The sequence below is a fragment of the Cohnella caldifontis genome, from assembly GCF_029360585.1.
GTDB lineage: Bacteria > Bacillota > Bacilli > Paenibacillales > Paenibacillaceae > Cohnella > Cohnella caldifontis.
In genome coordinates this window covers 114,433-172,103 of the sequence record NZ_JAQZSJ010000006.1, presented here as the reverse complement: position 1 = coordinate 172,103, position 57,671 = coordinate 114,433, and the positions used below count along the sequence as shown (strand labels likewise).

Genomic DNA, 57,671 nt, shown 5'->3' with positions numbered 1-57,671 from the left:
CGGGCCGGGTCGGCGGTGGTGCGCAGGTACAGGCCGTGTTCGCCGAGTTTGATGGCGACGGCGGCCGCGCCCATGTTCAAAAGCTCGTCCGCCAGTTCGGAGAGCAGGGAGCCGTCCGCAAGCGGCAGCAAATCCTCGGAGCCTAGCGTTCGGGCCCATTGTCGGTAGGTTTCCGGACGAAGCATGTAGAGGATTTCTTCGAAGCTCGGAAAGAAAAGGTCGACGCTGGGCAGCGCCGCGGCCAGAATCCGGCGCCAGTCGGCCCGGCCGGCCGGGGTTTCGGGATCGGGACGGGCCATGTCCAGCGTCACCGTCAGACCCTGCCGCTTGACTCCGGAGAGGAGGCGGGCCAGCTCGGCCCCCTCCTCTTCGTACATCCGCTTCATGAGCGGGGGATAGCCGAAATGGAACAGGCGGGCGCCGCTGAGCGCCTCCGGGCGGATATCGTCTGCTGTAAATGTATCATTGGCGCCCGTGCAATGCAAAAAGATCCGGTCTACGTTCGGCGGATTGATCACCAGGGTGTAGGAGGTGTGCTCCTCCGGCGAAACGACCATGTCCGCGATCGTTTCGCTGCCGTATCCGCGCAGCGCGTGCAGGATCTCGTCGCCGAACAGATCCCGCCCGATTTTGCCGACCAGCCTCGTCCGCAGTCCCAGGCGGCGAAGCGCCAGGCCGGTGTTGGGGACCGCTCCGCCGGTCGACGTCCGCGCGGGGCCGACCGAAATGAGCTTGCCCGGGGTGAGAAAGGCGCCCAAACCTTGCTTTTTCTCTTCGATGGCCGGAATCACGTCGAGACATATATGCCCGGCGACGACGGCTTCCGCCGCGAGGTGAACCATCGTCATTCCTCCCATTCCACCGCGGCCGTTCCGCCCGTCCGCTGCGACTCCAGCGCGGCGGTGAACAGCCGGTGGCTGCCTTCGGCTTCGTCCGGCGTCGCGCAGCGGAACGCGGGCTCGTTGCCCGCGATCTCGTCGCAGAAGGCGGCCCACATTTGCAGGATGGAATCGGAGAATCCGAATTCGAAAATGCCGCCCGTGATCGTCTCGTAAGCGGAACGGCAGGGGACGTCCACGGCGCGCCAGGCTTGTTCCCCGCCGGGCTCGTAAGGCATGTAAAGCACCTGCTTCGGGTTTTTCGTCGAGAATTCCGCGGAGAACTTCGTGCCTTCGATGCGGATGAACCACGTGTTGGCGTGCCCGGGGGCAATCCGTTTCATCGACAGGTGCATCGGAAACCGCTGCGATCCCGCGGCCGCCTCGCAAGCCAGGCTGGCGTTGTCCCAAGTTTCGCAGGCGGCCATGCCGCCCTTGCCGTCCGGCCTTTCGGGCACGATCTTGGACAGCAGCGCCCGCACGTTGAGCGGCTTCCAGCCGAAGCGCAGCGGCAGATGGAGCACGTGCAGGCCCAGGTCGCCCATGCACCCGTATTCCCCATTGGAAGCGAGACGGCGTTTCCAGTTGATCGGCTTGTTCGGGTCCAGGTCGCTGGAATGCCAGAACCCGGCGTTCACTTCGATGATGCGCCCGAAACGTTCCTCGTTCACCCACCGCACGATCTGCTGGGCTCCCGGAAAGAAGGGGAATTCCGACGAGCTGCGGACCAGCACGCCGGGATTCGCCCGGATGGCGTCCTGGATGGCAACGTTCGCCTTGCGGTCGATGCCGAACGGCTTTTCGCCGAGCAGATGCTTGCCGGCGCGGATGATATCGACGTACAGGCCTTCGTGGAGATGATGGGGAACCGCGCAGTACACGGCGTCCACGTTATCGTCGGCCAGCAGCTCCTTATAGTCGGTATAGGCGTGCTCCACGGTCGGCAAGCGGTCGACGAACCAGCGGGCAGCCTCCGGATTGGCGTCGCATACCGCCGTGATCCGCGGCTCGAAATCGACGCCGGTCAGGTGGCACCAACGCGCGGCCGCGCTCGCGAATTCCCTGCCCATCAGGCCGCAGCCGATGACGCCGAAACGGATGATTCGTCCGCTCATCTCGCCGACGCTCCCTTCAGGATGGAGAGGGCGGTTTCCGCGGGCGCCCCGTCGTGGACGATGGCCATCAAGGCGCGGGTCATGGCGGAAGGATTCGGGTGCTGCACGACGTTGCGGCCGTAGACGATGCCGGCGGCGCCCTGGTTCATGAGCAAGACGGTGCGGTTCACCAGCTCTTCGTCGCTGGCTCTGCCGCCGCCGCGTACGAGCACGGGCACGCCCGACGCGACTTCGATGACGCGATGGTATTCGGAGACGTCGTCGGTGGGATCCGCTTTGATGACGTCGGCGCCCAGCTCGACGGCTTGGCGGACGAGCGGCATGATTTTCCGGATGTCCCCGTCCACCATGTAGCCGCCTTTCACTTCGTTCGGCAGCATGACCAGGGGCTCGACCATCAGCGTCATCCCGTATTTCTCCGATTCCCGCTTCAGCTCCGCGATGTTGCGGACGCATTGGTGGTGAAGCTCCGGCTGGTTCGGCAGCAGCAGCAGGTTGATGCAGACGGCGACGGCGTCCAGGCGGACCGCCTGCTCGATCGTCCGGCTGATCGTCTCGCTGAACAGGTAACGAGGCAGTTCGGTTCCATAGACGTTGGCCGCGTCGGCGCGCAGCACGAGCCCCGGCTTCTGCTTGCCCGGGATCGACTGCAGGAAACGCGCCTGCCCGACGCTCAATTGGATGCAGTCGGGACCCGCTTCGACGATCGTTTCGACCGCTTGCTGCATGTTTTCGATTCCTTGAAGGAACGAAAACTCGTTGAAGAACCCGTGATCGATGGCGACATCGAAGCATTTGCCCTTGCTGCTGAACATCCGGTTCATGCGATAAGGTCGGTTGGCCATGTGGGGACAGCTCCTTTTTCGTTTATAACATTTTTTATTTCGAACACAACATTTATTATACAAAAATATCGTAGTAAATCAATTTTAATTTTATATTCTAACAAAATTTGCGATAATATTTGTTATAATCGAACATAACCGCGCAGCGTACCGAAAGGACGGCCCGCATGGAGGACGATCCGGTTTGTCGTACGGCACGCTGCGCATTCATCCCTTAAGGAGGTTTTATTCATGAAAGCCGTTTGCCTGAACCGACCGCAGGACATCTCCGTAACGGAGGTTCCGGATCCGCAGATCAAGGACAACCAGGTGCTTTTGAAAGTACGGTCCTGCGGCGTATGCCGCACGGATATTCATTTGTACCACGGAGAGTTTTTGGCGAAGTTCCCGCTCATTCCCGGCCACGAGTTCGTCGGCGAGGTGGCGGCCGTCGGCAAAGACGTGACCGGCTTGAAGGCAGGCGATCGGGTCTGCGCGGACAATACCGAGCTGTGCGGACATTGTTACTACTGCCGGCGCAATCAGCCGCTTTATTGCGAGAACTTCAATTCCCTCGGCGTGAACCGCCCGGGCGGATTCGCGGAGTATGTCGCGGTTAATCACGATAAGGTGTTCCCGCTCGGCGACCTCACGTACGATCAAGGCGTCATGGTCGAGCCGACCGCCTGCGCGGTGCATGGCTTGGACATGATCGACGTGAAGCCCGGCGATGAAGTGCTCATGTTCGGGACGGGACCGACCGGCCTCATCCTTGCGCAACTGCTTAAGCATGCGGGAGCGTCCAAGCTCGTCGTCGTCGCGTCGGACGAGCGCAAGCTCTCGTTGGTTCAAGAACTGGCGGCGGACGAAGTTCACCGGATGGATCGCCATGACTATTCCAAGCATGAGCGGGCGATCCGGGAGAATCACCCGAGAGGCTTCGACGTCGTCATCGACGCCACGGGCGCGGAAGCCGTGATCCAGCACATGCCCCAATTCGCCAAAATGGGCGCCAAACTGGTCATCTACGGCGTCGCCGCGGCGAAGGACCGGGTTTCGATCAGTCCTTACGAAGTGTTCCAGAAAGAATTGAAAATCATCGGCTCGTTCGCGCAAACGCACTGCTTCGACCGCGCGATCGCCTATATCCGCGGCGGCGTCGTCCGGACGGACCGGCTCGTCACGCACCGGTTCAAGCTGGACGAATTCCCGAAAGCGATCGAACAGGTCGAATCGGGTAAAGGCCACATCAAAGTCGTCATCGACGTCGCGGAGTTCTGACGAGTGCCGCGCGGAAGCTCCCGTCCCCCTATTGGGAGGGCGGGAGCTTCCCGTATTTTAAGGCGGAGGTTTTGCGGCAATAATGGTGGCATCAACTGCCGGGTGGTCGATTTCCATGGTGATGACATATAGCCTTGCCGCAACATGGGCCGCGATCGGGATCGCGCTTGCCGCCGGTCAGCGGATCTCCCGGAAGGATTTCGCCTTTTCGCTGTTGTTTTTCATGATCGTAAACACGCACGTTTACAACTTCATGATCGACTTGTTCCGATGGATGTCCGTTTCCGGAAGAACGGATCGGTTTGCGGCTTTTTTGCTCTATCGGTCGATCATCGTGCCCGCCGTACTGTCGGCGTCCATGGCCTTAAGCGGCGGCCGGCTCCGCAAGTGGGGTTACTTGGCTGCAGGCGTTCTGGTTTTGGCGGCGACGGACGGAGTCCACTCGGCCTTGCGCATTATCGTACCGGAACAATGGAATCCATTCTACGCGGCCGTGTACTACGCTTTATTGGCAGGTACGGGCGTCGCGGCCCTCTCCGGCTTCAGAAGGTTGGGAAAGGAGCGTGCCGAAAGCGATGAAATGGGTGGTCGAACGCGCGTTTGACCGCAACGATTGGTTCGTTCTCGTTGCCGGTCTGGTCTTGATCGGCCTCGCATGGCTCCTGCCGAGGCGGCATTCCCGGCAGGACGTTTGCCTGTCCATGATTTTCAGCGTGGCCGCCGCGAGCGTGCTGGATAATTCCTTCGGTTATCGGACTTTCGATTATTACGACATCATGGACGGTCCCGTGGCCAGCTTGATGGATTACGCGGCCTATGTCCTGTATGCTCCGTTCGGATACTTTTTTCTCTATTTCCATTCGCTGCTCAAGGTCAAGGGAGCGGCCAACTTGATCTACGTATTGTTATGGTCGGCGGCGGCCGTAGGTTTCGAATGGATATGCCACCGATTCGACGTTTTTCATTACAAGCATGGCTATCGTACCCTGATTTCTTTTGCCGTTTACCTTTATATTCAGACCATTACGCTGGTTTTTTTCAAATACGTCGGCGCTTCGGAAAAAATCCGTTGATCCGGTTTGCAACCTTGCCGCAGGGTCCTCCGTCTATATAGGCAACGAAGAAAGAAGCGACCCCGGAAGCCTGGTGAAGGCTGCCTAGGATCGCTTCTTGGAAAGAACCGCGGCCGGCGATTTACAGGACGCGGCGCGCCGTGGCGTAATGCGATTTCCAGTAGGAGGAGTTCAGGCTGGAAATTTTCACGGCCGTGCCCGAGGCGTGAAGCAGCTTGCCGCTGCCGGCGTAAACGGCGACATGGCTGATGCTGGACTTGCCCGACGTTTTGAAGAAGACGAGGTCGCCTTTCTTCAGATTGCTTTTGCTGACCTTCACGCCTTTGGTGGCTTGGGAAGCGGAAGTTCGGGGAAGGCTGACGCCGATCTTTTTGAAAATGTACTGGGTGAACGAGGAGCAGTCGAATGCGTATGTAACGCCTGCCGGAGCGCCGAATCGGTACTTGACGCCCAGATACTTCTTGCCGGTGGCGATCACTTTGTCCGCTTTCGAGGCCTGGGACGCTGCGCTCGCGCCGGTGACGTTGCCGAAGCCGAGAGCGGCCAGACCGACGATCGCGCAAATGCCGACGCTGATTGCTTTACGGATGAGATGTTTTTTCCACACTGTCGATACCCTCCATCTTTCATCTGGTCAGCGGTTTGTTCACGTTTCCCACTTTACCACAGCCGCGGTTCACTATATTTTTCCATGGAGAAGCCGAAGCCCGTCGCGACGGGCTTTTTTTGTCTGTATGAAAAAAGGATGAGAAACTTCTCACATTTGGAACAACCTTCCTCATGAACATGCCGACTTCCGATTCGCGGCGGACCGATTTCGTGTTATAATCGATTTTAGTAAAACATTAACTCCTTTTTACTCGCGTTAGAGGGGGAAACATGACCACCATCAAAGACATCGCCCGCGAAACCGGGTTATCCATCGCGACCGTGTCCCGGGTGCTGAATCACGATCCGACATTGTCGGTCGGCGAGGAGACGAGGGAGCGCGTGTTCCGGACGGCCCGCCGGCTGCGTTATCAGCCCAAGCGCCTGCACCGGTTGAAATCGCGGGCGGACGCCTCCCGGAAGGAGATCGCGGTGTTGCTGGCCGTGTCGCTGGACGACGAGCAGGCGGATCCGTATTTCACTGCGTTCCGCCGGGGAATCGACAAGCGGGCGCTGGAGCTCGGCTTCGGGCTGCCGGACGTGTACCGCTTGAATCCGTACGAGCCTTTGCGGCTGCCGTCCTTGGACGGCTTGATCGCCGCCGGCACGTTCGAGGAGCAAGAACTGGAAGGCGCGCTTTCACCCCGGACGCAGTTGGTGCTGGTGAACAACCTGCTGGACATCCGGAAGCACGATGCGGTTCAGATCGATTTCCGCCAGGCCGCGGAGGACGTGCTGGACCATCTGGTCGCGATGGGCCACCGCCGAATCGGCATGATCGCGGGCATCGACCATGTGTGCCGGCTCGACGGCACCAGACAGGCGGGGGCGGTTCCGGACGCCCGGCTCTCGTCTTTCGAACGGGGACTGAAGGAAAGAGGCCTGTACCGGCCGGAACACATCCAAACCGCCGATTGGACGTCGGCGAGCGGTTACGAGGCCATGCGGCGAATGCTGGATTTGCCGGATCGGCCGACCGCCTGCTTCGTCAGCAGCGATCCCATGGCGATCGGGGCGCTGCGGGCATTGCGCGAGAGAGGGGTTCGGGTGCCGGACGAGATGGCCGTCGTCGGCTTCGACGATATCGAGGTATCGGCATTCGTCACCCCGCCCTTGTCCACCGTCAAAGCGTACCCGGAGGAAATCGGCCGGGCGGCGGTCGGCTTGCTGGCGGATCGGTTCGAAGGCCGCGAGACGCCGCAGAAGGTCGTCGTGGGCACGAAGCTCATCGTCCGGGAAAGCAGCAACGCGGTTATTGAAAACCGCGAAAACGAAACGGAATAGGAGAGTCGAAACATGTCCATTACGCATCATCCGTCCGAGAACGTATTTCACTTGTTCTCCAAAGAAATGAGCTACGTCATCCAGATCGTCCGGGGCTACCCGGTTCACCTCCATTGGGGCAAACGGCTGCGGGACGACGGGAATTGGAGCGGGATGCTCCAGCTGGCGGAACGCGCTTCGTTCAGCCCGAATCCGGTCGCGGACGACTACCGCGTTTCCCTCGATACGCTGCCGCAGGAGTATCCGCAGTACGGAACGAGCGATTTCCGGGAGCCGGCCTACCAGGTTCAACTGTCCGACGGAACCCGGATCACGGAGCTGTCGTACCGGAGCCACCGCATCTATGCCGGCAAGCCGAAGCTGGAAGGCCTGCCGGCTGTCTACGCGGAAGCGGACGGGGAAGCGCAGACGCTGGAGCTCGAGCTGGCGGACGATTACAGCGGTCTTACGGTCACTTTGCTTTATACCGTTTTCGAAGAACGGAACTTCGTCACGCGGTCCGCGCGGCTTTCGCTGCGCGAGGGAGCGCCGGGGCTGCGGATTCGGCGCGCGCTGAGCGCCAGCGTGGATTTCCATGACGGCGACTACGAATGCTTGTACTTAACCGGGGCTTGGGCCCGTGAACGCCACATCGAGAGAAGAAGAGTCGCTCCCGGGGCAACGCGTATCGAAAGCCGCCGCGGCGCCAGCAGCCATACGATGAATCCTTTCATGGCGCTGGTCCGCCCGAACGCGGACGAGGACCAAGGGGAAGCCTTCGGCTTCAGCCTCGTATACAGCGGCAACTTCCTGGCGCAAGCCGAGGTCGAGCAGTTCGGCATGACGCGGGTGTCGATCGGCCTGAATCCGTTCGATTTCTCTTGGAAGCTGGAAGCCGGAGAGACGTTCCAGACGCCCGAAGCGGTGCTCGTCTACTCCGCGGAAGGACTGGGCGGCATGTCCCGGACTTACCACCGGCTGTACCGGACGAGATTGTGCCGGGGCGTCCATCGCGACCGGCCCCGCCCGATTCTCGCGAACAACTGGGAAGCCACCTATTTCGATTTCAACGCGGACAAAATCGAATCGATCGCCAAAGCCGGCGCCGAGCTCGGCATCGAGCTGTTCGTGCTCGACGACGGCTGGTTCGGGAAGCGCGACAACGATCACAGCTCGCTCGGGGATTGGGTCGTGGACCGCAAGAAGCTGCCGAATGGGCTACGCGACCTCGCGGAGCGGGTGAACAAGGCGGGCCTGCAATTCGGCTTGTGGTTCGAGCCGGAAATGGTCTCGCCGGACAGCGACCTGTACCGGGCGCACCCCGACTGGTGCCTGCACGTGCCCGGACGCCGGCGCACGGAAGCCCGGCACCAGCTCATTCTGGACATGTCGCGGCAGGACGTGCGGGATTATCTCTATGGCGCGCTGAGCGAGATTTTCTCCGCCTGCCCGATCTCCTACGTCAAGTGGGACATGAACCGCAACATGTCCGAGATCGGTTCCGCGGCGCTGCCGGAAGACCGCCAGCTCGAGACGGCGCACCGGTACATGCTGGGCTTGTACGAATTGCTGGAGCGGATCACGTCGTCTTTTCCCCATATTTTGTTCGAGAGCTGCTCCGGCGGCGGAGGCCGCTTCGATCCCGGCATGCTGTACTACATGCCCCAGACCTGGACGAGCGACGACACCGACGCGGTCGAGCGCCTGAAAATCCAGTACGGCACCAGCATCGTGTACCCGGTCAGCGCCATGGGCGCGCACGTCTCGGACGTGCCGAACCATCAGGTGCACCGCGTCACTTCGCTGACGATGCGGGGGGATGTCGCGATGTCGGGAAACTTCGGCTACGAGCTGGATCTCACGAAGTTCTCCGGGGAGGAGAAAGAGATCGTCAAGCAACAGGTCGCGGCCTATAAAGAATTGCGGGGACTCATCCAGACAGGGGACATGTACCGGCTGAAAAGCCCCTTCGAGGGGAACGAAACCGCGTGGACGTTCGTGTCGGAGGATCGGCGGGAAGCCGCGGTATTTTACTTCCGGACGCTGGCCGAGCCGAACCCGCCGCTGCGCCGGTTGAAGCTGCGGGGGCTGGATCCCGAGCTGGCGTACCGGGTGAACGGCTCGGACGACCGGATCGCCGGAGACCGGCTGATGGTTTACGGGTGGAACATCCCCCCGCTGCAAGGGGACTTCGCCAGCGTCGTGCTTAGGCTGCAGGCGGAGTAATACGGCAATAGCTCCACCGTCAGGGAACGATTGTTTCCCTGACGGTTTTTCTTTTTTTACAAAGAAAGACGGTTTTTTTTGAACAGGCGTGACAAACATCGTCCAAAATGAAACCACAAACCCTACGAAAACCACGAAAAAACACACGAAAACGGGTCCTTAATCTTTGTTGTTTGCCAGGTTCTCGTTTTCCCCCTCACGAATCAACAGAACGTCGGACCGCGAAGAACGATTCCAGACCCGGCAAGCCGGCGGGATGGATATAGAAAGGTTCAAGCTTAGAGGAGGATGAACAGGTTGAAAACCAGCAGTGGGAAAAGGTGGCTTTATTTCGGATTGACGGCGGTACTGGCTGTCGCGTTATCCGCATGCGGCAAGTCGAAGGACGGCGGTGACGATGCCGCCGAGGCGAGCGCGGCGCTTACGATCGAAGAGCTCGTTCCGCTGGCGCAGCAAGAAGGGGAAGTCGTCAGCGTAGGGATGCCGGATACGTGGGCCAACTGGAAAGATACTTGGGATCAACTGAACGATAAGTACCAGGTGAAACACACGGACACGGACATGAGCAGCGCCGAGGAAATCGCCAAGTTCGACGCCGAGAAAAACAAGCCGACCGCGGACATCGGCGACGTCGGAATCGCGTTCGGACCGCAGGCCGTCGAGAAAGGCGTGACCCAGCCGTTTAAAACGCAGTATTGGGACGAAGTGCCGGACTGGGCCAAGGACAAGGACGGCCACTGGATGGTTGCTTACACGGGCAGCATCAGCTTCTTCTGCAATAAAGATTTGGTGAAGTCGTGCCCGAAGAGCTGGTCCGACCTGGAGAACGCGGACGGATCGTACAAAATTTCCGTCGGCGACGTCCTGAAAGCTTCGCAGGCGCAGCACGCCATTCTGGCCGCTGCCCTCGCGCACGGCGGCGACGAAACCAATATCCAGCCGGGCGTCGACTACTTCAAGAAGCTGGCCGAAAAAGGCTTGCTCAGCAAAGTCGACGTGACGCCGGCCAACATCGAGAAGGGCGAAGTCGCGGTCGCCATGCTGTGGGACTTCAACGCGCTGGGCTACCGGGACCAATTCGGCAAGGACAAGTACGAAGTCAACATTCCGTCCGAGGGCACCGTGATCAGCGGTTACGCCAGCATCATCAACAAATGGGCGCCGCACCCGAATGCCGCCAAGCTCGCCAGAGCCTATATTTTCAGCGACGAAGGCCAGATCAACCTGGCCAAAGGCTACGCCCGCCCGATCCGTACCAGCGTGAAGCTGCCGGATGACGTGCAAGCGAAGCTGATTCCGCAGGACCAATACGCGAACGCAAAGCCGATCCATGATTTCAAAGCATGGGAGAACACCGTAAAGGGGATTGGCGCCAAATGGCAGGAAGAGGTTCAAGTCAGCGTACAGTAACGCTCCTGCTGCTCGTTCCGTTCTTTCTCTGGCTGTTCGCGTTCCTTCTGCTTCCGGCCATCATGATGCTGATCTCCAGCTTCCGGAACGAAGGCGGCCAAGGGTTTACCCTTGGCCAGTACGCGAAAGGGCTCACGCATCCTCTCTATACGACGGCCATCCGGAACAGCGTCCTTCTGTCGCTGTTCTCGGCTTTCGTCGGGATCGTGCTTTCCGTATTCGCCGCCTATTCGTTCACGACGTTCTCCGCGAAGGCGCGGGACCGGATGCTCAGCATCTCCAACATGATGTCCAATTTCTCGGGAGTGCCGCTGGCCTTCGGCTTTATGGTCCTGTTCGGAACGAACGGCTTGCTGACGGTGTTGTTCAAGCGCCTCGGCCTGCCTTTTCTCGCTTTCGACCTGTATACCTGGAAGGGTCTTGCCTTGGTGTACGCGTACTTTCAAATCCCGGTCGGCATTCTGATGATTTACCCGTCCCTGTACGCGATTCGGCAAGAGTGGAAGGAAGCCGCCTCGCTTCTGGGGGCGAGCGCCGCGCAATTCTGGCAACGGATCGGCGTGCCGGTGCTGCTGCCGGGCATCGTCGGGACGTTCAGCGTGCTGTTCGCCAACGCCATGGGGGCTTATGCGACGGCCTATGCGCTGGTCACGTCGAATTACAACCTGCTTCCGATCCAGATCGGCAGCATGGTGTCCGGGGAAGTGTTCCCGAGAATGGAAATGGCCAGCTCGCTAGCCGTGATCCTATTCGTCATCCTCACGATCGCGCTTTGGATCAATGAACGAATGCTTCGATTGGCAAGGAAGGGGTTGTGAGCGCCGTGCCTGTCCAAACGGAAAGAAGAAGGTCAGGGGGCCGGGTCTGGCACTCGCTGGTCGTGTTCGTCGTGTTGGGATTCCTGCTCTTGCCCCTGCTGGCCACGTTCCTGTTCTCCATCAGCACGGAGTGGGATCGCACGATCCTTCCCGAAGGCTATACGCTGGATGCCTATGCGAATTTGTTCGCGGACGACCGTTTTCTGTCGGCTCTCGGCCGCTCCTTCGCGGTGGCCCTCCTTACGGTGGCAATCTCTCTCTTGATCATGGTGCCGACCGTCTTCATCGTGGCCCTGTATGTCCCTCGCTTGGAGAAATGGCTGCAGACCGTCGTCCTGCTGCCCTTCGCCATGCCGGGCGTCGTATTGGCGGTCGGACTGATCAAGATTTATTCGGCTCCTCCGCTCGCGATTTCGGGCACGATCTGGATCTTGATCGGCGTGTATTTCATCATCATCCTGCCGTATGTTTACCAGAGTACGAGAAACTCGCTCCGGTCCGTGAACGCGGCCGAGCTGATGGAGGCCGCCGAGGTGCTCGGGGCGGGCAAAGCCGCCGCTTTCCTCCGCGTCATCCTGCCCAATATGCTGCCCGGCGTTCTGGTCGCCGGCCTGCTCTCCTTCTCGATCGTTTTCGGAGAGTTCGTGCTCGCCAACATGCTCGTGGGCGGAAGCTATGAAGTCGTTCAAGTGTACTTGTACCGCATGATGGCGGGAGACGGCCATCTCTCCAGCGCGGTGATCGTGACCTTCTTCGCGCTCGTTCTGATCTTGTATGCGCTCGTGCTGAGCATCGGTGCCCGAATGTCCGGGAAAAAGCAGCCGTCCACAAGCGGGAAGGAGGAGCCGGCTTGAGCTTCGTCAACATTCGCGACGTCACGAAAAGCTTTCATCGGAACACGGTGTTGAACCGGGTTTCCCTGTCGATCGAGGAGGGGGAATTCATCACCCTGCTCGGGCCCAGCGGCTGCGGCAAAAGCACGCTGCTGCGGGCGATCGCCGGCCTGAATCCGATCGACGAAGGGTCCATCGAGGTCGGGGGCCGGGACATTACGCACTTGCCGCCCAGGAAACGCAACGTGGGCATGGTCTTTCAATCCTACGCCCTGTTTCCGAATATGAACGTGTTTGATAATATTGCCTTTGGACTGAAAATGGATGGCCTCGGCAAAGACCGGATTCGCGCCAAAGTCGAAGAGATGCTGGCCATCATCGATTTGAAAGGGAAGGAAGGCCGCTATCCGCACCAGATGTCCGGCGGACAGCAGCAGCGGGTGGCGCTGGCCCGGTCGCTGGTCAAAAATCCGACGGTGCTGCTGCTGGATGAACCGCTGAGCGCGCTGGACGCGAAAATCCGCCGTTCCTTGCGGGGGGAAATCCGCCAAATCCAACGGAGGCTGAACATGACCACGGTGTTCGTCACGCACGACCAAGAAGAAGCGCTGACGGTTTCGGACCGCATTTTCGTGATGAACCACGGCGTGATCGAGCAAGCCGGGAGCCCGAGCGAGATTTATACGTCGCCCGTCAGCGAGTATGTGGCCCGCTTCATCGGCAACTACAACGTTTGGAGCCGTGAACAGCTGCAGGGGCGGGCTTTCCGGGGCGTTCCCGGGGAGGGCGCCATGTTCGCCGTGCGGCCGGAAGCGATTCGGATTACGGACGCCCAAGCCCAAGCCCAAGCCGCGGCGGATACCGCGCCAGAGGGAGAGGGCATCGTCGCGGATGGCAAGGTGTCGCTCGTCTCCATCTTGGGCAATATCCAGCGTTACGAGGTAGAAGTGTCCGGGCTTCGGGTCACCGTGGATACGCTCAGCGGGCACGCGCCGGATCGCATTGGCCCCGGCGCGGAAGTCAAGCTGTACATCCCCGCGGAGGAGTGGAAGCCGATTCGCCCCTCCGCCTAGGCCGGCGAGAGGAAGCGGGAGCGGTCCCGCTGATAAGGAGAGTGTACGGATGTCCTTGTCTTACGAGAGAAGAAAGAAGAAAATCCTGGAGCAGCTGGGCAAGGAAGGCCGGGTGGAGGTTCCCGCGCTCGCGGAGGAGCTCCGGGTATCGACGGAGACGATCCGGCGGGATCTGGAGCGCTTGGACCGCGAAGGCCGCTTGAAGAAGGTGTACGGGGGAGCGGTCAAGGTCGAGGCGGACTCGATCGAGCTTCCGTTCGACGTCAAGACCGCCCTGCAGTCGCGGGAGAAGGCGGCGATCGGAAAACTCGCGGCTTCCCTCGTGAAGAACGGAGATACCGTCATGCTGGGAAACGGCACGACGACGATCGAGATCATCCGCAACCTCGGCGAAAGCCGGGACGTGACGATCGTGACGCATTCCACGCCGGCGCTTCTGCTGGCGCTGGACGCGTTTCCCGGCAAAGTGATCTTCATCGGCGGCGAAGTGAACAAACGCCAGAAATCGGCGGAAGGCCCGCTCGCGGAAATGCTCCTGAACCAGCTCCGCGTCAACAAGGCGTTCCTGTCGGCCGGAGGCGTCTCCCTGGCGGACGGCGTAACCGACTACGAGCTGGCGGAGGCGTCCATCTCCCGGAAAATGATGGAGCGCGCCGATGAAACCGTTTTTTTGATCGACTCCTCGAAATTCGGAAACACCACGTTCGCCAACGTTTGCTCGTTGGACGACGTGTATACCGTGATCACGGATCGGCATTGCAGCGCGGAGTGGAAGCAATATTTGGCGGATAAAGACATTCAAGTCCGGATCGCGGAGGAGGAGTAACCGATGGGAGATGAGTTGAAGTTTCGGCCGGACGGCACCTTCAAAATCGTTCAATTCACCGATTTGCATTTCGGTGAAATCCATCCGGGATCCCAAGAAGCCGAAGAACGGACGACCGAGCTGATGGAGCGTATCATCGCCGCCGAGAAACCGGATCTCGTCGCGTTGACCGGCGACCTGCATTGGAGCATCGACGTTCCCGACCCGAAAGCCGCCCTTCGCCGGGCGATCGCGCCGGTCGTCCGTTCCGGGGTTGCGTGGGCGGCCGTATTCGGCAATCATGACGCCGAGGAAGGCGTCACGAAAGAAGAACTGCTGGCGATCCAGCAAGAGGATGAACGCTGTCTGACGGCGGCCGGGCCGGACGATATTCACGGAATCGGCAATTATGCGCTCACCGTCAAGAAGCAGGATGGAACCGACGGAGCCGCGCTCTATTTCTTCGATTCCGGCGACTATGCGCCGACGCCGATCGGCGGTTACGCTTGGATCCATCCGGATCAGGTGCGCTGGTACGTAGAGCAGTCGAGGGGGCATGCCCTTCGCGATGAAGGCCCGCTGCCCGCGATCGCGTTCTTCCATATCCCGTTCCCGGAATACAAAGAGGCATGGAACGGGGAACAAGTGACCGGCGTGAACGGGGAATCGGTCTGCTGCCCGGGGATCAACTCGGGCTTGTTCGGCGCGATGGTCCAAATGGGGGACGTCATGGGCACTTTCGTCGGACACGACCACGATAACGATTATTGCGGCACGCTGCATGGCATTCGTCTGTGCTACGGCCGGGTGACCGGATACAATACGTACGGAAAATTGCCGCGGGGCGCCCGCGTCATCGAATTGCGGGAAGGCCGTCGGGCGTTCGAAACCTGGATCGTGCAGGAGGACGGGAGCATCGTTCGCTAAGAGGGGGGAAAGCGTTGAAGGTAGACTTTCATTTCCATCTGGAGGAAGGACCGTATTCTTTCGGATGGCTGCAAAGAACGGCAAAAGCGCTTGAACTTACGTCAGAGGAAATCCCCGCCGAGACGAGCGACCATTCGCTTCCTTGGATGGCCGAACAGGTCCGCCGAATGCAAGCCCGAATGGAGGAAGGCTGCTTCTCCGAGCGATGGATGGAACGGTTCTTCGCGCAAGGCCGCAAGCGCGGCATCGAACGGTTCGGCATCGTGGATCACCTGTACCGCTTCGAGGAGTTCAAGGAATATTACGAACGGCATATCACGGTTGACGACAGCGAATTGGGACGGCTGCAACGACGCTGGCTGGACCGGGTCCGCGTCGGCTCGATCGAGGAATACGCGGCGGCCGTCCGCAAGATGCGGAAGAAAGGACACCCGGTCTCGCTCGGCGTGGAAGCCGATTATTTCCCTGGCGGCGAGGAGGAGCTGAAATCGCTGCTGGGCCGCTATGAGCTGGATTACGTAATCGGCAGCGTGCATTTCGTGGACGGGTGGGGCTTCGACAATCCGGAGGTTCGGCAGCTTTTCGAGTCGCGCGATTTGCGGGAGTTATACCGGGACGGCTTCGAGCTTGTCAAGCAAGCGGCCCGTTCCGGCCTATTCGATATCATCGCCCACTTGGACAACTTGAAGGTGTTCGGCTACCGGCCGGACGAGGCGATGCTGCGGCCGATGTATGGGGAAGTCGCGGCGGAGCTCAAACGAATGGACGTTGCGACCGAAATCAATACGGGGCTCGCTTACCGTTATCCGGTGAAGGAGGCGTGCCCGAGCCCCGTTTTCTTGCGTATCCTCCATGAATATGGAGTACCGATCACGCTGAGCTCGGACGCCCATTTTCCCGACGATATCGGCACGATGCTGGACGAAGCCGCCCGGATGGCCTGGGAGGCGGGTTATCGGGAAATCGTCTACTTTCAGGAACGCCGGAGGATGGCGATACGGCTGGGGATATAGGAAATGAAGAAGACCGCCGGAGTGCCGGGCACACAGGCGGTCTTCGAGCTGTCGAACGCGTTTAGTCGTACTTGCGCTGGGTCGTCCGGAGCAGGTCGGAGAAGAACACGAGCGCGAGCCCTTGTCCCCAGCCTTGCACGCGTTTTTTCGAGGTTTCCTTGTAACCTTCGACCGTATGCATGACGGCCGTCCCCGCCGAGACGTTCAGCACGGAGCCGTCTTCGGACACCTGCGAGAGCATCCCGGAGATCGCTTTCTGCACGTACTTGTTGTACAGGTTCCCGCGCGACAAGAGCGCCGCGGCGATGCCGGCGGAGCCCGACGTTTCGAGGTAGGAGGAGGGATCGGTCAGCACGGTGTGCCAGAGCCCTTCTTCGGATTGCAGCCGGACCAGCGCGGCGAGCTGGTCGCGGAGCGACCCTTCGATGATCATGAAGGCCGGCAGCTGCACGTCGACGACGTTCAGCGCCTTGGCCATCGTCAGGGCGGCCCATGCGTTTCCTCGGCACCAGTATACGGAGGACATGTGGTTTTTCGCGATGTTGTCCCAGCCGTGATAGTACAGGTTCGTCACCGGGTCCTGGAGGCAATCCTCGTGGCCGTGGTATTGCTTGATGCCGTCCATCATGTAATCGTCGCGTTTCAGCACGTCTCCCATGCGGACCAGGAACAGGCCGGCCATCATCATCGTGTCCACCCAGGCCTGTTCGGGGAAGACCGCGGAGTCCGAATTGACGGTGTGCTGCAGAATGCCGCCGCCGAAACGCTCCGCCTCATGGGTCAGAAATTCGGCCATGCGCGTCGCGACGTCGATGTATTTCTCGTCTCCCGTCGCCTGATAGAGGGAGATCAAGGCGTGCCCGAGGGAAACGCCGTTCACCGACAGCTTCGGCAGCCCGTCCTCCAGCTTCTCGTCCACCCACTCCCGGAGCAGGCGCAAATACTTCTCGCTGCCGGTCGCTTCGTATGCGGAAGCCACGCCGTAGAAGGCGACGCCGGCCGGCCAATCCCAATTGAAATCCATGCGGAACGTCCGGTCGACGATTTTGTCGATCACGCCGCGAATTTGCGATTCGTCGAATACCAGTTGCGGCATCTCTTCCCGCACCTCCATTGTTCTATTCTCAGCCCCTTTACCCTTTCAACCCGCTCGTGCTGATTCCTTCGACGATATATCTCTGGAACATGAAGAACACGGCCAGCACCGGAACGAGGCTCACGACGGACATCGCGAACATCGCGCCCCAGTTGGAGACCGTCTCGCTGTCCAGGTACATTTTCAAAGCCATGGAGACCGTGTACATGCTCGGTTTGTTCAAATACAGCACCGGACCCAGCAAATCCTCCCATCTCCAATAGAAGGAGAAGATCGACGCCGTCGCCAGCGCGGGCGCGACCATCGGCAGGATGATCCGGAAGAACAACCGGAACTTTCCGCAGCCGTCGATCGTGGCCGCCTCATCCATGTCGTACGGAATGGTCCGGATGAACTGGATGATCAGGAAAACGAAGAACGGCACGCCGAAATATTGCGGGATGACGATCGGCTTGATCGAGCTCAGCCAGTGCAGCTTGGAGAAGATGATATACTGCGGAATCAGCGTCACGTCCGACGGCAGCATGAGCACCATCATCATCATCGCGAACCAGAACGTGCTGCCGAAAAATTTCAGCCGGGCAAAGCCGAACGCGACGAACGCGGAGGACAGGACCGCTCCGAACGTAGACAGGACGACGATGACGAGCGTGTTTTTGATGAAGACGCCGAACGAGTTCTCCCCGATGCCTTCCCAGCCGATTTTATAGTTGTCCCAAATCCAGGGAGACGGAATGAGCCGATCGGACGTGACGAAAATGGTGTCGCTCGGCTTGAACGAACTCATGAACAGCCAGAGCACCGGATAGATCATGATGAGCGCGAGTACCGTAACGATCGCGTAGTAGAGGAACGATTTCAGCGATTTCGACCTCATGTCATTCCCCTCCTTTGGATTCGTAGTGCACCCAGAATTTCGAAGACGCGAACAGGACGCTGGAGACGACGGCGACGATGAGGAGCATGATCCAAGCCATCGCGGCCGCATACCCCATATCGGTGAACACGAAGGCCCTGCGGAACAAATAGAGCGAGTACAGCATCGTGCCGTCCAGCGGTCCGCCTTCCCCTTTGGAAATGATGTAGGCGGGAATGAACGTCAGGAAAGCCGAAATGATCTGCATGATCAAGTTGAACAGGATGATCGGCGTCAGCATCGGGATCGTGATCCGGAAGAAGCGCTGGACGGCGTTCGCTCCGTCGACTTCCGCCGCTTCGTGCAGGCTCGCCGGGATGTTCTTGAGACCCGCCAGGAAAATGAGCATCGAAGACCCGAATTGCCACACCGACAGGAAAATCAGCATCCACAAGGCGGCGAGCGGCTCGCCGAACCACCGGACGGAGCCGATTCCCAAGGCATTCAGCGCCATGTTGACCAGACCTTCGTCATTGAACAGGTTCCGCCACATGATCGACACGGCGACGCTTCCGCCGATGATGGACGGCAAATAGTAGATGGTCCGGTACAATCCGATCCCCCGGGCTTTCGCGTTCAGCAGCATGGCGATCATCAGCGCGAAGGCCAAGCGGAGCGGGACGCCGCCGAAAACGTAGATGAGCGTCACCCGGAGGGAATTCCAGTATTTCGGATCTTTATTGAACATTCGGTCATAGTTGTCCAGGCCGATCCATTTCGGCGCGGAGAACAGGTCGTAGCTCGTGAACGACAAATACAGGGAAACGACGATCGGGATGGCCGTGAAGACCAGGAAGCCGATGACGAAGGGGCTGATGAAGGCGTAACCGGTCAGGTGACGCTTCCAGGAAATCGATCTCATCATTCTCCACTCCTATGCGTGCAGGCTTTGTATATGGCGCTTCGGTCCGGATGAAGAGAAGCTAGCCGATCGCCTGCGATCGGCTAGCCCCCGTGTTTCGGCAACGCCGGCTTACTGTTTGTTCTTCGCCAGTACCGCGTTCGCTTCTTCCCTGAATTTTTTGGCCGCATCTTCCGGCGTGATTTTGTTGTACTTCATCATTTCGTCGTACGTCTTGAAGATGGAGGCGACTTCACCCGCGCCGATCGGGTCCACCGGGTCCATCGGCGAGCTGTGCGATTCGACCCATGCGATATAGTCGAATACTTTCTGCTGCTCGGGCGTGAGCAGGGGTTTGAGGGCTTCCTTCACTTTGGACGACAGCGGTACGCCGCGGTCGCCGAGAATCAGCTTGTTCGCTTCGACGTCGTTGACGAAGAAGTCGATGAACTTGGCGGCTTCTTCCTGGTTCTTCGAGTTTTGGGCGATCGACAGGTACATGCTGGGCTTTAAGAACATGCCCTTCTCCACGTTCGGACCCGGCAGCGGCGCGATTTCGAGCGGCCGTTTGGCGGTCGACTGGAGACCGATGTACTGGTTGGACCATTGCCAGTTCGAGATCGCCTTGCTCTTCACGACGAGGTCGTCCTCGACGCCTTTGATCTGGGCCGTGACGTCCGGCGCCGGTTCGCCCTTCGCTTTCGTGATCCCGGTGGTCATGCCGAAGAAGTTGACGAACAGGCTGTCGTCGTCGTAACCGAGCTGCGTGCCGTCCGGGCTGTAGAGCGTTTTGCCGTTCTGCCTGAGGTAGTAGCCGAAGAAGACTTCCGGCCGCAGGCCCACGTCGAAGTACAAGCCTTGGCTTCCCGCTTTGAGCGCGTAGGATTTGTAATCGTCCCAGGTCCACGTTTCCGGGATTTTGTCGATGCCGACTTTTTTCAGAAGCTCCGGATCGTAGTCCACGTTCAAGGCGTTGACGCCCGTCGTGAAGCCGTACAGCTTGTCGCCGACCTTGCCGCCGCTCAGGGCGTTCTCGGCGATGTCCGCCGTGTTGATCAACCCTTTGTCGATGAGCGGCTTCAAGTCGACCAGCTGGTTCTTCGTGCCGTATTGCGCGATGTAGGAGAGGTCCATCTGGATGATGTCCGGCAGCTGCTGGGCGGTCGCTTCCGGCGCGAGCTTCTTCCAATAATCGTCGAAGTTGGCGTACTCCGGTTCGATCTTGACGTTCGGATGAAGCTTCTCATACATGTCGATGAGTTTCAGCGTGTAGTCGTGGCGAGGCTGGCTGCCCCACCAGGCGAAACGGAGCGTGACTTGCTTCCCGCTGTCCGCCGGGGCCGAGGCCGACGGGGAGCCGGATCCGGAAGCTCCCGCGTCCGAGGATTCGCTTTTGCCGCCGCCGCCGCTGCCGCAGGCCGCCAGCGACACCGCAAGCGCGGTCGTCGTCAACGCTTTGAACCATGATTTCATGTACGCATCCCCCTAATGGTTTGTGGCGAAAGTGCTTACATGACTCATTGTAGCGGGAGCGAAAAAGAGGCGGAATCCAATATTCCGGCCTCTTTGTTCAAAAATCAGAGTACCGCTCGGCGGGGGGGTATCGGGGGGAGTTTATGAAATCGAAAAAAAGGATAGGAAATTGCAAATGACTCCGGCGGCAAAGGCGGCTATGATGAAAGGGCATACGCCAACCTTCCGGGGGGACGATACGATGAAACGGTCCACGTACGGCATCATATACGGGCTTTTCGCGGCTTTATTCTTGTTGTTCGTCTGGTATTACAACTTCCGCGGGGACCGTCAAGACGCTTGGGACCAAAGCCCGTCCGGGCTCGCCGGGGATATCGAGGATAAGTACGTGATGGTTACGTTCCAGTCGGGGCTCGACTATTGGCGGACGATCATGAAGGGCTTCGAAGACGCCGCCCAAGGGCTGAACGTCTCGGTGGAGTTCCGCGGCGCGACGCAATACGACCCGCACGAGGAGATCACCGTGCTCGAGCAGGCGATCGCGAGGAAGCCGGCGGGCATCGCCGTGACCGCGATCGACCCGGAATCGCTCAATCCGGCGATCGACAAAGCGGTGAAAGCGGGCATCCCCGTCGTGCTGTTCGACTCGGGAGCCCCCAAAAGCGCGGCCTATTCCTTCCTTGGGACGGACAACTATAACGCCGGAGCTCAAGCGGCGAGGGAAATGGGACGGCTGCTGGGCGGAAGGGGAGAGGTGGCCGTCATCACGCAGCCGAACCAATTGAATCACGAAGAGCGGACGAACGGTTTCCGGGATACGCTGCGGGCCGAGTTTCCCGAAATCGGAATCGCGGAAGTGGCGGACGGCAAAGGGGATATCGGGATCTCGGAAAAAACGGCTAAGGAGATTCTGGCGCGACACCCCGAAGTTGGCGGCTTTTTCGCCACGCAAGCGAACGGAGGCGTAGGAATCGGACAAGCGCTCAAGGACCTGGGCGTCGCCGGACGCAAAACCCTGATCGGTTTCGATACGGACAAGGGCACGCTCGATCTGGTGAAAGACGGAACGATCGACGCCACGCTCGCCCAGGGGACCTGGAACATGGGCTACTGGTCGCTCATGGAGCTGTTCCACCACCACCACCGGCTCGTGCAGCCGGGCAACGAGGATCCGCAGGGCACGCACTCGCTTCCTCCCTATATCGACACCGGGATCACGGTCGTGACCCAAGCCAACGTCGACCAATACTACGCGAAATAACGGGAGAACGGGAGGAGCGCGCATGGACAAACCGCCTATCGTCATCGGACGCTCCTTTTACGCCCGATGGCTTCCCCGCCATCTGCCGATCCGCTACAAGCTGCTGATGCATTTCCTGCTGATTACGATCCTGCCTTCCTTCGCGCTGGGGATTTTGGCGGATCTGGTGACGAACCGGGTCATCGAGCGCCATATGAACGCCAATACGCTGCAGCTCATTTCCAAAGTGAACCGGACGCTGGAGTTTTACGCGGACAGCGTCCAGAATACGACCTATTACATTTCGGATAATCCGCAGGTCAGACGGTTCCTGCGCGGAGAGCCGCTGAGCCGGGAATCCCGCGGAGAGGCGCTCGATTTCCTGAGGGGCTTCTCCACCCTGCAGACCGAAATCGCCGGCATCATGGTCGTGAACGCCGAAGGCGATTATCTAAGCAACGACATGTATGGCCGTTCGTCGATGGACCTCACGAGGGAGAAATGGTACCAGGAAGCGGTCGCCGGCAAAGGCATCTTCGAAATGATCGGCCATCCCTACGGGCGCAACGTAACGACGCACGCCAACTACAAGGAGGCGGAAGTGGTGTCGGCCGTGCGCGCCGTTCTGGATCCGGACACCCAGCGGGTACTCGGCGTCGTGCTGATCGACCTGAAGCTGAGGGTCATCGTGGAAGCGGCCAAAGACGTCAGGCTCGGGAAAACCGGCCTCCTCTTCGTCTTGGACGAGCATGGAGACCCGATCTACGTGCCCAAGCAGCTGGGCTTCGAAACGATACCGCTCCGCTGGCTGGGCGGGCAGTCCTCGGGGAATTTCGTCGAGACCGTTAACGGGCGCAAGCTGCAGTTCATGTTCCTGAAGTCCTCTTTCACGAAATGGGCGACGATCGGGGCGTTTTCCACGTCCGAGGCGGCGCCGGAAGTCCGGCAAATCCGGCTGTTCGTCGGGGCGTTCATGTTCGGGGTCTGCTTGCTCGGCATCACCGCTTCGTTCGTGCTCTCGCAAGGCATTTCCCGGCCGATCGGGCGGCTCATGACCTTCATGCAGCGGGCCGAATCCGGCGATTTGACGACCCGTTATTGGGGAGACGGCATGGACGAGGTGGGCATGCTGGGCCGAAGCTTCAACAGCATGCTGACCAAGATCAACGATCTGATGTCCTTGGCGGAACGGCAGGAGAAGCAGAAGCGGGAGGCGGAACTGAGGACTCTCCAGGCCCAAATCAAGCCGCACTTCCTCTACAACACGCTGGACACGATCCATTGGATGTCGCGCAAGCGGGGCGCGGAGGACGTGGCCGAAATGGTGGAAGCGCTGTCCCGGCTGTTCCGGATCGGCCTCAGCAAAGGCGGGGAGTTCATTCCGCTGGCGGAAGAGTTCGAACACGTGCGCAGCTACTTGAAAATCCAGCAGCTGAGGTATCGGGACAAGCTGCGGTTCGAGCTGGAACTCGAGCCCGGCATCGCGCACGTCCCGGTTCTGAAGGTGATCCTGCAGCCGATCGTGGAAAACGCGATCTACCACGGCATCAAGGAGCGCAGGGGTCCGGGCCGCATTACCGTCCGAGGATTCCGCGAGGACGATCGGATCGTGCTATCGGTCTCGGACGACGGCGCCGGCATGGACGAGCGGAAGCTGGCCCTGATGCGCGAGCGGCTGGAGCACCCGGCGGGGGAGACGCCCGACGCTTCCGCGGCGGGGTACGGGTTATCGAACGTTCAATCCCGCCTGCTGTTAACCTACGGAGATCCGGCGTTCGGCTTGCGGATCGACAGCCGGCCGGGAGCCGGAACGACCGTCACGATCGCGTATCCGATTCAACGGGAGGAGATTTGACGATGCATGACGCACCCTGGAAAGTGATTATCGCCGACGACGAGCCGATCATCCGGGAAGGGATCCGGGATGCGGTCGATTGGGCTTCCCTCGGCCTTGCGGTCGCGGCGGAAGCCGAGGACGGGGAAGAAGCGTTGGAGCTCGCCGTCCGCCATTCCGCGGATTTGATGCTGGTCGATTTGAACATGCCCATCCTAAACGGCATCGATCTGATCCGGGAGCTGAAAGAACGGCTGCCCCAGTGCCGGATCGTCATCGTTACGGGACACGACGAATTCGGATACGCGCAGCAGGCGATCCGATACGGCGTGGACGAGTATATCCTGAAGCCGGCGAATCCCGGGCTCTTGACCGACACGCTGCGCAAAATCGCGTTCGACCTGAAGCTGTCGAAGGAGCAGGAGAAACATCTGGCGCTCGCCTCCCGGCAAATCCGCAAAAACATTCCGCTCCTTCGCGAGCGGTTCTGCAACGAATGGATCGAAGGCGCGGTCGGCCTGGAGGAGGCGCTGGAGCAGCTCGCGTTTCTGGAGCTGCCCCGGCGGGCGCCGGGCTTGATCGGCGTTTTGAGATGGCCGGAAGCCGATTCGGGAACGTCCGCCCGCTCCGAACGGGGCCGCCAATTGATGCTGTTCGCCATGGAGAATATCGCGGACGAAATGCTGGAGAAGTTTCCCCGCGTGCTCTTTCGGGATTCCTTGGGATTTCTTTGCGCGATCGTCTGGGACACGTCGGATCCGGCGGATTTCGCGGCCGTGGAGCAAGCCGTCAACGCTTACCTGAAACTGCAGGTGGCCGCGCAGGCGGAACCGATCGAGGGGACGGGCGGCGTCCCGGCCGCGTACCGCAAAGCCAGAAGCGGCGTATATAAGGAATCCGCAGTCTCGCCGCTCGTCCGCAGGGCCCGGCATTACATCTGGGAGCATTACGGAGATTCGCGGCTTTCGCTGGAGGAAACGGCGTTGGCGATCGGCGTTTCGTCCGTTTATTTGAGCCGGCTGTTCAAGCAGGAGCTGGGGACGACCTTCGTCGCTTTCCTGACGCAGACCCGCGTATCCAAGGCGATCCAGCTGCTCAATGCCACGTCCCTCACCGTCGCGGAGATTGCCGAAGCGGTCGGATACGAGTCGCAGCATTATTTCAGCACGGCGTTCAAAAAAGCGGCGGGCGTCTCCCCGATCCGCTACCGCAAAGGCGGGTCCGCGGAAGGGGAAGGAAGTCCCGCCAAGCCGGGTTAAATTATCGCAAAAAGTTGTCGGTTTCTTGGAAAGACGGTGTCCGAACTCCCATGTTACATTACGTTCAGACCAACGAAAGGGGAGTTTGGCAGTGAAAAAAATCGCAATATTCGCACTTCTTTTGGTACTCGTATTGGCCATTTCCGCATGCGGCAAAAAGAGCGGCGGCGACGAAGCGTCTTCGCCCGCAACCGCCGGCGCTTCCTCGGCCTCGTCCGGCGGGGACAAGGGCACGATCGGCATCGCGATGCCGACGAAATCGTCGGAGCGCTGGGTGAAGGACGGCGACAACATGGTGAAGCAGTTCCAGGCGCTCGGCTACAAGACGGACCTCCAGTACGGAGAGGACGTCGTCGAGAACCAGGTGTCCCAGATCGAGAACATGATCACCAAGGGCGTCAAGCTGCTCGTCATCGCTTCCATCGACGGCGAAGCCCTCACCGACGTTCTGCAGAAGGCGCATGACGCGGGCATTCCGGTCATCGCCTACGACCGCTTGATCAAGAAGAGCGAATACGTCGACTACTACGCGACGTTCGACAATTTCAAGGTCGGCGTGCTGCAAGCCTCTTACATCGAAGAGAAGCTCGGGCTCAAAGACGGCAAAGGCCCGTTCAACATCGAGCTGTTCGCCGGCTCGCCCGACGACAACAACGCTTACTTCTTCTTCGACGGCGCCATGAGCGTGCTTAAGCCTTACCTCGACAACGGCAAGCTGGTCGTCAAGTCCGGCCAAACCAAATTTGAGCAAGTCGCTACGCTCCGGTGGGATGGCGGGGTCGCGCAATCCCGGATGGACAATCTGCTGTCGGCGAACTACACGACGGAGAAGGTCGACGCGGTCCTCTCCCCGTACGACGGCATCAGCATCGGGATCCTGTCCTCGCTCAAGGGCGTAGGCTACGGATCCGGCGACAAGCCGCTGCCGATCATTACCGGCCAAGACGCCGAGCTGGCATCGGTCAAATCGATCATCGCCGGCGAGCAGACGCAGACGGTGTTCAAGGACACCCGCGAGCTGGCCAAAGTCGCCGTCTCGATGGCCGACGCCGTCCTGAACGGCAAAAAGCCGGAAGTCAACGACGAGAAGACGTACGACAACGGCGTCAAGGTCGTGCCTTCCTATCTGCTCGTTCCGGTATCCGTGGACAAATCCAACTATAAGCAAGCGCTTGTCGATACCGGCTATTACACCGAAGACCAGCTGAAATAAGCATCGCCGGCAGCAGGCAATTTCCAGGGTGATTTCGCGACGGCTGCCGCCGGCCGGCAAGCCGTCGCGGAATCATTTCTACTTTACGAGAGAAAGGCCGGGTGAAACATGGCGGACGCGATCTTGGAGATGCGGGGCATCACGAAGTCGTTTCCCGGCGTCAAAGCGCTGGAGAACGTCAACCTGACCGTCATGGAGGGCGAAGTGCACGCGCTTTGCGGGGAGAACGGCGCGGGCAAGTCTACCCTGATGAAAGTCTTAAGCGGCGTTTATCCGCACGGAACCTACGAAGGGGAGATCCGGTACCAAGGCCGGCCTTGCGAATTCAAGGACATCAAGCAAAGCGAGAACATGGGAATCGTCATCATCCATCAGGAGCTTGCCCTCATTCCCTACCTGTCCATCGCCGAGAACATTTTTCTCGGCAACGAAGTGGCCCGCAAAGGCGTCATCGATTGGAACGAAACGGTCGTGAAAACGAGGGAACTGCTGCAGACGGTAGGCCTCGAAGAGAACCCGCATACGCTGATCACCCATCTCGGGGTCGGCAAGCAGCAGCTGGTGGAAATCGCCAAGGCGCTGTCGAAGCAGGTGAAGCTCCTCATCTTGGACGAGCCGACGGCGGCGTTGAACGAAGAGGACAGCGAAAATTTGCTGCGGCTCATCTTGAAGCTGAGAGGCCAGGGCATCTCGTCGATCCTGATCTCCCACAAATTGAACGAAATCGCCAAGGTGGCGGATTCCATCACGATCCTGCGGGACGGCCGGACGATCGAAACGCTCGGCATGCGCCGGGACGAAGTGACGGAGGACCGCATCATCAAGGGCATGGTCGGACGGGATTTGACCCAGCGTTATCCCGAGCGCAAGCCGGAAATCGGGGAAGTCATTTTCGAGGTGCGGAACTGGACCGTCTATCATCCCCAGCATCTGGAGCGCAAGGTGATCGACAACGTCCATCTTGAGATCCGCCGGGGCGAAATCGTCGGCATCGCCGGCCTGATGGGCGCCGGACGCACGGAGCTGGCCATGAGCCTGTTCGGCCGGTCTTATGGACGCAAGATCAGCGGGGAAATCCGCAAAAACGGCAAGCCCGTCGTCTTCCGAAACGTGCCGGAGGCGATCGATAACGGACTGGCCTACGTGACGGAGGATCGGAAGCAGTACGGGTTGATTTTGATCGACGACATCAAACGGAATATCTCGCTCGCCAATTTGAAGCGGATCTCCCGCGGCGCGGTCGTGAACGAGAACGAGGAAATCGTCGCCGCCGAGTCGTTCCGCGGACGGATGAACATCAAAACGCCGAGCGTCCTGCAGAAAACGGGGAACCTGAGCGGCGGCAATCAGCAGAAAGTCGTGCTGAGCAAGTGGATTTTTTCCGAGCCGGACATTCTGATCCTCGACGAGCCTACCCGGGGCATCGATGTCGGAGCCAAATACGAGATCTACACGATCATCAACCGGCTGGCCTCGGAGGGCAAAGGCGTGCTCCTCATCTCCTCGGAGCTGCCGGAAATCCTCGGCATGTGCGACCGCGTTTACGCGATGAGCGAAGGCCGGATCACGGGCGAAGTGCGGCGGGAAGACGCTTCGCAGGAAACGCTAATGAAACTCATGACGAAAGGCAAGGGGGATTGAACCCGTGGATGCCGTAAAGAACCTGTTCCGCAATAACGTCCGCCAATACGGCATGATCATCGCGCTCGTGGCGATTACCCTGCTGTTCCAGATTTTGTCCGGCGGGATTTTGCTCAAGCCGCTCAACATTACGAACCTCATCCAACAGAACAGTTATATCCTCGTGCTCGCCATCGGCATGGTGCTCGTCATCATCACCGGACACATCGATTTGTCCGTCGGCTCGGTCGCGGCGTTCGTCGGCTCGGTGTCCGCCATCATGATGGTGAACCACGGCATGCCGTTTTTCGTTGCGCTGATCCTTTCGCTGCTGCTCGGGGCGCTGGTCGGCGCGTGGCAAGGATTTTGGATCGCATACGTCCGGATTCCCTCGTTCATCGTCACTTTGGCGGGCATGCTGCTGTTCCGGGGCCTCACGATGATCGTGCTGGAAGGCAAGTCGATCGCTCCGTTTCCGAAGGCGTTCCAAAAAATGAGCACCGGGTTTCTGCCGGACGTCGGAGGAGGATCGGTCCATACGCTGTCGATCGCCGTCGGCATCGTGCTCTCGCTGCTGATCCTCGCGCAGGAGTGGAGGACGCGCCGGACCCAGCTCAAGTACGGGTTCGACGTGGCGCCCCTGCCGCTGTTCGCGGCGAAACTGGCCGCCTACGCCGCGGTGATCAACGCGTTCACCTACGTGCTTGCGGAATACCGCGGCATTCCGTACATCCTGATCATCCTGTTCGCGCTGATCGTCGCCTACTCGTTCGTCATGAGGAAGACCGTCATGGGCCGCCGTACGTACGCGCTGGGCGGCAACGAAAAAGCCGCCGCGCTGTCCGGCGTCAAGACGAAGAAGGTGACGTTCTGGGTGTTCGTCAACATGGGCGCGCTCGCGGCTTTGTCGGGCCTGATCTACGCCGCGCGTCTGAACGCGGCGACGCCGAAGGCCGGCGTCAACTTCGAGCTCGACGCCATCGCGGCGTGCTTCATCGGCGGCGCTTCCGCCTCCGGGGGTATCGGCACCGTAGTCGGCGCGATCATCGGGGGCCTCGTCATGGGCGTCATGAACAACGGCATGTCGCTGATCGGCCTCGGCATCGACTGGCAGCAAGGGATCAAAGGCCTCGTGCTGCTGCTCGCCGTCGGTTTCGACATTTACAACAAGAACAAAACCGCTTGATGCGGCACGGAAAGGGCGAAGCCGCCGTTCTCTCGGGGACGGCGGCTTTCTTGCGCCGATTTCCATGGTAGAATGGGGATGCTTGCAAAATCTGCGGTCAAGGGCGGAACCGAAATGAGCTGGAAATCGATCGCGAAGTGGACCGGGACGGCCGGGCTCCTTTTCGCCATGAACGGTTGGATCAATCTGGCGCTGATGAAGCCTCTGCCCGGCGGGTCCGAGGCGTTTTATGCGTTTCGCAGCCGCTTGGACGACGCCGCGTTCGTGCTGATCTTCCTTTTGCTGGCGATCGTCTTTTGGGCGATGTTCGCCTTTCTGCCTCGGGAGCGGGGGTATTCGTATTTGGGGACGATCTCGCTGCTGACCGCGCTGCAGCTGTTTCTGGATTGGGATCAGAAAAGCCTGCTGTTCGGGCCGATGCCGGACATTCCGCACGCCTCCCTGGTCGTGAAAAGCGGAATCGTCTTTTTGTTCTTCTCCTTCATTCCCTATTTGCTGCGGACCGGCAAAAAGCCGATGACGAGGGTTTTCCGATGGGCGGGCGGCGGATTGTGGACCGTGATCGCCGCGGCTTGGCTATGTTCGGCTGGGGATTTCACGTTCGGGGTTCTGAACGCGCTGTTCCTGGCGCATCTATTTCTGAACATGGCGCTTTGCGTCGGGCAGTTCCTCGCCTTGCTCCGGCGTCCGGAGCATCAAGCGGAGCTGCGCTTCATCGGCGCGGGGTTCCTCTTGTTTACGGTCATTCTTCTTCCGGACCCGGTGAAAGACGTGATGGAGCAAATCCAGGGACGCGTACTGGGCTACCGGATGTCGTTCTGGGAGGAATGTTTCGAAGATACGTTCGCTTGGGCGCTGCTCGCGCTGCTTTCGGTATTCGGGATCGCGTTTTTCCATCGGTTCGTCCAGACGGTCAAGGACAATCGGGCGTTTACCGAGGAGCTTCGCCGGAAGCACGAGGCGCTGGAACAGGAGGCGGCGGTTCGCCATCGGCTGGACCAATGGGTGACGGAGCTGCTGGGAACGTATCGAATCGGGGATTTGGAGCAAGTGGTCGTCCGGGAAGGCCGGCGTTATTTCCATCCGAACGCGTTCGCGTTGGCCGAGCGGGAAGCGGCCGACGGTTTCGTCCGTTTCATCGGGGAGGGGGCCGGATTATCGTCCGGGCCGGACTTCGTGCGGCCGTTTGCGGCCGAATGTTCGAAGCTGAAGGCGGGAGAGACCGCGGCCTCGTCCTCCTTGGCATTGGGGGCCGTCGGCAACCGCGAAGGAAACCGGCTGTTTCTGGCCGTATTCCGGGAGGATGGCGGCCCGCTCGAACTCGCAGAACGGGACAAGTTCGCTTTCCGCCTCATGGCGAAGTACGTATCGCTTCTCTACGAATATTTTCAGATGATCGATCACCGTTTCAAGGAAATCGAACAGCAGCAAGCGGAACGCGCGCCTTGGCTGTCCAAATTGTTCATGCAAATCGCGGAGAAGGAACGAAGGCGGCTCGCTTCCGATCTGCATGACGAAACGCTGCAGGAACTGCTGCATCTCCGCCGGTTATTGGACCGGGCGGCGGCCGATCGGGGGGAACGCGAGCTGCTGGAGCCGCTGAGAATCGGACTGGAAAACGCCGAATTCATGATCCGGGAAACGTGCTCCGAGCTGATGCCTTCCTTTTTGTCCGAACAAGGCGTCTTGCGCGCGGTGTCCCGTCTGGTGGAGAAAACCCGGCTGCGCGCGGATTTTCAACTCGAGTTCCGAGCCTACCCGTTCGAAGCCGTCCTCAGCGACGAACAATCGACGGCGGTATACCGTGTCGCGCAAGAGTTGATCAACAACGCCGTCAAGCACTCCGGGGCGAATCGCGTGGATCTGGAGATCCGGCAGGAGTCGGATCGACTGCAGGTCCGGTATGCGGATGACGGCAAAGGGATGGCGGCCGAAGAAGCGCTTTCCTCCACGGAGGGTCTCGGGTTAAGGGGAGTGCAGGAGAGGATCCGCATGCTGGGCGGGGACATGACGCTGAAGTCTCGGCCGGGCGCGGGGGTCACGCTGGAGTGCCGGATCCCGGTGTGACGTTACGCTTCCAGGTTCAGCCACTTCCCCTCGATCCCTTTCAGCACGGCGTCCTGACGGGAAGATACGCCTAATTTCTCGAATAAATGGGAGATCGAATATTCGACGTTGCGCTGGCTCATGAACAGCCGGTCCGCAATGTCTTTGTTTTTATGTCCCAACGCGATCAGCTTCAGTACCGACACTTCCCGATCGGACAACGGCCGGTTCGCTCCGGCCCCTTGGGGGTGCTGAAGCAGGAAATGGTTTTTCGTTCTCAGCTGCCTGGCCAGCTCGGTGGGCAGAATCGTGAAATGCTGCAGGGCCAAACGAAGCGTCTGGATCAATTCCGCTTCGCCGGCGGCTTTCTCGAGTACGCCCGTCACCCCGGACTCCATCAGCCGGTCGTAATGCTCCGCGATATCCTCTCCGGTCAAAATGACGATGATCGCTTCCGGTTGACGCCGAAGCGTCGCTTCGGTCAATTCGTACCCGTCCATGCCCGGCAGCTTGAGGTCGAACACGTACAATTCGAAAGCCTGCCGCTCCATGATCTCCAAAGCAGCGGTACCGCTGGACGCGGTCATGACCTCGAATCCGTGTTTTTCCAGCAGCATGGCGGTTCCGGCCAAAAAGGAGCGATGATCGTCCACCAACAAAAGCGGCTTCAAGTCGGTTCCCCCAAACGTTTTTCCTTATCTTCTTCTTACTTTACTATAAGGGCCCGATTTCGGCACCGAAATCGGCCGGAAGCGCACCGAAAAGGTTTTTGCGGGGGTTCGGCGTTCTTTTTCGGTGAGGCCCCGCGGGGATCGTGATAGGGTGGAATCAAGAACCCGCAAGGAAGGTGGAAACATGGAGAAGCGGTTGGTTTATTTGGATCGGTTGAAGGTTTTTCTTACGGCGTTGGTCGTCCTGCACCATACGGCGATTATGTACGGGGGAGCGGGTAGCTGGTACTACTACGAGCGCACGGACAACGCGGCGGTGACGGCGCTGCTCTCGACGCTGACGGCGGTCGATCAGACGTTTTTCATGGGCCTGTTTTTTTTCGTTTCCGGTTACGTGACGCCGGCCTCATACGATCGCCGGGGAGGCTTGCATTTCCTGAAGGCGCGGTTGATCCGTTTCGGGATTCCGCTGTTGTTTTTCATGCTGGTCATCGCGCCGCTGCTGGGTTACTTTTCTTCCGGCTATTCGGGCTCGATGGCGTCGTATCTCCGGGCGGAGGTTTTTCCTCATCCGCTTCGAGGAATCGCAGAGTTCGCGGTTGGACCTCTATGGTATCTGGAAGCGCTGCTGATCTTCTTCCTCGTGTACGCCGGGATCCGGCTTGCGGCGGAAACGGGCAAATTCCGTCTATCGCCTCCTCGATTGACGCCTCGCTTGATGGCCGGTTATGTCGCTGCCGTCGCTGCGGCCAATTTCCCGGTGCGGATGGCCTTTCCCGTCGGAACCGAATGGATTCACCTGCAGTTGGGTTATTTTCCGGCCTATATCGGGTTGTTCGCTGCGGGAACGGCGGCTTATCGCGGGGATTGGCTGCAGCAGCTGAGCGTCGACACGGCGCGCCGATGGAGATGGCCGGTCGTCGCGATGGTCGTGACGCTGCCGGCGGGAATGGCGCTCGGCGGCGCGCTGGAAGGCCGTATGTCCGCGTTCATGGGCGGAGTGAGCTGGCAAGCCGCTTTCTATGCGCTGCTGGACCCGCTGCTGGGACTGGGCATCACCTACATGCTGCTTGTCTGGTTCCGCGAACGATGGAACGGGGCTCCGACACGTACGACCCGCTGGCTCTCCGGCCACGCGTTCGCCGTGTACATCCTGCATGCCTTGTTCGTCACCTGCTCGGGCTTCGCATTCCGCTCGCTGGCTTGGAATCCGCTGCTTAAATTCGCCGTGGCCGGCGGCATCGCCCTCCTGCTCGTTTATGCGGCGGCGGCGCTGGTTCGCAAAATCCCGGGCTCCAGCCGGGTCGTGTGACGAAGGTAGCTTTCTTTCGATAGGGGATCGGCGTTGATCGGTTTCGAAGGTGACGACGTGGCGGACGGGTCGGCCGGGGCGATTCCGCAATTCCATTATCGACGCTACTCGCTCCGCGGAAGAGGAGAGCCGTGCAGGCGGCGGTACTGCTCCGGCGTGAGACCTTCCTTCCTCCGGAACGTCGCGATGAAATGGCTGGCGTCCCGGAACCCGACGGCTTCCCCGATCTCCTTCACCGTGCAATGGGTCAACACCGGCAGCTTCTCCTTCGCCTTCCGCAGCCGCAGCCGGATGAGGTAGGCGTAAGCCGACTGCCCGAACAGCTGGCGGAACCGTTCGTTCAACTGCCGTTCCCCGATGCCCAGCCGCCGCGCCATTTCGGATAGGCTGAGCTCCGGATCGGCATACTCCGTCTCCAGCCATTCGAGAAGAGACTGCATGTTTTCCAGCCTGCGGGACATGGAGGGCCGGTGGTCGGTCCGGCCAGCCGTCTTGAGCAGCGTCAAAAACCGGTACAGCTCGGCGGACAGCTCCCATCCCGAACGGTCCCCGCCGCTTTCGGCCATCGTCATCATCCGCTCCCATTGCGCGGAGATCCGGTTTTCTCCTTGTTCCCATTGATACCTCTCCGTCCGCGCGCCGAACGCGGAGCGGATCCACTCCAGGCCCGCGCTGCCCTCGAACGTGATGTATGCCGTCCGCCAGACGGACGATTTGGCCCGGTACCGGTGCGGCACGCCCGGATGCACGAGAATCCCCGTCCGGGGCGGCAGCCGCCAGATCCCGAACTCCGCTTCCCATTCCCCCTCGCCGTCCACCGTATGGAGCCAGTGAAAGCAGGGATAGCCGAGCGGCCGCTCGATCGGCTCCTGGTCGGGATTGTTGCCGATCGTCTCCAGGCCGATCGGAAGGGGCTCCGGCGGCACCGGCAGCACGATTCTTCGCATCATGCCGAACCTCCATTTTCTTATATCCAACTCCTTTATATTATATCGAAACGGCTGAATTTTCGTCATAGAATGAGAGTAAAACGATGCGATTTTATCGGATCGCCGAATGGGGTGCGGGCGTTGATCAACGCGAAGAAACCGAAGATTTGGTACGGGGGCGACTACAATCCCGACCAGTGGGAGAAAGAGATTTGGGACGAGGACGTCCGGATGTTCAAGCTCGCCGGCATCGACGTAGCGACGCTGAACGTATTCGCCTGGGCGAAAAACCAGCCGAACGAAGAGACGTACGACTTCGGCTGGCTCGACGAAATGATGGACAAGCTTCACGCGAACGGAATCGGCGTCTGCCTGGCGACGAGCACGGGCGCCCATCCGGCCTGGATGGCGCGGCGTTATCCCGACGTGACCCGCGTCGATTTCGACGGCCGCAAGCGGAAATTCGGCGGACGCCACAATTCCTGCCCGAACAGCCCGACCTATCGCCGCTTCTCCGAGAAAATGGCGGGTAAGCTCGCGGAACGGTACAAGAACCATCCGGCGCTGCTCGTCTGGCACGTGTCGAACGAATACGGCGGGTATTGCTACTGCGACAACTGCGCCGCGGCGTTCCGCGACTGGCTGCGGCAACGGTACGGCACGATCGGGGAAGTGAACCGCGTCTGGAACACGGCGTTCTGGGGCCATACGTTCTACGATTGGGACGACATCGTGCCTCCGAGCGGCGTGAGCGAAGAATGGCGCGGGGCGAACGGGCGGACCGAGACGAACTTCCAAGGAATTTCGCTCGACTACCGGCGTTTCCAATCCGACAGCCTGCTGGCCTGCTATGAGCTCGAGTACGATGCGCTCAAGAAGCATACGCCGGACGTGCCGGTTACGACGAATCTGATGGGGGCGTTCAAAGAGCTCGATTACCGCAAATGGGCCAAGAAAATGGACGTCGTCTCCTGGGACAACTACCCTTCGCTCGACACGCCGCACAGTTACACCGCGATGATGCACGACCTGATGCGCGGGTTGAAGGAAGGGTTGCCGTTCATGCTGATGGAGCAGACGCCGAGCCAGCAAAACTGGCAGCCCTACAACTCGCTGAAACGTCCGGGCGTCATGCGGCTGTGGAGTTACCAGGCGGTGGCGCGCGGGGCGGACACGGTTATGTTCTTCCAACTGCGGCGTTCGATCGGCGCCTGCGAGAAGTACCATGGCGCCGTCATCGAGCACGTCGGCCACGAGCATACGCGCGTGTTCCGCGAATGCGCCGAGCTGGGCGGCGAATTGAACCGGCTGGGCGCGGAGCTGCTGGACAGCCGGGTGAAGACGAAAACCGCCGTGCTGTTCGATTGGGAGAACTGGTGGGCCGTGGAAATGTCCAGCGGACCGACGATCGCCCTGCAATACGTAAAGGAAGCCCATAAATGCTACGATGCGCTGTATCGGTCCCGGATTCCGGCCGACGTGGTCGGCGTGGAGGCGGATTGGGACGGCTACGACGTCTTGATCGCTCCGGTGCTTTACATGGTAAAACCGGGCGTCGCTGAAAAGCTGGAGGCGTTCGTGAGCCGGGGCGGTACGCTCGTCACGACATTCTTCAGCGGCATCGTGGACGAGAACGACCGCGTCGTGACCGGGGGCTACCCGGGCAAGCTGCGCAAGCTGCTCGGCATCTGGGCGGAGGAGATCGACGCGCTGCTGCCGACGCAGAGCAACCGCATGGTGATATCGTCCGGCGGCTGGAACGGCATGCGGACGGAATACGCTTGCGGCATGCTCTGCGATTTGATCCATTCCGAAGGAGCGGAAGTCAAGGCGGTATACGGCGATGATTTCTATCGCGGCATGCCGGCGCTGACGGTGAACAAGTTCGGCCAAGGCGAAGCCTGGTACTTGGCGACGAGTCCGGAGCAGGCGTTCCTGAACGATTGGCTGCCGCGGCTTTGCATGGGCCGAGGGGACGCCCCGCTGCTTGCGGAGGCACCGGAAGGCGTCGAGGCGACGCTGCGGGAGAAGGATGGCCGGGAATATTTGTTCGTCCTGAACCACAACGCGGATGCGGCGCGGGTCGACCTTGGCGAGCGGGCGGGCACGGAGCTGCTGAGCGGGCAGAAGCTGGCGGGAACGGCCGAGTTGGCCGGCCGAGGCGTGTGGATCGTGCGCGTGGGCGGCTGACGGGTTTTCGCCGGGCCGCGGACCGGTTCGACGGAATGGCGAGCGGTTGTCGCCGGACCGCGGTCCTTCGCCGGATGACGGCGGTCGAAGATGCGAAAGGAGCGAGCAGGAGATGGAACGGGATCGGATTCCGGAACCCGCGCCGTACGTTAGAGCGTTCGAGCGGCTCGGCTTCGGCATGTTCATCCACTGGGGGCTGTACGCCCAATTGGCGTCTGGCGAGTGGGTCATGAAGCTGAGGAACATTCCGAAAGCCGAATACGCCCGCCTGAAGGACACGTTCGCCGCGGAAGATTTCAGCGGCCGGGCGATCGCCCGGCTGGCGAAACGCGCGGGCATGAAATACGTCACGCTGACGGCGCGCCATCACGACGGGTTCTCGTTGTTCGACACGCGGGGCCTGAGCGATCACGACGCGGTGCACAGCCCCGCCGGACGCGACCTGATCGCGGACTTCGCGGAAGGGTGCCGCGCCGAAGGGATCGTGCCGTTCTTCTACCACACGACGCTCGATTGGCATCGGGATAGCTACCGCACCGATTTTCCGGCGTATTTGAAGTATTTGCGGGACTCGGTGGAGGTGTTGTGCACCCATTACGGCAAAGTCGGGGGTTTTTGGTTCGACGGCAACTGGGACCGGCCGGACGCGGATTGGCAGGAGGACGAGCTGTACGGCATGATCCGGCGCCTTCAGCCGGAAGCGATTATCGTCAACAATTCGGGCTTGCACAAGCTCGGGGAATACGGCCATCCGGAGATCGACTCCGTGACGTTCGAGCAAGGACGTCCCCATCCGATGGATCGCCGGGGCAAGCCGAAATACGTCGCCGCGGAAATGTGCCAGACGATGGGCGCCTACTGGGGATACGGCAGCGCGGACTTCGCCTATAAGTCGACCAAAGCGTTGATCGAGCACCTGTGCGCGTGCCGGAAAGTCGGCGCCAACTACCTGCTTAACATCGGATTGATGGGGACCGGCGCGGTCGACAAGCTGCAAGAGGCGACGCTCGAGAAAATCGGCGGCTGGATCCGCGTGTTCGAGCCCGCGATTTACCGCGCGTCGCCGTGCGGCATCGCCGGAGGCGGCAGCGATTTCGGGCTGGCCGGGGAGGACGGCAAGCTGTACTTCTTCGTGCACCGACTGGCCGTTTCCGGGGACTGGAACGTCACCGTCCCTTCCGGCGGCGTCGGTCCGCGGACGTTCGCGGGCGTGCGCAAGCGGGTGCGGTCCGTGCGCTGGCTCGACAACGGCGAGGAGCTGGCTTTCGTGCAGGACGCGGGCAAGGATTTGTTCGCGTTCCAGGCGACGGGGTACCCGTACGGGGTCGACTATGGGGTCCGCGTCGCGGAAGCGATCGTTGAGGAATGAGGATTTGTGGCAACGCGCCGACTCCCGGTTTCGCGACCGGGAGTTGGTTTTTGTTTTGTGCTTTCTCGTCGCACTCCTCCCTCGCTTGCTTCCCGCGAAATCGCGCATTTGGTGCACAAATTGGCTCGAAACTCCGTGCCTCCAGTGAATCAGAGCATGAAGTGCGCTAAATGGCCCGAACTCCCGTACATACTGCGAATGTGTGCATGAGGTGCGCTAAATCGTTCGAATTCCCGTGTCTCCAGCGAAGTAGCGTACGTGGTACGTTAATTTGCTCGAATTCCCGTACCTGCTACGAAATAGCGTACGTGGTACGTTAATTTGCTCGAATTCCCGAACCTGCTACGAAATAGCGTACGTGGTACGTTAATTTGCTTGAACTCCCGTACCTGCTATGAAATAGCGTACGTGGTACGTTAATTTGCTCGAATTCCCGTCCCTGCTACGAAATAGCGTACGTGGTACGTTAATTTGCTCGAATTCCCGTCCCTGCTACGAAATAGCGTACGTGGTACGTTAATTTGCTCGAATTCCCGTCCCTGCTACGAAATAGCGTACGTGGTACGTTAATTTGCTCGAATTCCCGTCCCTGCTACGAAATAGCGTACGTGGTACGTTAATTTGCTCGAATTCCCGTACCTGCTATGAAATAGCGTACGTGGTACATTAATTTGCTTGAACTCCCGTACCTGCTATGAAATAGCGTACGTGGTACGTTAATTTGCTCGAATTCCCGTACCTGCTTTGAACTAGCGTACGTGGTACGTTAATGTGCTCGAATTCCCGTACCTGCTTTGAACTAGCGTACGTGGTACGTTAATGTGCTCGAATTCCCGTACCTGCTTTGAACTAGCGTACGTGGTACGTTAATGTGCTCGAATTCCCGTACCTGCTTTGAACTAGCGTACGTGGTACGTTAATGTGCTCGAATTCCCGTACCTGCTTTGAACTAGCGTACGTGGTACGTTAATGTGCTCGAATTCCCGTACCTGCTATGAAATAGCGTACGTGGTACGTTAATTGGGTGGTACTCTCGTGTCTACTGCGAGATAGCGTACGTGTTACGTTAATTTGCTCGAATTCCCGTACCTGCTATGAAATAGCGTACGTGGTACGTTAATTGGATGGAACTCTCGTGCCTACTGCGAAAAAGCGTACGTGGTACGTTAATTTGCTTGAACTCCCGTACCTGCTATGAAATAGCGTACGTGGTACGTTAATTTGCTCGAATTCCCGTACCTGCTATGAAATAGCGTACGTCGTACGTTAATTGGATGGAACTCTCGTGCCTCCTGCGAAATAGCGTACGTGGTACGTTAATTTGCTTGAACTCCCGTACCTGCTATGAAATAGCGTACGTAGTACGTTAATTGGATGGAACTCTCGTGCCTACTGCGAAATAGCGTACGTAGTACGTTAATTTGCTCGCCCCGTGCCCCTCGCCAAATAGAGCATGAGGTATTTTAAATTGTTGGAACTCTCTCAAACTGGCAACAATTACGTGCACGAGGTGCACAATATAGCTTCGAGCAATTAGAAGATGAGTTCATCTAATGGCGGAGAGACGGCGGATTAACGAGCAAATCGAAGATGAGATCATCTAATGGCGGGGGGACGGTGGATAAGGCGGGAGGATGGAGAAGTAACGACGCACGGACGATGGGCAAGCGAACAAGCCATCATCGCAAAAAAAACCGCCAAGTGCGCAAATGATGCGCGCTTGGCGGTTTCCCGCAAACTTACGTCACAGCCGAATCTGCAGCTCCGAGCTGCCGGCCGCCGGCGTGATCCGCACGCCTTTGTCGGTCGTCTCGGCCGAGCCGCCTTGCACGCCCGCGACTTCGAAGACGTTCCGAAGCAGCAGGCGCCAATCGGACGCGTTGCCTTCCGCCCGGACGGTGACTTCGCCGCCGCTGCGAGAGGCCGTTGCCCGCAGGGCGGAAACGCCTCGCAGATCCGGGATGTCGGCGGATGCCGTCGCGCCGTCTTGCAGGGCGAACAGCTCCAGCGTCACGCCGTCGGCGTACTCGTAGTCCGGACGGGTATCCACCGCGCCTACCGGAACGAGACTGTTCTCGCGGACGAACAGCGGCAGGCTGAAGTAGTCGTACTTCTCCTTCCGCCAAGCGCCGCCTTGCACCTGCTCGCCGCTGAGGAAATGCGTCCAGGTTCCTTGCGGCAAGTAATACGCCGCATCGCCGTCCGGGTTGAAAATCGGCGCCACGAGCAGGGAGTCGCCCAGCATGTACTGCCGGTCGAGGTGATCGCAGGTCGGGTCGCCGCCGAATTCGAGCAGCATCGCGCGCATCAGCGGAATGCCCAGCGTGGAAGAGGAGACGGCCTGGCCGAACAGATAGGGCATGAGGCGCAGCTTCAGCTTCGTGAAATGGCGGAGCACGTCGACCGCCTCTTCGTCATACAGCCACGGCACGCGGTACGAGGTGCTGCCGTGCAGGCGGCTGTGGCTGGACAGCAGGCCGAACTGCACCCACCGCTTGTACAGATCCACCGGAGAGGTCTGTTCGAAACCGCCGATGTCGTGGCTCCAGAACCCGAAGCCGGACAAGCCGAGCGACAACCCGCCGCGCAGGCTTTCGGCCATCGACTCGTACGTCGCCTCGCAGTCGCCGCCCCAATGTACGGGGAACTGCTGGCCGCCGGCCGTAGCGGAACGCGCGAACAAAGCCGCCTCGCCTTTGCCGCGTTTCTCTTCCAACAGCTCGAATACCGTCTGGTTATACAGCTGCGTGTAGTAGTTGTGCATCTGCATCGGATCGGAGCCGTCGTGCCAGACGACGTCCGTCGGGATGCGCTCGCCGAAGTCGGTCTTGAAGCAGTCGACGCCCATGTCCAGCAGGACGGCCAGCTTATCCTTGAACCATTGGCGCGCTTCCGGGTTCGTGAAGTCGACGAGTCCCATGCCGTATTGCCACAAGTCCCACTGCCAGACGCTGCCGTCCGGGCGTTTGACGAGGTAGCCGCGCTCCATGCCTTCGTCGAACAGGTACGATTTCTGGGCGATGTAGGAGTTAATCCACACGCAGATGCGCAGGCCTTTGTCCTGCTTCAGGCGCCGCAGCATGCCTTCCGGATCCGGGAATACCCGCTCGTCCCACTTGAAATTGCACCATTCGTATTCCTTCATCCAGAAGCAGTCGAAATGGAACACCGCAAGCGGCAAGTCCCGCTGCGCCATGCCGTCCACGAAGCTGGTCACCGTGGCTTCGTCGTAGTTGGTGGTGAACGAGGTGGTCAGCCAAAGACCGAACGACCAGGCGGGCGGAAGCGCCGGTTTGCCGGTCAGCGAAGTGTAGTTCTGCAGCACTTCCTTCAGCGAATCGCCGCCAATCACAAAATACTCCAGCATCTCGCCCGGCACGCTGAATTGCGTCGCGGACACTTTCTCGGACCCGACTTCGAAGGACACGAGCTCGGGGTGGTTGACGAACACGCCGTATCCGCGGTTGGTCACGTAGAACGGGATGTTTTTATACGCTTGCTCCGAAGCGGTTCCGCCGTCTTGGTTCCAAATGTCGACGACCTGCCCGTTCTTCACGAAGGAGGTGAACCGTTCTCCGAGGCCATAGACGGTCTCCCCGACGGCCAGATCGAGCTGCTCGCGGAAATGGTGGTTGCCGTCCGCGGCTTTGACGTACGCCGTCGCTCGCGTGCCGCTGCCGGTCAGTTTCCGTCCTTTGTAGGTGTAAGCGATTTTGACGGGGTGCTGCTTCGTGATCGTCACGGCCGTGTCGCCGCTGGTCAGCCGGACGTACGACTCCGTATCCTCGATGCGCACCGCGACGTCCGCGTCCTCGCGGACCGGGAACGAGCCGGGAGCGCCGCGCCGTTTCCCTTTGTGATGGTAGAATTTCGCCCGGATGATGTCCGGAAGCGGGGAAGAAAACTCCATCGTCATCAAGGGCTCGTTGAGCGTATTGCCCCGATTTTCCAAGTGCCGATGGGTGGCGTAAACGGTAATCCGGTTTTTCTCCGCAACCACGTCGTGGATCTCGTAGGGACTGAGCAGTTGAAAGCCTTCGCGGACCATCCAGTATCCGTCGGTGAATTTCATGGCTTGTACATCCCTTCTTTTTCGTTGATAATAACAGCATACTGATAATGAGATACGAAATCTCGCATTATTATGCGGTATACTAACAGGATTCTGATACATCGGAGCGTATACAACATGGATCGGAAGTTGCTTGAAAACCGCAGGCACGGCAGCCCCGACTTTCCCGTCGGCTTCTACCGGATCGCCAAAGAAGCGGGAGAGCCTATCCTGGACAGCCATTGGCATGCCGAAACGGAGCTGCTGACGGTGGAGAGCGGCAAAGGGGCATTTCAGATCGGGCTCGCGGTTTACGAGGTTCATGCGGGCGAAACGCTGTACATTCCGGGCGAAGAGCTGCATGGCGGTTACTCGCTGGACGGATCGCCCTGCGCGTTTTCCGCCGTCGTCTTCGACATGGACTGGCTCGCGGGAAGCCAGGACGCGATCGCGTCGCGTTACCTGAAGCCCTTGCAGCGGGGCGAACGGACGCTGCCCGTCCATTGGAAACGGGGCGAACCTCAGCTTGAAGCCGCGCGGAAGCGGCTGTCCGAGATCACCGCGATCGGCTTGCATGAACATTCGCCGGTCAAGGAGCTTCGGGTGAAGGGCAGCCTGTACCTGCTGTTCGCGGAGCTGTTCGCCAGCGGGCTGGCGGCTCGCCGCGAGCCTTGGGAGACGCCGGAGTCCGCGACCCCGGAACGGCTCAAACAGGTGCTCTCCTACATCGAACGCCACTTTTCCCGCAAGCTTTCCGTCAAGGAGCTGGCCGGCATCGCGGGCATGAGCGAAGGGCACTTCAGCCGGATGTTCAAAACGTATTTGCGCCGGACGCCGATCGAATACTTGAACCGGTACCGGCTGCGGCACGCGGCGGAGAAGCTGCGGCAGCCCGGCGTCACGGTCGCGGAAGCCGCGTTGGAGAGCGGGTTCGAGAACTTCAGCTATTTCAGCAAATCGTTCGCGTCCGAATACGGCTGCACCCCCTCGGAATATAAGAAGAAGGGCTGAGGGAAATGTTGGCGGGCCGCCGTCCGTAGGATGCTCGACGGCCTACGGCGCTATGCGCAAGCGGCGGAAACCGCGAAATCCGGAGGAGGAACCGTCATGAACAGTAAAGAAAGATTCTCGAACCGCGTGGAAGACTACGTGAAATACCGTCCGGGCTACCCGCGCGAAGCGATCGATTATCTGTATGAAGAGGGAGGTTTGAGCGCGGAGTCCGTTGCGGCGGATATCGGAGCCGGGACCGGGATCTTCTCCCGGTATTTGCTTGAGCGGGGCACGAAGGTGATCGGGGTGGAACCGAACGACCGGATGCGGGGGGCCGCGGAAGAAGCGCTCTCCGGTTTTCCCGGCTTCCGGGCCGTTCCCGGCTCGGCCGAAGCCACGGGGCTCCCCGGCGCGTACGTGGATTTCATCGTCAGCGCGCAGGCATTCCACTGGTTCGACCAAGCGGCGGCGCGCCGGGAATTCGCGAGGATACTGAAGCCGGGCGGGAAAACGGCGCTGATCTGGAATGTCCGCCTAACCTCCGGCACCCGATTTTTGGAGGAGTACGAGGACTTGTTGCTGAAACTCGGCACGGATTACGCCGACGTCAACCTGCGGAACGTGACGCGGGAGCAGCTGGCATCGTTCTTCCGGCGGGGAACGATGCGGGAAGCCCGGTTCACGAACCGGCAAATCGTCGATTTCGACGGCCTGAGCGGTCGGCTGCGGTCGTCTTCCTACGCGCCCGCCCCCGGACATCCGAACCACGAGCCCATGATGCGGGAGTTGAAGGCTTTGTTCGATCGGAATCAGCAAAACGGGCACGTGAGTCTGGATTACGAAACGACGGTGTATTTAGGGGAAATGGAATCGTAAAGATCCTGGATATCAAGCGATCGAAGCGGAAAAGGACATCCCGGCTCCCCGGAGATGTCCTTTTCGCATGTCGCGGTTATTTATTCAGGCCTTACCGGCTCATCAGGATGCCGAGGATGCGATCGGCGACCTCTTGCGGCGAGGCCTGGTCGGTCGGTACGGTCCAATGGCTGAGCGCGTAAGCGGCCAGGCGTTTGCGGAACAGCTCCTCGATTTCCCCGATGGATTTGCCCTGAAGGACGGGCCGGGTGCCCACGAGGCTTGCCATCCTTTCTATCCAGGCGTTCCAAGACAGTTCCAGATGGAACACGAGCGCGTTCGCAAGGCAGGATTCGCGGATCTCTTCCTGCAGGAAGGCGCCGCCCCCAAGCGACAAAATGATGGGATCCTGCCGGCTGCATAGGCCGACGATGAGTTCTTTTTCCATTTGACGGAAGGCGGGTTCGCCCATCGTTCGGAAGATTTCCGTTACCGGCATGCGGTGGGCCAGCTCGATCTCGCGGTCGGCGTCCAGGAACGGAATGCCCAGCCGTTCGGACAGGATTTCCCCGACGGTCGTCTTCCCGACGCCCATGAATCCGGTGAGGACAACGGTTTTTTCGATCGTAAACGGCGTTGGATATGCGGAAATGGCGGATCACTCTTTTCGGATGCGATGGCTTTTCCTCTTAACGATAACGTGGAAAATCCCTTTCCGCAACCATCGCAATGTATTAAGATAGGAACCAAGTCCTTTTTCGAAAGCGCATTCATGGGCACAAGCTTTTTTCGGATATCCATTGAGGGGGCGTAAATCCATGCTTGGACATTGGAGCCGGCAACTCCGGTCTTCATTCGGGCGGTTGAGGTGGAAGCTGTTCGTCTTCTTTCTGATCCTGACCGTCATTCCCGCCATCGTCCTCGGCAACGTCTTATACGATAACGCCTACCGGGCGATCGAAGAAAAAACGGGGTTGTACTCCGAGCAAATCATGGTGCAATCCGCGGGAAGGCTGGACGCCTTGCTGACGGGAATCGAGGATGTCAGCCTGCAGATCGTCTCCTCGATCGACATCCAGACGCTGGTGAACAAAATCGCGGAGAGCCCGGACCCGGAATCGGAGAGACAGGCGGCGGAGCAGCTCAAGCGAAAACTGAGCCAGATCCAAAGCTCCAAGCGGGAAATCGTCGGCGCCCAAATCCTGATGACCGACAAAGACTTGGCCGTCACCTCGGGGGAAGCGATGGTGCCGGAAGACTACAAGCTTTCCGACGAGTATACCCAAGCGCTGCTGCGTCCCGAACCCGTGTATTGGAGAGGCACGATCCAAAACCGCAGCCCTGACATGCTGTACCAGTACATCACGACATTGACGCGGAAAATCTATTCCCCGGGCGGGAACGTGCTCGCGACGCTGGTGCTCGGCACGAAGGAATTCGCGCTGGCGGATACGTTTTCCTACATCGATCTGGGGCCGAACGGGTTCGTCTTTATCATGGACAAGGAAGGGAAAGTCGTTTCCCACTTGAGCAAGAGCAAGCTCACCAAACCCGCGGAATATTCCTTCGTGCCCCGCATCGTCCATTCGAACGAAGGGGATCCCCGCATGTTCCCGGCGGATCTGGACGGGGAGAAATTCATGGTCACCTACGCGAAGTCGACGGCGACGGGCTGGTTCGTCGTCAGCGCCATTCCCTACTCCTACTTGATGGAGCGGATCGCGGCGGTCGGCCAATTCGCGATCCGGCTCGACGTGTCCTTGTTCGTCCTGGCCACGCTGATCGCCTTGCTGATTTCGTACAGCATCTCCAAACCCGTCCAACGCCTGGCCGCCGCGATGAAAGCGGTGGAAGGCGGGGACCTCAAGGTGTTCGTGGACCTGCGGAGCACCAACGAGATCGGCATCCTCGGCAACAGTTTCAACCGCATGATCAAACGGATCAACCTGCTCATCGACCGCGTATACGAAGCGGAAATCCTGCAGAAGGAAGCGGAAATCAAAGCGCTGCAGTCGCAGATCAACCCGCATTTCCTCTACAACACCTTGGCGGTGATCGACAGCATCGCCGCCGTCAAGCAGGAGCAAGAAATCAGTTCGATCACCCAGATGCTGGCGGACATCTTCCGCTACAGCACCGGCGGCAACGAGCATGCGACCGTCGATGAAGAACTGAGCCATCTGCAGCGGTATTTGAACATCCAGAAGTACCGTTACGGGGATGACCTGCGCTGGCAGTTCATCGTCGATCCCGACGTGCGGGACTGCCGGATCGTGAAGCTGCTGCTGCAGCCGATCGTGGAAAATTCGGTGATCCACGGCATCCGGAAGGCAGGCATGATCAAAGTCATCGTCCTGCCGAGCGGAAACCATCTGACCGTCACGGTGGAGGATAACGGGTCGGGCATGACGGAGGACGAGCTGAACGGCTTGCTGCTGCGGCTGGAGAAGGCGAGCCGCCTGGAAAGCAAGGAGGAGAGCGGCCGCCATATCGGCCTGGTTAACGTCAATCGGCGAATCAAGAGCTTCTACGGGGACCGGTACGGCATGACCATCGTCAGCTCCGAGGGGCTCGGCACGAAGGTAAGCCTGACCCTCCCGATGATCCGGGAGCCCGTTCAGGAACATCAAGGGCATATCGCATAAAGAAAGAGGGGGAGCGGCATGACGCTGAACGTCATGATCGTCGACGACGAAGCGCATATCCGAAGCGGAATCAAGGCGAAAGTCGATTGGGCGGGCTTGGGCATGGCCGTGGCGGCGGAAGCCGGCGACGGCGCAGAGGCGCTGGAGAAGATGGGGTCGTGCGAAATCGACGTGGTGATCACGGACATCGCGATGCCGGAGATGGACGGATTGGGCTTGATCCGGAAGGCGGCGGAGATCGGCCATCCCGCCAAGTTCGTCATCGTCAGCGGTTACGGGGAATTCGAGTACGCCCGAACCGCGATGAAATACGGCATCTCGGAATATTTGCTGAAGCCGCTGAAATCCGAGGAGATGCTGGCTTCCCTGGAGAAAATCCGGGAAGAGATCCGCGTTTCCGAAGGAACCTGGCGGAAGGAAAAGGCCGATCGGGAAACGGCGAAGCGCAGGGAAGAGGCGTTGCTGCACTGGTTGTCCGACAAGCATCCTCCCGCAAGTTCCGCCGCTTCGGCCGAATGGGCAGGGGGGAACGCGCTGATCGGCTTGCTTAAGGCCGATTTGGCGGCTGCCGCCCATGACGCTTCCGACGGGGTCCGGAACCCGACGCTTTACGCCCGCGTCGAATCGGCTTGCCAGAAGCTGATGGAAACGCTGGGACGCGGCTTCTTCGTGCGAAACGTCCGGCCCGAGCACGACTACATCCTGCTGTTTTACCCGGAGACTTCCGCGGACAAGGATGCGCTGATTCGGCGGTTATTTCCTTTCGCGGAGGAGTTGGAGCGCTCGCTGGGCGTCCGGGTGACCGTGGGGCTGGGGTCCGTCTCCGAAAGCGCCGAGGCGGTCCGAAAGTCTTATCGGGAAGCGTTGTTCGCCATGAAGGAAAGGATCATGCCTTCCGCGGACCGGATCATCGATTACGCCCGGATTCCCTCGCGGAACGAGAAGCCGAATTTCTCCGCCGACACGAAGCTGCTGCTTCGTTTTCTGAAAGAGAAGAAATGGGACAAAGCCAAGGAGCATATCCAGCATATGTTCCGGCAAGCCGTTCGGAACAAAACGGGCGCGAACCATAACCACGCCTATGAGCTGTTTTTCGAAATCTATTTGGTCATCAAGCAATTCTCGCAGGAGGAAGCCGCCGTCCACGATGCCGAGTCCGCGGGTTTTGACGGGGATTTGACCGATATCGTGGCCGGTTTCCACCTCGTGGACCAAATGGTCGACTGGCTGTACCAATACTTGGAGTCTTCCTGCCGGCACCTCATCGGCGGGCAGGACGCCAGCGGCAAGGACATCGTCTACCGGGTCAAGGAGTATATCAAGGAATTTTGCAGCTCCGACTTGACCTTGAACGCGATTTCGGAGAAATACCACATCAATCCGATTTATTTCAGCCGGATCTTCAAAACGTACGTCGGCGAAAGTTTCAACGGCTATTTGACGAGAATCCGGATGGAGGAAGCCCGGAACCTCATGTCGACCACTTCGCTGAAGCTGCAGGAAATCTCCGAAATCGTCGGATACGACGACCCGAAGTATTTCAGCAAGGTGTTCAAGAAGTTTTTCGGCGTCAGTCCGAGCCAATACGCGGAACAGGCGGTTTCCGGAACGCCGGGGGGAAGGAATTGATTCGCGCAACCGCTGTCAAAGGTATAATTTTTGCACTCGACAAGTTGATTCTGTGAGTCTGCCCGGAAGGAGATCCATGATAACCTTGTGTCAGACGCCGCCCGACAGGGGGCGCGATCGCTGGCGCGAGGGGGGACGGGAACCGCGGGTCGCAACATAGAGGGAACAAGATGGGTGCTGTGGGAGAATCATGGATGTCCATTGCTAAAGGGAGGCTTTTACATGAAAAGAAGTCTGGCCATTGTCTTAAGCGTGATATTCGCGGCGGTACTGGTACTGTCTGCCTGCGGCAAAAAAGAGAGCCCGGCAGCGTCTTCGCCGGCCGCCGGCGGCACGGCGTCATCTTCCGCGGCCGCGGACGCCGGGGACAAAGTGAAACCGATCGTCGTCGGCGTCAGCAACGGGTATATCGGCAACGGTTGGAGAACGCAGATGACGGAAGACATCGAGAAGCTGGCCGAACAATACAAACAACAAGGCTGGATCGAGAAAATCATCGTGCAGCACGCCGGACAAGACGTGAACAACCAAATCGCGCAAATCCGCAACATGATCAACTCCAAGGTCGATTTGCTGCTGATCGATCCCAACTCTGAAACCGCTCTCAACCCGGTCATCGAAGAAGCCGTGAAGAAGGGCATCACCGTCATCACGTTCGACCAGCCGGTCACGTCGCCCAAAGCGATCAACGTGGTCATCGACCAGGTGCAATTCGGCAAAAACCTGGCGGAATGGTTCGTCGACGCGGTCGGGGGCAAAGGCGACATCGTCATCGTCAGCGGTTTGGCCGGCGCCTCGGCGAACGTGAACCGCCTCAAAGGCATGAAAGAAGTGCTCGGCCGCTACCCGGACATCAAGGTGCTGACCGAAGTGAACGGCAACTGGGACGAAGCGAACGCCCAACAGGTGACGTCCAACCTGATCGCTTCCTACCCGAAGATCGACGGCGTACTGACGCAGGACGGCATGGCGCTGGGCGTCGTGAACGCCTTCCTGGCCGCGAACAAGCCGCTTCCGGTCATTACGGGCGAGAATAACGTGGCGTTCCTGAAGAAGTGGAAGGAACTGAAGGACAGCCAGCAGTTCAGCACGTACGGGCAGAACAATCCTCCGGGAATCGGCGCGACCGCGCTCGGCATCGGCGTCCGCATGCTGCAAGGCAAGACGAGCAAGCTGAACCTGCAGAACAACACCTATTACTATCCGATCGGCACGCACATCAAGAACGACACGCTGGAAGCGGAACTCAAGAAAGTGGCGGATAAGCCGGACACGTATACGCTGGATGAGTGGCTGTCCGAAGAACAATTGAACGCGTTGTTCGAGTAAGCCGCCGCGGATTCGCGGAATACGGGAACAGGGGAGGGAATACTGCGGTATTCCCTTCTTCGATAAAGAGCATGACGGAGTAGCTTCCATGAGACGGATCGTTTGAAAAAGGAGAATGGCCATGTTTTTACTTCGAGCGAAATCCTTGCGGAAAACCTATGGCGGCGTGACGGCGCTCCGGGACGGCAGCCTGGAATGCCGCCGCGGCAAAGTGTGCGGGCTGCTGGGCGCCAACGGCTCCGGCAAATCCACGTTCTCCAAAATGATTTCGGGCGTGGTCACGCCCGACGACGGAGAGATTTGGTTCGACGGAGAGCAAGTCCGCATTTCATCTCCGCAAGAGGCCAAAAAGCACGGCATCATCATGGTCCACCAGCATTTGAGCCTGATTCCGGAGTTGTCGATTTGGGAGAACATGACGCTTGGCTTCGAGCCGGAAGGCAAGCTCGGCTTTTTGAACGACGAGGATTCGCGCAAGCTGGCCGAGCGGTATTTAGCCAAGTTCGCGCCGGAACTGTCCGTCTACGCGAAGGTGAAAGACCTCTCGCTGGCGCAGAAGCAGTTCGTCGAAATCGCCAAGGCCGTCGCCCAGGAGCCGAAGCTGCTCATCCTGGACGAACCGACGGCGCCGCTTGAGCAGTCGGAAGTCGAAAAGCTGTTTGCCGTCATCCGCGAGTTGAAGGAACAAGGCACTTCGGTCATTTTCATCTCCCACCGGTTGTGGGAAATCAAAACGATCTGCGACTACGTGGTCGTGTTCCGGAACGGCCAGACCGTCGGCGCGATCGATTTCGAAACCGAGGAGAAAGACGAAGACGTCATCGTATCGATGATTTCGGGCAAGGAATTAAAGCTGGCGAAAAATCGGGAAACGGCCGACAGGGCCCCCAAGAAGGAGCGTATGCTGGAAGTCGGCGGCCTCGCGCTCCGCAAATCGGGCGTGCCTCTGCGTTTCGATATCAAGAAGGGCGAGGTCGTAGGGCTCGGCGGCCTTCAAGGGCAAGGGCAGGAGGAGCTGCTGCTGGCGCTGTCCGGCCTGCTGCCCACCGGCGGCCAGGTCACGCTGGAAGGCCGGAAGCTGAAGCTGAAACATCCCAAAGACGCGGTGCGCGCGGGCATCGTGCTCGTGCCGGGCGACCGGCACAAAGAAGGCCTATTCCTGCAGCATGACGTGTTCCTGAATTTGATCTATCCGCAGCTGGCGGTCCGGAAGGCCGGTTTCTTCCTGAACCGCAAGAAACTGAAGGCCGAGGCGAAGACCGTGATCGATCGCCTGAACATCGTGCCGAACGATCCGGGCAAAGTCGTGCAATTTTTGAGCGGCGGCAACCAGCAGAAAGTCGTGGTGGGCAAATGGCTTCCGCTGGCCCCGAAGGTGCTGCTCCTCAGCGACCCGGCCAAAGGGGTCGACGTAGGGGCCAAAAAGGAACTCTACGATACCGTTAGGGAATTGGCCGACCAAGGGACGTCCGTCCTGTTGTACGCCAGCGACTACGAAGAGCTTACGGGGATTTGCGATCGGGTGCTGATCCTGTTCGAAGGCCAGATCGTAGACGAGCTGATGCCGTCCGATTACAGCGAAGACCGGTTCGTGGCCGCTTCCCTGCGCTCGAAGACCGCCGCGGGACATTCGCCAATCGACGAAGCTTGGGGTGAAGCGAATTGAAACGACAAAACTTCATGCAGAAATTCCAGCAGAACGGCTTGCTTTCCATTTTCGCGATTTTCGTGGCGGTCGTGGCGGTGAACGCCTGGCTGCAGCCGGGTTTTTTCACCTACGACGTGTTCGAGTCGAACCTCGCGAGCTTCACGCCCCTCGTGCTGGCCAGCATGGCGCAGGCAGTCGTGGTGCTCGCCGGCGGCATCGACATGTCGATCGGCATGTCGATCACGCTCGGCACGGTCATCATGGCCGCGACCATGCACGATGCCCCGGGCAGCATCCTGCTGGGCATCGTCCTCGCGATCGCGGCTACGCTGGCCGTAGGCGTCTTGAACGGCGTGACGATCGGCTATTTGAGGCTTCCCTCCATCATCTCGACGTTCGCCGTATCGGCCGTCTGCTACGGGGCTTCCCTGCTGATCATGCCGCAGCCCGGCGGCTACGTGCCGTCCGCATTTTACGAGACGTATACGGCTTCGATCGGATCCGTGCTGCCGGTCTCGCTGCTCGTCATTCTCGTTTCCCTGCTCGTATGGGGCATTTTCCGCAAAAGGAAGATTTACCGTTACATTTACGCCGTGGGCGGAAATGAAGCGGCCGCATACGCCAACGGGATTTCGACGAAAAAGGTGAAGCTGTACGCGTTTCTGATCGCTTGCATTTTCATCGTCTTGACCTCGCTGGTGGTCGTCGCCCAGACGTCGACGGGGGACGCGAACATCGGCCGCTCCTATACGCTCAACACGATCGCGGCCGTCGTCATCGGCGGCATCAGCTTGCAAGGCGGCAAAGGCAGCGTTTTCGGAGCCGTGCTCGGGGCGCTGATCATCGGGTTCATTTCCAATATCATTTTCTTCGCCAACCTTTCTTCGTTCTACCAGGACTTGATTAAAGGGCTGATCATCATTCTGGCGCTGACGCTGTCCCTTCTTCCGGCACTCCGGAAGAAGGCGCTGGCCTAAAGAGGGGGCAACATGAGCATGGGCAACGTACCAACGAACGCGGCCGGGCAAGGGATGGCGCTCGGCCGGGTCCGGAACCTCGGCAGCCGGAAAGTGCTGATCGCCTATCTGCTGGTCCTGCTGATCTTCATCGCGGGGCAGGTCATCTCCCCCGGATTCGCCGCTTTCTCGAATATCATGAACGTGCTGAACATTTCGGCGCTGCTCGGGTTCATCGCGCTGGCGCAAATGCTGGTCGTCCTGTCGGGCGGCGAGGGCATCGATCTGTCCGTCGGGGCGATGGCTTCGCTCGGAGCCGTCATGTCCTCCCAACTCTTGAACGGCATGGACGGCAACCTGCCGCTGGCCATCGCGGTCGTGCTGGCGGCGGGTTTCGCGATCGGAGCCGTCAGCGGCGCGGGGATCGCCTATTTCAAGGTTCCGCCGCTCGTCATGACGCTGGCGATGGCCAGCGTGATCCAGGGCATCGGCTTGGTCTATACGAACGGGCAGCCCAAGGGCATGGCTTCCCCGATCCTGAAGGAGCTGGGCACCGGCAGAACCGCCGGCATCCCGAACCTGGTGCTGCTGTGGATCGTCATCGCGATCGTCGTCGCCGTTTTCCTGGTGAGGACCCGCGCAGGGCAAACGCTCTACGGCCTGGGCACCAACCGGCTCACGACGGAGCTGTCCGGCGTGCGCACGAGAGTCGTCACCACGGTCGTATACGGGGCCAGCGGCGCGATCTCGGCGATCTCCGGGATGCTGCTGCTCAGCTATACCGGCACCGCTTTCCTCGATATCGGCGCCAGCTACATGCTGCCGACGATCATCGCGGTCGTCATCGGCGGCATCTCCCTTGCGGGCGGACTCGGAAACTATAACGGGACGGTCGCGGGCGCGATTCTGCTGACCAGCCTGAGCAGCATCCTGGTGACGCTCAAGATCAGCGAGGGCGGCCGGCAGATCGTGTACGGCGTCATCCTGCTGCTGCTCCTCGCGGTGTACGGCCGGCAGAAGTCGAACACGTAAGGTTTGCGATACGCGAGTCAACTCCATCAACGGCGCATCCCGCCCGGGAAGCCATTCGCATGAATGGCTCCGGGCGGTTTTTCGTATGGCGACGTTGCTCCGGAACCCGGTAAAAACTCGGGTACAGCGAGTCAGAGTCGCCGCAGCCGTGCTGTACCCCGGAATATTCCGGTTCCGTGCACCTTTGGTAGGGGAGTTAAGAAAGAAAGTTGCTTAACGGCGCGCTGCTGGCAGGTGATGCGGGGGAGTTAAGAAAGAAAGTTACTTAACGGTGCGCTACTGTCGGGTGATGCGGCGGCGAGGAGAATGCTGTAACGAGCAAACGCGGCGCGACACGTTAGAAAGCGCATCCAACAGGTATAAAAAACACACCCAACAAGTTGATTTTATGGGTCCGCTTCGGACCGGCGAAATTTTATGATGGTGGTGTGAACGACGAAAGCGCAAGGCAGAGGAGGAGGAGTATCGTTTGGCAGCGATCGACCTGAACCTGAACATCGACCCGGCGATGCCGAAACGAAAGGATTTCCGGATCGGCTGCATCGGCTCCGGCATGATCATGCGGGATTGCCATCTCGCGGCCTACCGCGACGCGGGCTTCAACCCGGTCGCCATCGCGTCCCGCACGTACGAGAACGCGAAAGCGGTCGCGGAGCAACGCGGAATTCCGAAGGTTCACCGGACCTGGGAAGAGCTCGTCCAAGACCCGGACATCGAGATCCTGGACATCGCGTTCCCGCCGGACAGGCAGCTGGACGTCGTGCGTCTGGCCGTCAAGCAGCCGCACATCAAAGGCATCCTGTGCCAGAAACCGCTGGCGATGAATTCCGCGGAAGCGCGCGAGATCGTCCGGCTCTGCGAGGAAGCCGGCATCAAAATCGCGGTCAACTCCAACATGCGGTACGACCAGTCGATCCGGGCGCTGAAAACGGTCCTGGAACGCGGCTACCTCGGCGACGCCGTACTGGCGACGATCGAGATGCGGGCGATTCCCCATTGGCAGGAATTCCTGCGCAAATACGACCGGATCGAAATCCTGAACATGGGCATCCACCACATCGACACCTTCCGCTACCTGTTCGGGGATCCGGAGAAAGTCACCGCGGTGACGCGCCGGGATCCGCGCACGGCCTTCCAGCATATCGACGGCATCTCGCAGTACACGTTCCAATACGCGAACGAACTGATGGCGACGAGCCTGGACGACGTGTGGGCTTGGCCGGGCGAAGGCACCGAGAAGGACATCTACATCAAGTGGCGCGTCATCGGCACGGACGGCTTGGCGCAAGGCTACATCGGCTGGCCGTATCCGGAAAGAACCCCGAGCACGCTCGCTTTCACCACGCGCCAGGCGCCGAACCAATGGATCCGCCCGACCTGGGATAAAGTATGGTTCCCGGACGCCTTCCAAGGCACGATGGCCCAACTGCTCCGGGCGGTGGAGGACAATACCGAACCCGAGATCGGCGGCAGGGACAACCTGAGGACGATGGCCGCGGTGGACGCCTGCTATAAATCGATCGCCGAAGGGCGCACCGTCTTGTTTTCCGAAGTCGCAAGCGATCTCTAAACCACGAACCCCTAGGAGGAATGGATCCATGATTACAGTCGGCATTTTCAATGGTTACTACCCTCACGCGCTCGCGGAAACGATCTCCCGCATCAAGCGGGACGGCTTTAACTGCGTCCAATTGGACCTGTCGTTCAAGGACATCGACACGACGCCGGCCAACCTGAATAAGCAGAAGGCGAACTTCATCCGCGACGCGTTCCGCGACGCCAACCTTCCGATCGTCTGCATTTCCGGCTACACGAACATCATCCATCCCGATCCGAAGAAACGCGAGCAGAACGTGAACGAGCTGAAAAACCTGCTTCGTTACGCCCGCGACTTGGGCACTCCGTACGTCATCAGCGAAACGGGCACCTACAACGCGGAGAGCGACTGGGTCTGGGATCCGAAAAACGGCACGGAGGAAGCTTACGAGGAAATTTGCCGGACGATCGAGGACCTCGCGAAATTCGCCTACGACCACGGCTCCATGTTCCTGGTCGAAAACTACATCCAGAACGTCATCGGCTCCGTCGACCAACTGACCCGTCTGTTCCATGACGTCAACCACCCGGGACTCGGGCTGCTCATGGACCCGACGAACTACTTCACGGGAGACAACATCGGCCGCGTGGACGAGACGATCAACCGCATTTTCGACACGCTCGGCGACCGGATCAAAATCGCGCACGCCAAAGACATCAAACCGGCGGAGAACACCGGCGAGAAACACGCGGACATCGACGCGTCGGAGTCGCATACGTTCCGCGGCGCGGGCGCCGTCGAGCTGCCGGCTCCGGGGCTCGGCATCCTGAACTACGACCTGTACTTGGCCCGCTTGGGCAAGCTGCACCCGAACATCCCGATCATCATCGAGCATCTGGACGAAGCCGACATTCCGCGGGCGAAGAAATTCCTCGACGGCAAGCTGAAAAGCGTCGGCGTCTGAGCCGCCATCCCCCGGCGGCGCCGTCTGCCGGAACGTCAGCATCGCGAAGGGCAAGCGCGGGAATTCCCGCGCTTGTTCTCTTGTCGGATTTGCGAGAATCGCTAGGTGCCCTGTTCGTCGGGAGAAGCTTTTATTTTCCGAATCCGAGTGGTAAAATCCACTTGATTTCATCCCCGATGACAAGGAGGGCTCGCTCTGCCCACCATCAAAGACGTAGCCAAGCTCGCGGGCGTATCCGTCGGGACCGTCTCCAACGTCCTCAACGGGAATACCAATAACGCGGCTCTCATCGCGAAGGTAGAGTCCGCCATGCAAGAATTGCGCTATCGGCCGGACGCCACCGCGCGCAACCTGAAGAACACGATGAGCAACGAAGTCGCCCTCATTCTGCCCAACGTCGTGCATCCGGACTTGCAGACGCTCCTGAGCGCGGCCGAGACGGAGCTGAGGGAGAGAGGGTATCACCTGCTCCTGAAAATCACGAACAACAACCCCGTTTTGGAAAAGAAAAGCCTGGAGCAATGCCTGGAGCAGCGGGTGGGGGGAATCATCCTGTACTCCGATACCCATCCGGGCGATGTGCTGAAACGGGTGCAAAACGAATGTCCGGTCGTGCTGATCGGAAAACGCGGCAAGCGGGACGTCATGGAGGATTCCATCCTGATCCGCTACGAAAAGGCGCTGGAGGAGGCGCTCGCCCGGTTCCGGCGGCAAGGCGTCCGCGAAGTCGGGTTGATCCTGGAGCGGGAAATCCTGCACGGCAATAAGGTCATGGACATCTACGCCAAATACTATGCACGCCCGGACCACGTGCACGTCGTGGATTTCAGCAAGGAGCGCGGCTTCAAGGCGGCTTACGAGTTGCTGCACCGCAACCCGGACATGAAGGCCTTGATCACGAGCAACTACCTGATCTCGGAAGGCACGCGGAAAGCGATCCAACTGCTCAAGCGGGAAGACGTGGCTCACGTCACCTTCAAGGAGCAGAACTGGATCGAAGACGAAGGCCGCTATGCCGCGACCATTTCGGTCTCGTTCCGCAAAATCGCAGAATCCGCGGTCCGGAAACTGATGGGGGCCGTCGAGAACCCGCATACGTACGAGCCGATCACGGAAGCGGCGGAAGCGGAGCTCGTGGAAACGGCGCCTTTGCTGGCCGGGTTGGACCGCGCCCGCGGAGCCGGGGTACCGCTGCGCTTGGCGATGTTCGACAGCCCGGCGGCCCACAGCCTGCGCATGCTTTCGCAGCTCTATGCCCGCGAGACGGGCGTCCGGATGGAATTCGAGATGCTCGGCTATAACGAGCTTCTGGACCGGCTGTACGCGCCGGAATCCCGGCGGGGCGAGATCGACGGGTTCATGATGGACATCACGTGGGTGGACGGGCTCGCCAAAGACGGCATCGCGAGGCCGCTGGACGGCTTGATCGATGAGCCCGCCTCCTATTTCGAGGACTTCGTTCCCGGAACCGTCAAAGAATACGGGATGTCGGGGGAGCGGTTGTACGGCCTCCCGTTCATGTCGGGCACCCAGCTGCTGTTTTACCAGAAAGACCTGTTCGAGAACGCGTCGCTCAAAAAGCTGTTCAAGCGCAAGTACGGCGAGGAGCTCGTTCCTCCTTCGACCTGGGCGCAGTACAATCTCGTGTCGGAGTTCTTCACGCGGGAATACAACGAGAAATCCCCGGTCAAATACGGGCATGTCGGCGTGCAGGGACCGAGCGTTTACACGACCGTCTCTTTTTTGAACCGGCTGTGGGCGTATTCCAGCGATATTTTCGCCGAGGACGGCAGCGTCGCCATCAACAACGGAAACTCGCTCGCCGCGCTCAAAAACTTCACGAAGAGCTATCAGTACGTGGCGAAGTCGCCTTTGAAATCCTGGGACGACGCGGTCGAAAGCTTCAAGCAGGGCGACAGCGCCATGGTCGTGCTGTACGACTCGCACGCGGTGGACGTCAACGACTACACGAAGTCCAAAGTGGCCGGCAACGTCGGCTGCGCGCTGATTCCGGGCCGGACCCCCGTGCTGGGCGGTTGGAGCCTCGGCATCGATACGCGGAGCCGAAATCCCGAAGCCGCGGCCGATTTCTGGGTCTGGGCGTGCGGCAACCCGAGCGCGATTCCGGGCTCTTTGCTCGGCGGCTCGACGCTTCGCCAGGACGATTTTGCCCGCAAGGACCTGGAAAACCTGTACCCTTGGAAGCCGCTGCTGACGGAGAGCTACGCGATCAGCCGCAAACGGCTCGTGCCGGCGCGCTACCGAGGCCGCCGAATCGAGAACGAGATCTACAATCACATCCTGTCGCAAGAGATCAGCGACGCGATTCAAGGCGTTCGCAGCGAAGAGGAAGCGCTTCGGAACATCGAAGAGAGAATCCGGGCGTTGCTGCGGTCGAACTCCTCCGAAACAGGAGGCGTGCGGCCTGCTGAATGACCCTGATAGAACCGGCTTTTACCGAGGGATTCGCGGCCGTTTTTTTCTCTTGCGGAAGCGTTTCCCCTGTGGTAAAGTTGATTTGCAATCGTTCGTGAAACGTTTCATGAACATTATATGAATCTATCACAGCATCTTGAAATCATAGTCCCAGGGAGGGATCAAACCCGATGCCAACTTACTCGGCGGCGGCGGAAACGGAAGAAGGGCTGCA

46 protein-coding genes (2 of these 46 only partly in view) are annotated in these 57,671 nt (G+C 59.8%); 34 read left to right on the top strand and 12 right to left on the bottom strand.

The features are described 5' to 3' along the window. The 3 genes in view from PTZ19_RS11450 to PTZ19_RS11440 are tightly spaced (at most 2 nt apart) and all read right to left on the bottom strand, a layout consistent with a single transcriptional unit that may run on beyond the window. A protein-coding gene (locus tag PTZ19_RS11450; protein ID WP_276354542.1) for a carbohydrate kinase family protein crosses the window boundary here: on the bottom strand, positions 1-842 show its 5' portion. Its footprint begins 382 nt before the window's first position; only the first 842 of its 1,224 coding nucleotides appear in the window; its start codon is at positions 840-842; the stop codon falls past the left edge of the window. A gap of 2 nt (positions 843-844) precedes the next feature. Next, positions 845-1,993 (bottom strand): Gfo/Idh/MocA family protein, encoded by a 1,149-nt coding sequence (locus PTZ19_RS11445; protein WP_276354540.1) that lies wholly within the window; start codon positions 1,991-1,993, stop codon positions 845-847. Further along, positions 1,990-2,838, bottom strand: a complete 849-nt coding sequence (locus PTZ19_RS11440; RefSeq protein WP_276354539.1) for a class I fructose-bisphosphate aldolase — start codon at positions 2,836-2,838, stop codon at positions 1,990-1,992. Before PTZ19_RS11440 ends, PTZ19_RS11445 begins: the two co-directional genes overlap by 4 nt. A 231-nt stretch (positions 2,839-3,069) precedes the next feature. Here PTZ19_RS11440 and PTZ19_RS11435 point away from each other — a divergent pair, with 231 nt between their 5' ends. The 3 genes from PTZ19_RS11435 (at position 3,070) to PTZ19_RS11425 (ending at position 5,171) form a co-directional block, all read left to right on the top strand. Beyond that, the gene (locus PTZ19_RS11435) at positions 3,070-4,098 is read left to right on the top strand and encodes a zinc-dependent alcohol dehydrogenase family protein (RefSeq protein WP_276354538.1); all 1,029 of its coding nucleotides are present in this window, start codon (positions 3,070-3,072) and stop codon (positions 4,096-4,098) included. A 115-nt stretch (positions 4,099-4,213) separates the two neighbouring features. After that, entirely contained in the window at positions 4,214-4,702 is a 489-nt protein-coding gene (locus PTZ19_RS11430) for a hypothetical protein (RefSeq protein WP_276354536.1), read from the top strand. Next, positions 4,674-5,171, top strand: coding sequence for a hypothetical protein (locus PTZ19_RS11425; protein WP_276354534.1), 498 nt, complete (start codon positions 4,674-4,676; stop codon positions 5,169-5,171). Before PTZ19_RS11430 ends, PTZ19_RS11425 begins: the two co-directional genes overlap by 29 nt. Before the next feature lie 121 nt (positions 5,172-5,292). Here the strand turns inward: PTZ19_RS11425 and PTZ19_RS11420 are convergent, their stop codons facing one another. Continuing rightward, positions 5,293-5,778: a C40 family peptidase gene (locus PTZ19_RS11420; protein ID WP_276354532.1), complete on the bottom strand. Its 486-nt coding sequence runs from the start codon at positions 5,776-5,778 to the stop codon at positions 5,293-5,295. Positions 5,779-6,050: 272 nt separating this feature from the next. Between PTZ19_RS11420 and PTZ19_RS11415 the strand changes: the two genes are divergently transcribed. The 9 genes from PTZ19_RS11415 (at position 6,051) to PTZ19_RS11375 (ending at position 16,187) form a co-directional block, all read left to right on the top strand. Then, positions 6,051-7,103 (top strand): LacI family DNA-binding transcriptional regulator, encoded by a 1,053-nt coding sequence (locus PTZ19_RS11415; RefSeq protein WP_276354531.1) that lies wholly within the window; start codon positions 6,051-6,053, stop codon positions 7,101-7,103. A gap of 12 nt (positions 7,104-7,115) precedes the next feature. Beyond that, positions 7,116-9,308: an alpha-galactosidase gene (locus PTZ19_RS11410; protein WP_276354530.1), complete on the top strand. Its 2,193-nt coding sequence runs from the start codon at positions 7,116-7,118 to the stop codon at positions 9,306-9,308. Positions 9,309-9,596: 288 nt separating this feature from the next. After that, the gene (locus PTZ19_RS11405; RefSeq protein ID WP_422614994.1) at positions 9,597-10,718 is read left to right on the top strand and encodes an ABC transporter substrate-binding protein; all 1,122 of its coding nucleotides are present in this window, start codon (positions 9,597-9,599) and stop codon (positions 10,716-10,718) included. Next, complete coding sequence (locus PTZ19_RS11400) at positions 10,685-11,536, top strand: ABC transporter permease (RefSeq protein ID WP_276354528.1); 852 nt, start codon at positions 10,685-10,687, stop codon at positions 11,534-11,536. The genes PTZ19_RS11405 and PTZ19_RS11400 overlap by 34 nt, the downstream gene beginning before the upstream one ends. 5 nt (positions 11,537-11,541) lie before the next feature. Next, positions 11,542-12,390 carry an ABC transporter permease gene (locus PTZ19_RS11395; protein WP_276354526.1) on the top strand — a complete coding sequence of 283 codons (849 nt, stop codon included), beginning with the start codon at positions 11,542-11,544 and terminating at the stop codon, positions 12,388-12,390. Then, entirely contained in the window at positions 12,387-13,442 is a 1,056-nt protein-coding gene (locus PTZ19_RS11390) for an ABC transporter ATP-binding protein (RefSeq protein ID WP_276354524.1), read from the top strand. Before PTZ19_RS11395 ends, PTZ19_RS11390 begins: the two co-directional genes overlap by 4 nt. Positions 13,443-13,491: 49 nt before the next feature. After that, positions 13,492-14,268: a DeoR/GlpR family DNA-binding transcription regulator gene (locus PTZ19_RS11385; RefSeq protein WP_276354523.1), complete on the top strand. Its 777-nt coding sequence runs from the start codon at positions 13,492-13,494 to the stop codon at positions 14,266-14,268. 3 nt (positions 14,269-14,271) lie between these two features. Beyond that, the gene (locus PTZ19_RS11380) at positions 14,272-15,174 is read left to right on the top strand and encodes a metallophosphoesterase family protein (RefSeq protein WP_276354521.1); all 903 of its coding nucleotides are present in this window, start codon (positions 14,272-14,274) and stop codon (positions 15,172-15,174) included. Between the two features lie 14 nt (positions 15,175-15,188). Further along, complete coding sequence (locus tag PTZ19_RS11375) at positions 15,189-16,187, top strand: histidinol-phosphatase HisJ family protein (protein WP_276354520.1); 999 nt, start codon at positions 15,189-15,191, stop codon at positions 16,185-16,187. A 61-nt stretch (positions 16,188-16,248) separates the two neighbouring features. Here the strand turns inward: PTZ19_RS11375 and PTZ19_RS11370 are convergent, their stop codons facing one another. The 4 genes from PTZ19_RS11370 to PTZ19_RS11355 all read right to left on the bottom strand — a co-directional run bounded on the left by PTZ19_RS11370 (position 16,249) and on the right by PTZ19_RS11355 (position 20,513). Beyond that, positions 16,249-17,283, bottom strand: a complete 1,035-nt coding sequence (locus PTZ19_RS11370) for a glycoside hydrolase family 88/105 protein (protein ID WP_276354519.1) — start codon at positions 17,281-17,283, stop codon at positions 16,249-16,251. Positions 17,284-17,320: 37 nt separating this feature from the next. Then, positions 17,321-18,160: a carbohydrate ABC transporter permease gene (locus PTZ19_RS11365; RefSeq protein ID WP_276354518.1), complete on the bottom strand. Its 840-nt coding sequence runs from the start codon at positions 18,158-18,160 to the stop codon at positions 17,321-17,323. A gap of 1 nt (position 18,161) precedes the next feature. Continuing rightward, the gene (locus PTZ19_RS11360) at positions 18,162-19,061 is read right to left on the bottom strand and encodes a carbohydrate ABC transporter permease (RefSeq protein WP_276354516.1); all 900 of its coding nucleotides are present in this window, start codon (positions 19,059-19,061) and stop codon (positions 18,162-18,164) included. A 111-nt stretch (positions 19,062-19,172) separates the two neighbouring features. Continuing rightward, complete coding sequence (locus PTZ19_RS11355; RefSeq protein WP_276354515.1) at positions 19,173-20,513, bottom strand: ABC transporter substrate-binding protein; 1,341 nt, start codon at positions 20,511-20,513, stop codon at positions 19,173-19,175. 241 nt (positions 20,514-20,754) lie between these two features. Between PTZ19_RS11355 and PTZ19_RS11350 the strand changes: the two genes are divergently transcribed. The 7 genes from PTZ19_RS11350 (at position 20,755) to PTZ19_RS11320 (ending at position 30,932) form a co-directional block, all read left to right on the top strand. Beyond that, entirely contained in the window at positions 20,755-21,774 is a 1,020-nt protein-coding gene (locus PTZ19_RS11350) for a substrate-binding domain-containing protein (protein WP_276354514.1), read from the top strand. A 22-nt stretch (positions 21,775-21,796) separates the two neighbouring features. Then, a complete protein-coding gene (locus tag PTZ19_RS11345) occupies positions 21,797-23,608 on the top strand; it encodes a cache domain-containing sensor histidine kinase (RefSeq protein ID WP_276354513.1) in 1,812 nt (603 codons plus the stop codon). A 2-nt stretch (positions 23,609-23,610) separates the two neighbouring features. Continuing rightward, complete coding sequence (locus PTZ19_RS11340; protein WP_276354512.1) at positions 23,611-24,846, top strand: response regulator transcription factor; 1,236 nt, start codon at positions 23,611-23,613, stop codon at positions 24,844-24,846. Positions 24,847-24,937: 91 nt separating this feature from the next. Then, positions 24,938-26,059 carry a multiple monosaccharide ABC transporter substrate-binding protein gene (chvE, locus tag PTZ19_RS11335; protein WP_276354511.1) on the top strand — a complete coding sequence of 374 codons (1,122 nt, stop codon included), beginning with the start codon at positions 24,938-24,940 and terminating at the stop codon, positions 26,057-26,059. A gap of 108 nt (positions 26,060-26,167) precedes the next feature. Continuing rightward, complete coding sequence (mmsA, locus tag PTZ19_RS11330) at positions 26,168-27,700, top strand: multiple monosaccharide ABC transporter ATP-binding protein (RefSeq protein ID WP_276354510.1); 1,533 nt, start codon at positions 26,168-26,170, stop codon at positions 27,698-27,700. Between the two features lie 4 nt (positions 27,701-27,704). Next, entirely contained in the window at positions 27,705-28,865 is a 1,161-nt protein-coding gene (gene mmsB, locus PTZ19_RS11325) for a multiple monosaccharide ABC transporter permease (RefSeq protein ID WP_276354509.1), read from the top strand. Positions 28,866-28,979: 114 nt separating this feature from the next. Beyond that, complete coding sequence (locus PTZ19_RS11320) at positions 28,980-30,932, top strand: sensor histidine kinase (protein ID WP_276354508.1); 1,953 nt, start codon at positions 28,980-28,982, stop codon at positions 30,930-30,932. Between the two features lie 2 nt (positions 30,933-30,934). Here PTZ19_RS11320 and PTZ19_RS11315 read toward each other — a convergent pair whose 3' ends face one another. Next, positions 30,935-31,582: a response regulator transcription factor gene (locus tag PTZ19_RS11315; RefSeq protein ID WP_276354507.1), complete on the bottom strand. Its 648-nt coding sequence runs from the start codon at positions 31,580-31,582 to the stop codon at positions 30,935-30,937. Positions 31,583-31,766: 184 nt separating this feature from the next. Between PTZ19_RS11315 and PTZ19_RS11310 the strand changes: the two genes are divergently transcribed. Next, on the top strand, positions 31,767-32,894 hold the full coding sequence (locus PTZ19_RS11310) for an acyltransferase family protein (RefSeq protein ID WP_276354505.1): 1,128 nt from the start codon (positions 31,767-31,769) through the stop codon (positions 32,892-32,894). Positions 32,895-32,998: 104 nt separating this feature from the next. Here PTZ19_RS11310 and PTZ19_RS11305 read toward each other — a convergent pair whose 3' ends face one another. Next, positions 32,999-33,844 (bottom strand): helix-turn-helix transcriptional regulator, encoded by an 846-nt coding sequence (locus tag PTZ19_RS11305; protein ID WP_276354504.1) that lies wholly within the window; start codon positions 33,842-33,844, stop codon positions 32,999-33,001. A 120-nt stretch (positions 33,845-33,964) separates the two neighbouring features. Here PTZ19_RS11305 and PTZ19_RS11300 point away from each other — a divergent pair, with 120 nt between their 5' ends. Further along, complete coding sequence (locus PTZ19_RS11300; RefSeq protein ID WP_276354503.1) at positions 33,965-36,013, top strand: beta-galactosidase; 2,049 nt, start codon at positions 33,965-33,967, stop codon at positions 36,011-36,013. Positions 36,014-36,125: 112 nt separating this feature from the next. Continuing rightward, complete coding sequence (locus tag PTZ19_RS11295; protein ID WP_276354502.1) at positions 36,126-37,382, top strand: alpha-L-fucosidase; 1,257 nt, start codon at positions 36,126-36,128, stop codon at positions 37,380-37,382. 1,744 nt (positions 37,383-39,126) lie between these two features. Here the strand turns inward: PTZ19_RS11295 and yicI are convergent. Beyond that, on the bottom strand, positions 39,127-41,454 hold the full coding sequence (gene yicI, locus PTZ19_RS11290; RefSeq protein WP_276354501.1) for an alpha-xylosidase: 2,328 nt from the start codon (positions 41,452-41,454) through the stop codon (positions 39,127-39,129). A 117-nt stretch (positions 41,455-41,571) separates the two neighbouring features. Here yicI and PTZ19_RS11285 point away from each other — a divergent pair, with 117 nt between their 5' ends. Beyond that, complete coding sequence (locus tag PTZ19_RS11285; RefSeq protein WP_276354500.1) at positions 41,572-42,444, top strand: helix-turn-helix domain-containing protein; 873 nt, start codon at positions 41,572-41,574, stop codon at positions 42,442-42,444. A 96-nt stretch (positions 42,445-42,540) separates the two neighbouring features. Further along, positions 42,541-43,302, top strand: coding sequence for a class I SAM-dependent methyltransferase (locus PTZ19_RS11280; protein ID WP_276354498.1), 762 nt, complete (start codon positions 42,541-42,543; stop codon positions 43,300-43,302). A gap of 91 nt (positions 43,303-43,393) precedes the next feature. On the opposite strand, the gene PTZ19_RS11275 is transcribed toward PTZ19_RS11280, so the two are convergent. Then, positions 43,394-43,876, bottom strand: coding sequence for a shikimate kinase (locus tag PTZ19_RS11275; RefSeq protein ID WP_276354496.1), 483 nt, complete (start codon positions 43,874-43,876; stop codon positions 43,394-43,396). 223 nt (positions 43,877-44,099) lie between these two features. Here PTZ19_RS11275 and PTZ19_RS11270 point away from each other — a divergent pair, with 223 nt between their 5' ends. The 10 genes from PTZ19_RS11270 to PTZ19_RS11225 form a co-directional block, all read left to right on the top strand. Continuing rightward, entirely contained in the window at positions 44,100-45,926 is a 1,827-nt protein-coding gene (locus tag PTZ19_RS11270) for a sensor histidine kinase (protein WP_276354494.1), read from the top strand. Positions 45,927-45,944: 18 nt separating this feature from the next. Further along, positions 45,945-47,555, top strand: coding sequence for a response regulator (locus tag PTZ19_RS11265; RefSeq protein ID WP_276354493.1), 1,611 nt, complete (start codon positions 45,945-45,947; stop codon positions 47,553-47,555). A gap of 222 nt (positions 47,556-47,777) precedes the next feature. After that, complete coding sequence (locus PTZ19_RS11260) at positions 47,778-48,884, top strand: ABC transporter substrate-binding protein (protein ID WP_276354492.1); 1,107 nt, start codon at positions 47,778-47,780, stop codon at positions 48,882-48,884. A gap of 121 nt (positions 48,885-49,005) precedes the next feature. Beyond that, positions 49,006-50,550 (top strand): sugar ABC transporter ATP-binding protein, encoded by a 1,545-nt coding sequence (locus tag PTZ19_RS11255; protein WP_276354491.1) that lies wholly within the window; start codon positions 49,006-49,008, stop codon positions 50,548-50,550. Continuing rightward, positions 50,547-51,509, top strand: coding sequence for an ABC transporter permease (locus PTZ19_RS11250; protein ID WP_276354490.1), 963 nt, complete (start codon positions 50,547-50,549; stop codon positions 51,507-51,509). The genes PTZ19_RS11255 and PTZ19_RS11250 overlap by 4 nt, the downstream gene beginning before the upstream one ends. Positions 51,510-51,527: 18 nt before the next feature. Continuing rightward, on the top strand, positions 51,528-52,520 hold the full coding sequence (locus PTZ19_RS11245; RefSeq protein WP_276354488.1) for an ABC transporter permease: 993 nt from the start codon (positions 51,528-51,530) through the stop codon (positions 52,518-52,520). A gap of 469 nt (positions 52,521-52,989) precedes the next feature. Beyond that, a complete protein-coding gene (locus PTZ19_RS11240; RefSeq protein ID WP_276354487.1) occupies positions 52,990-54,090 on the top strand; it encodes a Gfo/Idh/MocA family protein in 1,101 nt (366 codons plus the stop codon). Between the two features lie 28 nt (positions 54,091-54,118). Beyond that, a complete protein-coding gene (locus PTZ19_RS11235) occupies positions 54,119-55,021 on the top strand; it encodes a sugar phosphate isomerase/epimerase family protein (protein ID WP_276354486.1) in 903 nt (300 codons plus the stop codon). A 195-nt stretch (positions 55,022-55,216) separates the two neighbouring features. After that, positions 55,217-57,457, top strand: coding sequence for an extracellular solute-binding protein (locus tag PTZ19_RS11230; protein ID WP_339329324.1), 2,241 nt, complete (start codon positions 55,217-55,219; stop codon positions 57,455-57,457). A gap of 170 nt (positions 57,458-57,627) precedes the next feature. Continuing rightward, positions 57,628-57,671: the 5' portion of an aldose 1-epimerase gene (locus PTZ19_RS11225; RefSeq protein WP_276354485.1), read on the top strand. Its footprint extends 934 nt past the window's final position; the window shows 44 of its 978 coding nt (coding positions 1-44); it begins with the start codon at positions 57,628-57,630; its stop codon lies beyond the right edge, outside the window.

What these genes read in the sequence shown, in the direction of transcription:
- PTZ19_RS11445 (WP_276354540.1), bottom strand. Translation starts at nt 1,993, where the DNA reads ATGAGCGGACGAATCATCCGTTTCGGCGTCATCGGCTGCGGCCTGATG.
- PTZ19_RS11440 (WP_276354539.1), bottom strand. Translation starts at nt 2,838, where the DNA reads ATGGCCAACCGACCTTATCGCATGAACCGGATGTTCAGCAGCAAGGGC.
- PTZ19_RS11435 (WP_276354538.1), top strand. Translation starts at nt 3,070, where the DNA reads ATGAAAGCCGTTTGCCTGAACCGACCGCAGGACATCTCCGTAACGGAG.
- PTZ19_RS11430 (WP_276354536.1), top strand. Translation starts at nt 4,214, where the DNA reads ATGGTGATGACATATAGCCTTGCCGCAACATGGGCCGCGATCGGGATC.
- PTZ19_RS11425 (WP_276354534.1), top strand. Translation starts at nt 4,674, where the DNA reads ATGAAATGGGTGGTCGAACGCGCGTTTGACCGCAACGATTGGTTCGTT.
- PTZ19_RS11415 (WP_276354531.1), top strand. Translation starts at nt 6,051, where the DNA reads ATGACCACCATCAAAGACATCGCCCGCGAAACCGGGTTATCCATCGCG.
- PTZ19_RS11410 (WP_276354530.1), top strand. Translation starts at nt 7,116, where the DNA reads ATGTCCATTACGCATCATCCGTCCGAGAACGTATTTCACTTGTTCTCC.
- PTZ19_RS11405 (WP_422614994.1), top strand. Translation starts at nt 9,597, where the DNA reads ATGAACAGGTTGAAAACCAGCAGTGGGAAAAGGTGGCTTTATTTCGGA.
- PTZ19_RS11400 (WP_276354528.1), top strand. Translation starts at nt 10,685, where the DNA reads ATGGCAGGAAGAGGTTCAAGTCAGCGTACAGTAACGCTCCTGCTGCTC.
- PTZ19_RS11385 (WP_276354523.1), top strand. Translation starts at nt 13,492, where the DNA reads ATGTCCTTGTCTTACGAGAGAAGAAAGAAGAAAATCCTGGAGCAGCTG.
- PTZ19_RS11380 (WP_276354521.1), top strand. Translation starts at nt 14,272, where the DNA reads ATGGGAGATGAGTTGAAGTTTCGGCCGGACGGCACCTTCAAAATCGTT.
- PTZ19_RS11370 (WP_276354519.1), bottom strand. Translation starts at nt 17,283, where the DNA reads ATGCCGCAACTGGTATTCGACGAATCGCAAATTCGCGGCGTGATCGAC.
- PTZ19_RS11365 (WP_276354518.1), bottom strand. Translation starts at nt 18,160, where the DNA reads ATGAGGTCGAAATCGCTGAAATCGTTCCTCTACTACGCGATCGTTACG.
- PTZ19_RS11360 (WP_276354516.1), bottom strand. Translation starts at nt 19,061, where the DNA reads ATGAGATCGATTTCCTGGAAGCGTCACCTGACCGGTTACGCCTTCATC.
- PTZ19_RS11355 (WP_276354515.1), bottom strand. Translation starts at nt 20,513, where the DNA reads ATGAAATCATGGTTCAAAGCGTTGACGACGACCGCGCTTGCGGTGTCG.
- PTZ19_RS11350 (WP_276354514.1), top strand. Translation starts at nt 20,755, where the DNA reads ATGAAACGGTCCACGTACGGCATCATATACGGGCTTTTCGCGGCTTTA.
- PTZ19_RS11345 (WP_276354513.1), top strand. Translation starts at nt 21,797, where the DNA reads ATGGACAAACCGCCTATCGTCATCGGACGCTCCTTTTACGCCCGATGG.
- PTZ19_RS11340 (WP_276354512.1), top strand. Translation starts at nt 23,611, where the DNA reads ATGCATGACGCACCCTGGAAAGTGATTATCGCCGACGACGAGCCGATC.
- mmsA (WP_276354510.1), top strand. Translation starts at nt 26,168, where the DNA reads ATGGCGGACGCGATCTTGGAGATGCGGGGCATCACGAAGTCGTTTCCC.
- PTZ19_RS11320 (WP_276354508.1), top strand. Translation starts at nt 28,980, where the DNA reads ATGAGCTGGAAATCGATCGCGAAGTGGACCGGGACGGCCGGGCTCCTT.
- PTZ19_RS11310 (WP_276354505.1), top strand. Translation starts at nt 31,767, where the DNA reads ATGGAGAAGCGGTTGGTTTATTTGGATCGGTTGAAGGTTTTTCTTACG.
- PTZ19_RS11305 (WP_276354504.1), bottom strand. Translation starts at nt 33,844, where the DNA reads ATGATGCGAAGAATCGTGCTGCCGGTGCCGCCGGAGCCCCTTCCGATC.
- PTZ19_RS11295 (WP_276354502.1), top strand. Translation starts at nt 36,126, where the DNA reads ATGGAACGGGATCGGATTCCGGAACCCGCGCCGTACGTTAGAGCGTTC.
- yicI (WP_276354501.1), bottom strand. Translation starts at nt 41,454, where the DNA reads ATGAAATTCACCGACGGATACTGGATGGTCCGCGAAGGCTTTCAACTG.
- PTZ19_RS11285 (WP_276354500.1), top strand. Translation starts at nt 41,572, where the DNA reads ATGGATCGGAAGTTGCTTGAAAACCGCAGGCACGGCAGCCCCGACTTT.
- PTZ19_RS11280 (WP_276354498.1), top strand. Translation starts at nt 42,541, where the DNA reads ATGAACAGTAAAGAAAGATTCTCGAACCGCGTGGAAGACTACGTGAAA.
- PTZ19_RS11275 (WP_276354496.1), bottom strand. Translation starts at nt 43,876, where the DNA reads ATGGGCGTCGGGAAGACGACCGTCGGGGAAATCCTGTCCGAACGGCTG.
- PTZ19_RS11270 (WP_276354494.1), top strand. Translation starts at nt 44,100, where the DNA reads ATGCTTGGACATTGGAGCCGGCAACTCCGGTCTTCATTCGGGCGGTTG.
- PTZ19_RS11265 (WP_276354493.1), top strand. Translation starts at nt 45,945, where the DNA reads ATGACGCTGAACGTCATGATCGTCGACGACGAAGCGCATATCCGAAGC.
- PTZ19_RS11260 (WP_276354492.1), top strand. Translation starts at nt 47,778, where the DNA reads ATGAAAAGAAGTCTGGCCATTGTCTTAAGCGTGATATTCGCGGCGGTA.
- PTZ19_RS11255 (WP_276354491.1), top strand. Translation starts at nt 49,006, where the DNA reads ATGTTTTTACTTCGAGCGAAATCCTTGCGGAAAACCTATGGCGGCGTG.
- PTZ19_RS11245 (WP_276354488.1), top strand. Translation starts at nt 51,528, where the DNA reads ATGGGCAACGTACCAACGAACGCGGCCGGGCAAGGGATGGCGCTCGGC.
- PTZ19_RS11235 (WP_276354486.1), top strand. Translation starts at nt 54,119, where the DNA reads ATGATTACAGTCGGCATTTTCAATGGTTACTACCCTCACGCGCTCGCG.